Consider the following 57,277-nt stretch of genomic DNA (forward strand, 5'->3'; position numbering starts at 1 on the left):
TGGCCTGTGTTCAGATTGCCGTAAGCCTCATATCACTTACAGGATTTGGAGTTAAAGTCTCAGAACTAATAATAGAAATATCGGGTTACAATGTATATCTTGCACTTATAGCCACGATGCTTACAGCAATAATACTCGGAATGGGTATGACAACAACGGCTGCATATGTTATTGCCGCTGCTGTCCTTGTTCCTGCCCTTCAGCAGATGGGAATTAATCCCCTCGCTGCTCATCTGTTCATATTTTACTTTGCCATTAAGTCTGGATTAACACCACCGGTGTGCATAACAGTATTTACCACTACAGCGATTGCAGGCGGAAGTTGGCTAAAGGCTGCGTGGAATTCGATGAAGCTCGGAATTGGTGGATATATAATGCCCTTTTTCTTCATATTCGTGCCTGCATATCTTATGAAAGGACCTGCATGGGAAGTGCTCTTCATCTTTATTGGTGCATTTGTTGCGATGTTCGCAATCGAAGCTGGCGTGTTAGGTTACTGGAAAAAACCTTCTACCCCTCTTGAGAGAGCCTTGTATATAAGTGGTGGACTTATTATGATGGCTCCGGGACACTGGACATTCGTTGGTTTAGCGATTTTCATAATCGGACTTCTTCTGGAAAAATTCGATGTCCAGATACCTATAATAGCTAAAAGACCTGCTCAAATTGTAAGAAAACCGATTTCCTAATAAGAACCTCGGGTACAACCCGGGGTTCTTACTTTTAAAATCTTCTTAAAGTCTATCCAATGAGCTCCTGAGAGCATAAAACTCTTTGCAAAAGGAAAAGCATAAACTAAGTCCTTAAGGGCATTAACAGGAACTATTTTGTCTTGGCTTCCATGCACTAAAAGAAGAGTTGAATTTATTTGAGGAAAATCAACAACCTCTGAGGATGTGAGAAAATTGAGACCTTCAATCAATTTAGCCTTTTCAAATTTTGGAAATGAAGAAATACAACCAGCTCTAATTAAAAATTCTTTTACAACTTCTTCTGGCATTTTTGCCATCCGCTCAATCATTCTTCTTAAAACCCTTGAATTCACATATTTGGTAAATTTTATAAAACCAGCTACTACTATTATTTCCTCAAACCTATCGGCAAAAAAATTCAAATTTTTCAAAATAATATGACCTCCCGTAGACCATCCTACAACTGTCTGTCCAGATTTTTCTCTTAAAAATTCAAGAAGTTCGTCTTCATTAAAATCAATAAAAGGACATATAAAATCCCAACCATCAGGGATATCTCCCAGAGCCTCTCTAAATCCTGCCCAACCAGAAATAAAGATATTCATCGTGACCGTTTATTCATTATAACTAATTTTCAATAAAAACCTTCTTAATCAATGGAGGCAAGATGTAAATCTGTGGTTTATTGAATTTTGTTCTCAAATCAATTTATCATTTAAATTATTGTATTATTCGGCTTAAATTTAAAATTAGGAGGTCACTGTGGAAATACCTTTGAATAAAATCCCTGAAACTCCAGAAGAGCGGAAAACGCTAATTGGAGAGATAATAAAAGAACAGGAAGAGCTTTTCGCTCAGAGTAGTGGCTATATACAGCGAATGACTATCGAAAAACTCCTTGACATAGGATATGGATTAGATGAGATAAAAATCAACAAAAGTTATGAAGTAATCGTATCTGAAAATGAAAAGTTCATTACTTCCGTTGATATCTCAATTTTAATAGAAGGAAAAACAGTCATGGCAATTAAATGTACTCCTGCATCAATTGATTCATGGCAGCGTTTCATGCTCGCTTTCTGCAGAGTAGTAGAGCCCTATCAGATTCCCTTTGCTTTTATAACAGATAGTGAAGAGGGAAGATTGATGAACATTTTAACCGGTGAAGTAATTGAAACAATGGATATTCCATCAAAGGAAGAATTAATGGAAAAATTTTCAACAGTCAAGTTTACGCCCTATGAAGAAGAGAAACTCCAGAAGGAAAGAAGAATACTCTATGCCTTTGATGCCATAAAATGCTGTCCTCCCCAAATAAAATGAAGAGTCTAAGATTAGCCCTATGTCAGATTAACACAACCGTTGGGGATATTGAGGGAAACTTAGAGAAGATTCTCTATTTCATAAAGAAAGCCAAGGAAGAAAAAGCAGAGATTGTTGTTTTTCCTGAGTTAGCCTTGACAGGATATATTCCTGAAGACCTACTCCTTTATCCCCAATTCATCAACAGAGCTAAGGAGTCACTTGAGATAGTAGTCAAAGAGGTTTCAGACCAAGTAGTCATCCTTGGGCTTCCCTTCAAACAGGAAGACCTTTATAATTCTGCTGCTGTTCTGGCAGACAGAAAATTAGTAGACCTCTATCACAAGATATATCTTCCCAACTACAGTGTCTTTGATGAAGTTAGATACTTTAAATCGGGAAAGCGTGCGCCTGTTTATGAATATGGTAGTGTTTTATTCGGCTTAAATATTTGTGAGGATATCTTTCATTCAACCTTTCCAAGCCCCTTTCAAGCATACTCCGGTGCAGAGTTGATAATTAATATTTCTGCTTCACCTTTTTATGTTGGCAAATTTGAGCGAAAACTAAGAATGCTCGCTACAAGAGCCTTTGACTTCGGAGTATTCATCGTCTATCTTAATTCAGTTGGTGGGCAAGATGAAGTTGTCTTTGACGGAAGAAGTCTTATAATTTCACCTTCTGGAGATGTCATAACAGTAGGTAAAGCATTTGAAGAGGATTTCATTATTGCAGACCTTGACCTCGAAGAAGTAACAAGAGTAAGAATGAGAGAGCCTAAAATAAGATGGGAGAGTAAGCTTGAAAACTTTGAGATAGTAAAAATCCCTATTGAAAGAGAAGAAAGTTTAAAACCATCTCCTAAGCCACTTAATTCTGTTTCAGAGCAACTCTCTGAGGAGGAGGAGATATTCAAAGCACTGATTACAGGATTAAGAGACTATGTCAATAAAAACGGATTTAAGAGGGTATGCCTTGGTTTAAGTGGCGGAATTGACTCTTCCTTTGTTGCCTTAGTGGCAGCTGAAGCATTAGGCAAAGAAAATGTGATAGGTCTTTTTATGCCATCTCGTTACACTTCAAGGGAAAGTAGAGAGGATGTTTATGAGCTTAGTAAAAACTTGGGAATAGAGTTGATAGAAATTTCAATTGATGAGATTTTTGAGAGGTATTTGAATGAACTTTCAAGTGTTTTCAAAGGGTTGCCAGAAGACACTACCGAGGAGAATATTCAAAGTAGAATTCGTGGCACAATTTTAATGGCACTTTCAAATAAATTTGGCTGGCTTGTGCTTACAACAGGAAATAAATCTGAAATGGCTGTAGGATATGCAACTCTTTATGGAGATATGGCAGGTGGATTTGCTCCAATAAAAGACCTATATAAAACACAGGTTTACAAAGTGGCAAGATGGATATCTAAGGATAGAATTCCAGAGAGAGTTTTTACAAAGGCTCCTACAGCAGAACTAAGACCAGGACAAAAAGACCAAGACACCCTTCCTCCATATGAAATACTCGATGAGGTTCTTAAAATACACATTGAGAAATGTATGACTTTAGAGGAGATTGTTCAAAATGGATTTGACCGAGATACAGTAAAGAAAATACTTAAAATGGTAAAGGCAGCAGAATTCAAAAGGAGACAATCGCCTCCTGGAATAAAGCTTTCTCCTGTTTCCCTTGGCAAAGACTGGCGTTTTCCGATCACCAATCGATTTGGAGGATGAAATGGGATTCAATAATAAAAATGAGGCAAGTTAAAAAATTACTGAAAGTCTTTTTAAATCAAAAGTATAGGGTCTCTCTCAGTATTTTTCTTATAGTCATTCTTCCTGTGGTGGGCTTAATACATCTATCTTCTGAAAAGATGTATAGAAACATGGTCAAATTCATGGATGTAAAAAAAGACACTGCTATTGCTGATGTTGAAATAGCTATTAGTGATTTAATTTTTTCTCTTCAAAAAGAAAGAGGCAGGACTCAACTTTATCTGGCTCGCTCCGATGAGGAAAGAAGAGCTAAATTGCTTTCAATCTATGAAAACACAGACCAAAAAATTATAGTTACCATGAGAAAGATAGATAATTTAAACACAAAAGAGTTTTTTTCGGATAAGGCAACAAAAATCAACGAAATAAAAGAGAAGGTAAAACATATAAGAGAGAAAACACAAAATGGACAAGTAAATTCAGAGGAAGCCTTTGATTTTTATAAGACTTTAATAACAGAGTTGATGGAAATAAGATACAACCTCACCCATCATATAAAAGACAGAGAACTTCTTGCCTCACTTTTCAAAAATATGATTCTCAGCGAGATTGTTGAAGCATGTGGACAGGAAAGAGCTCTTGTAAGTTTTCAAATAGCCTCTGATAAAACAGATAATTCCTATATTGAAAAAATAAAGCAAGCCCACAGCGCTGAAATGTTCTTTGAAGATTTATATCTTAAATTAGCTTCGAATGAAGAGAGACAAAGTTTCATGAATCTTAAAGAATCATCAAAAACTGAAGAAATCAAAAATAGTCTGCTTTTAAAGGGTAATAAAAATGGAGATGATGGAGAATACTGGTGGAAGATTTCAACGGAGAGAATAGAGGCGATTATAAGTCTTATAAAGTTCAACTTAGAAGAACTAAAAACGAGGCTAAATTTAATAAAGAAAAATTCTTTCCGTGGTCTTGCTGTATCTTCCTTACAGCTCACTTTAACTCTAATCCTTACAGTTTTGATTGCAATCAAAGCCGTAAAGTATATCGAAGGCCAGATTTTTTATGATATACTGACAGGCTTGCCTAACAGGAAATTCTTCTCAAAAGAGTTAGAAATTGCCCTAAACAGAGCAGAACGCTACGGAGAAACCTTTTCGCTGGCTATTTTTGATATCGATGATTTCAAGTATATCAATGATAATTACGGTCATGACTCTGGAGACATTGTATTAAGAGAAGTAGGAAACATAATAAGAAAAAATATAAGAAAATCAGATGTAGCAGCAAGATATGGCGGAGAGGAGTTTATAGTCCTGTTTCCCAACACATCTATTGAAGATGCATACAAAGTATCAGAGAGAATAAGAAAAAGCATAGAAAGTAGAGATTTTAATATCAATGATACTAAAGCAAAAGTCTCGATAAGTGGCGGTATAACCAGTTATGCAAAAGATACTGATATTGAGAGTCTTATTAAAGAAGCTGATGAAGCTCTTTATGAAGCAAAAAGAAGCGGAAAAAACAAGATAGTTATTAATGAGAAAAAACAAAAAGGAGGTCATGTATGCGATTAATATGCCTGTTTGTCGCTTTTTTTATTTTTTTCGCCGTTTCTGATTTTGGCTATGCTCAAAGTCAGATTCAGGTTACAAAAGATAAAGCTCTTCAGTATGCAAAACCTAAAAAGCCAATAAAGATAAAACTCCATCGCGATAAAAAAGGAGAATACAGCTGGGACATTACAGGAGAAAGTGTAGACGAAGTCATAAGAACTGATAAAAGATTGAGACAACTTCTTATTGAGGAGAGATAAATGGCATACGGCAGACTATACGTTGTATCAACGCCAATTGGCAATCTCGATGATATTACATTACGAGCCCTTGACACACTGAGAAAAGTCGACTACATAGCCTGCGAGGATACTGAACACAGCCTAAAACTTCTAAATTACTATGAAATAAAAAAACCCCTTATAAGCTACTGGTCAGAAAAAGAAAAGGTTAGAGCCGAGGAGATTATAAGTAAAATAAAGGCAGGTCACTCGGTAGCTGTTATAACCGACTCAGGAACCCCTGGAATTTCAGACCCCGGAGCAGTTGTAATAGCAAGAGCAATTGAGGAAAAAATAGATATAATTCCGATACCAGGCCCCACAGCACTAATAACAGCTCTGAGCATTTCTGGTTTAAACACGGAAGAGTTCACTTTCATCGGCTTTCTTCCGGTAAAACAGTCTCAAAGGAGAAAAAAACTTCTCGAGCTAAGCACTGAAAAAAGAACCCTTCTGTTTTACGAAGCTCCGCACAGAATTCTCCAGAGCCTCGAAGACATGTTATATGTGCTGGGTGACAGAAACGCTTGTGTAGCACGAGAACTTACGAAAATGTATGAAGAGATAATAAGAGGTCGTCTTAATAATATAATTGAGCAACTAAGTGAGTCAAAAATAGCAGGCGAGTATGTTATAGTAATTGAGGGTGCTCAAAAGGAAGAAAAAAATATTGATGAAGCATTAAGAGAAATCAGCGAACTAATGCGAAAAGGCAAAGGAAGAAAAGAAGCTGTTAGAATTGTCGCTGAGCTTTATGGACTAAGTAAGAAAGAACTATATGAAGAGAGTTTAAAAAAGGATGAAATCTAATGAAGACTGCATACTTAATCAGTCCGAATAAGATAGAAATAATTGAAAAACCAAAGCCTAAGCTAAAAGAAGGAGAAGTGTTAGTTCGTGTAAAAGCTGCTCTTACCTGTGGAACAGATTTAAAGGCTTTTCTGCGAGGACATCCGCTAATACCAATGCCCGGGCCTTTTGGTCATGAATTTTCAGGAGTTATCGAAGAGGTTGCCGAGGGGATAAATGGCTTCAAAGCAGGAGATGCAGTAATGCTCGTTCATACAGCCCCTTGCGGAGAATGTAACTACTGCAAGCATGGTCTTTTTAATCTATGTAGCACTTTAACAAAAGACATGATGCTCGGAGCTTTCTCTGAGTTCGTAGTTGTAAAACCCAGAGTTGTTAGATTAAACATGTTTACAAAGCCAGAGAATATAGAGTTCCATGAGGCTGCTTTTTTAGAACCCCTTTCTTGCATAATCCACGGCGTAAAGGCACTATCACCATTAGAGAATGATAAAATCCTCCTAATAGGAACAGGACCCGTAGGAATGCTTTTTCTTCAAGTTCTTAAAATTTTAGGAATAAAAGTAGCAGTAATGGGAAGAAATAAGGACAAATTAGCTTTAGCAGAAAAGCTCGGTGCAGACAAAACTTATCTGTCAAATGAAAATCCTCTCGATTTTACTGATGGATTTGGCTATGACAAGGTTGTAGAGTGCACTGGCCAGAAAGAGATATGGCTTCGTTCGATTGATTTCGTAAGAAAGGGGGGAGTGGTTCTACTTTTTGGAGGCCTTAAAAGCGGAACAGAGGTTTGTTACGATGCTGCAAGGATTCATTATGACGAAATCACATTAAAAGGAGCTTTTCACTACAATCCAGAAGATGTTCGAGAGGCTTTTAAATTAATATGTTCAAAAAAACTTAAACTAAAAGAGCTCATAAGTGGTAAATTTTCGCTATCTCAAATACAAAAGGCCTTTGAAAAACTATCCAGAGGGGAGGGAATTAAATACCTGATTGAGCCATGAGAAAGATATCTCGAGATACAATAGTTAATACCGTCAAGGAACTTTATAAAAATGCCACTATTTTTCTACCTGACGATGTATCTGAAGCTTTACTAAAAGCACAAAAAGCTGAAAAAGGTATATCAAAAGAAATTATCAGGCATATTATCGAAAATCAAAAGATAGCCAGAGAAGACTTAATTCCTCTATGTCAGGATACAGGTATAGCCGTCATATTTGTCGAATGGGGCGTTGAAGCTATATATGTTGAGGGTGATATAATGGATGCTTTCAATGAAGGTGTAAGACTTGCAGTAAAGGAAGCCTATTTAAGAGCAAGTATCGTTGATGACCCAATTTTTGAGCGAAAAAATACAAAGGATAACACCCCCTGTATCGTTCACTTTAGGCCTGTAAAAGGAGATAGGGTAAAAATAATAATTGCTCCTAAGGGAGCTGGAAGTGAAAACATGTCCGCTCTTAGAATGCTCAAGCCTGCTCAGGGGCTACAAGGCGTCAAAGAGTTTGTAATAGAAACAGTAAAGAATGCCGGTGGAAACCCATGTCCGCCGATAATTGTGGGAGTAGGAGTTGGAGGAAACTTTGAAATATCTGCTTTTCTATCAAAAAAGGCGCTTCTAAGGAAAGTAGGTAAGCAAAATAAAAATCCCCTTTATGCTCAGCTTGAAAAAGAACTATTAGCCGAAATAAACTCTCTTAAAATTGGCCCAATGGGAATTGGAGGGAAAACAACAGCATTGGCCGTACACATAGAGTATGCGCCTTGTCATATTGCCTCTCTTCCGGTAGCAGTGAACATACAGTGCCACTCGGCAAGGCACATGGAGGCAGAGATATGAGAAAAGATAAATTAATTAAGATAGAAACGCCACTTACAGACAGTTTTATTGAGCAATTAAACGCAGGTGACCTAATTCTTATAAACGGTTATGTATACACCGCCAGAGACGCAGCTCATAAGAAACTTTTGGAACTAATAAATAGCAACCTTCCCCTTCCCTTTGACTTGAGAGGGCAGGTAATTTACTATGTAGGACCAACTCCGCCTCCACCGGGTAGACCTATAGGCTCGGCAGGGCCTACAACATCTTCAAGAATGGATATCTACACCCCCACCCTACTTTCTTTAGGACTTAAGGGTATGATTGGTAAAGGTCAACGCTCCGAAGAAGTAAAAAAAGCCATAAAAAAATTCAAAGCCGTATACTTTCTTGCAACCGGTGGTGCCGGTGCCCTTCTAAGTAGACATATATTGGAAGCAGAAGAGATAGCCTTTACAGAACTCGGCACAGAATCAATTAAACGGCTTCTTTTAAAAGACTTTCCCGCAATAGTAGCAATTGATTCAAAGGGAAAGGATATTTTCAAACGCTAAAGACTTATCACCAATTTTCTTCTCTTAAAAGATAGAACACATCTGAAAATTTTCAGTTATTATGAACAATTCGAAGAATCTCGCCACCAAGAGCATTTTTAGAAAATTTATTATAATGAAAATATGAAGATTCAAAATAACACGATGAATTTTCAAATAAACTCTTTTGAACAACAGAAAATTAATCAAATAATACAGAAGCTTAGACAAATTGAAAACAGAGTGATTGCCCATGAGAATGCCCACAAAGCTGTAGCTGGTAAATATGCGGGTGCTGTCAGTTACACCTATACAAAAGGTCCTGACGGAAAAATGTATGTAACAGGTGGAGAAGTGCCGTTAGATACTTCCGAAGAATCAACACCTGAAGAAACCATTGCAAAAATGGAGATTATTCAGGCAGCAGCTTTAGCTCCCTCAGACCCTTCTCCTCAGGACATAAGAGTAGCCCAAATTGCTGCCCTGAAAAAAATGAAGGCTCAAATAGAACTCTCCCAAAGAGAAACATCACCTCAATCAAAGATTGACCTAATCGTATGAAAGCCTTTTTAAAACTTCAGTATAGATATAAAATCTGTTATACTTTAATACATCTTATGAAAAGAAGCTTTAAATATTTTCTTATTGCTCTTACAATTGCATCGGTATTACTAATTTTATTCCATTTTACCCGCCAAAATCAGATAAAAATAGGTCTTGCAGTAACTCTAACAGGTGTATATCCAGACCTTGGCAGAGAAATAAGAGACGGAGCTCTGCTTGCCGTTGAACTAATTAATGAAAATGGGGGAATTAATGGAAAAAAAGTAAGGTTAATAATAAAAGACAATAAATACAACTCCGAAATAGCAAAGATGAATTATGAGAAATTCTTAAAGGAAGGCGTTGTGGCTGTGATAGGACCTGCAACTAGTACTACAGCAAAAAATATCTTACCCTTATTAAATGAAAAAAACTATTATCAATCGCTCCCACCCCTACCTCTACAGAACTTGCTGGTTTAGATGACTACCTTTTAAGATTAAGGCCTACAAACAAGGAAGAGGCAGAAACATTAGCAGATTATATAAGAAAAAATCCCAAAATAAAAAAAATTGCCATAGTTTATGACGTAATCAATCCAACATATACGGAAGATTTTATTAAAAATTTTCGCTCTCATTTGGATAAAAATCTAAATATTCATCTGCACCCCTTTGACGAGAAAAAAAGAAACATAAAATATTACTCAAAAGAGATAATAAATCAATCAAACGATGCGGTTATACTACTGATAGATGTATATAATGCAGCTCTATTTATACAATGTATTAAGTCACTAAAGCCAGATATTTTAATATTTACAACAATATGGGCAAAATCGCCCAGATTAATAGAGTATGGAGGAAAATACGCAGAGGGTGTTTTAACCGTAGATATTATTGAGTACTGTAAAGAGGATAGAGCAAATGCAGAAATAAGAAAAAGATTTTTTGAAAAATATGGAAGACCAATGAGTTATGCATCAATAAATGGCTTTGACGCTGTAATGATTATCAAAAAAGCTATTGAAAACGGTGCAACGCAAAAAAATATTAAAGAGACCATACTTAAGATAAAAAAATTTGAAGGGTTGCAAGGAGAGATAATTTTCGATGAATTTGGAGACAGAAAGATAAAGCCTTTTATTCTTAGGGTAGAAAATAATGAATACAGAAGAGTTGCACAATGAAAATAAAATTTAGAAATTATCTATTTGGAACTTTAATAATTTTTTCAATTTTACTTATCGTTATTTTAAGTATCCTGACTTTTTTTGTTTCTGAGGATGTAATCAAAAATGAAAAGTTGCGAGATTATGAAACATCTGCAAATACTATTACTTATTATCTGGACAGATTTATAGAAGAGAAACGTAAAGACATTGACTTAATATTCTCTTATACAAAATCAACGGAGAATTTTGCGATAAACAGAAAGGAGGCAGAAAAACTGCTTCTTATAAAACCAGAAATAAAATATGTCCTTATTCTCGATAAAAAGGGTATAGTAATAGACTCCATACCCAACCTCGAAGACATAATTGGCTTGGATTTATCTAAAACAGAGGTTTACAGAAATAGATTTAATGTGAAATTCTACGGTCCCTATATATCTATAATTGATAAAAAACCCTACTATATTTTATCAAAATCTATCGGTAACAGAGAAATAATAGCTCTCATAAATATTCCTGGCGTTAACTCTCTCATAGAGACCTTAAAATCTCTTGGATATTACGCCTTTATTGTTGATACAAAAGGCCAGGCATTAGCCCATGTAAATGAAGAAATAGTGCAAGAAGGTATGAACCTAAGTGGCTACGAATTTATAAAGGAAGGAATAAATGGTAAAGAAGGGCTGTTAGAAGGAGACATAGAAGGTGAAAAATTTATTTTTCTGGCAAGAAAAATTCCTAAGACGAATTACATTCTCTTCATAGGAAATAAGTATTCTCAGGCATTAGTAGGTTTTCGTGCCTTCTCTGAAAGGCTTATTTTCATTTTCTTACTTCTTATAGTGATGGCATTTCTGATTAGCCTAATAATTTCAAAAAAATTTACAAATCCCATAAGTAAAATCATAAACTTCATTGAAAATCTAAAAGCAGGCCAATATAAAGTATCAAAAATCAACTCAGATATAGAAGAGTTAGAGGAAATTTCGAAGGCTCTTTATAATATGTCTCAAACATTAGCAGACAGAGAAATAAAGCTCAAAAAAATATTCGAAGCTTCAAAAGACGCCATTGCCATATCAACGCTTGATGGAGAATTGTTAGATTTCAATGAAGCAGCGGTAAAAATGTTCGGATATCAAAACACAGAAGAGATTGTTCAAAACTTAAGAGTAGACAGTATCTACTACAACGACTTATCGGACAGAGATTTTATTCTAAGGGAATTAAAAGAGAAAGGTTCTGTTGAAAACTACGAGGTCTTGTTTAAGAAAAAAGATGGCAGTCTATTTTATGGATTGATATCTTCCAGTCTTGTAAGAGACGAAGAAGGAAAACCACTGTTTATTGTGTCAACAATAAAAGACATAACAGAAAAAAGAAAACTTCAGGAGCAGCTATTTCAGGCTCAGAAAATGGAAAGTATCGGAAGGCTTGCAGGAAGTATTGCCCATGACTTTAATAACATTCTCTCTATAATTCACGGAAGTAATCAGCTAATTCAGATGCACATAAAAAATGACCCACAAATAGAGAGATACACATCAAACATAACTCAGGGAGTTGAAAAAGCAAGAGACTTTATTAGAAAGCTACTTTCTTTCTCAAAAAGACAGCCCCTAATGACAAAAATTTACGATTTAAATGAAATACTAAAAGAGGAAGTGAAACTTCTCACTCCAACTTTAAGAGAAGATATTTCAGTTGAACTGAAAACAACGGACTTCCCTCTTTTAGTGAATATAGACAGAACACAATTTACTCAAATTTTATTAAATTTAGCAATAAACTCCATTGATGCAATGCCTTCGGGAGGAAAAATAACCATATCTACCGAAGAAAAAGTCTTTGAATATGAACATACAAAAAAACATCCTTTTGTAAGGGAGGGAAGATTTGCCTGTCTTGTCTTTTCTGATACAGGCATAGGCATTCCAGATGAGATTAAGGATAAAATATTTGAACCCTTTTTTACCACAAAGCCTGAAGGAACAGGTCTTGGCTTAGCTACTGTCTACAGTATAGTGCAGCAACACAATGGATTCATCAACGTTTACAGTGAAAAAAACGGCGGTGCTACATTTAAAATTTACCTTCCATTGATAAAGTCATCGAAAGATTTTTCAAAAGAAAAAGAAGAGACAGTTGAAACAGGCATAAAAAATATTCTCCTCGTTGAAGACAACAAAGAGGTAAGAGGCGTAATAGAGGAGATTTTAAGAAACAACGGATATGAAGTCTATTCCTTTTCTGATGGGATTGAGGTGATAAGTCATTTTGATAAAATAAAAGATAAGATAGAAATATGCCTGTTCGATGTGGTAATGCCTAAAATTGGAGGGATTGAACTTTACGAAAAACTAAGAAAAATGAAACCAGACATAAAAGTAATATTCATGACTGGCTATGCCAATAATATTCTACAAATTCAAAACTTAATTAAAGAGGGGCAACAAATAATAAATAAACCCTTCGGCATAGCAGAACTAAAAAAGAAAATAAAGGAAGTTTTAGGATAAATGCCGAAGGCGGGATTTGAACCCGCACGGCGTTTCCACCACCAGATCCTGAATCTGGCGCGTCTGCCAGTTCCGCCACTTCGGCATCTTTTTTATGCGGCTTTTTTAAGCTTTTCCATTATTTTCCAGCCTTTGAGAATGTCAATGGCTCGCTGAAGTTGCGTGTCATCCTTTTCATCAACTTCCTGTAATGCCTTCTCTTGAGGCTCTACTTTTTCACCTTTATGGTGTTGCTCAAGGTCTTTTTCTCTTATTACTGGCACTTCTTTTCCGCTCTTACTTTCAAGCTTTACTATTATATCTGGCATTATGCCTACGGTATGAATACTTTTACCCTTTGGCGTATAATACTTTGCTGTAGTTAGTTTCAATGCCGAACCATCGCTAAGAGGAATGAGACTTTGCACAGAACCTTTACCAAAAGTCTGAACTCCTATAATTAGAGCCCTGCCCCAATCCTGTAAAGCTCCCGCTACAATCTCTGAAGCAGAAGCAGAACCTTGATTTACAATTACAATCATAGGAATATCTGTATAAGTAGCTCTTAAGTTTTCGGTGTAATAATCCATTTTTTCACCTGACCTACCCTTTATTGATACAACAAGATGTTTGGGAGGTAAAAACTGTTCAGACACATCTACAGCACTCTGTAGCAGCCCTCCTGGATTGTTTCTGAGGTCAAGAATCAGACTGTTCATTCCCGAATCCTTAAGGGATTTCAATGCATTTGCAAGGTCTTGAGCTGTGGTCTCCTGAAACTGAGTAAGCTTTACATAGCCTATCTCTTTGTCTATCATCTTATATTTAACGCTCTTTATTTTGATTATGTCTCTGACGATTGTTATGTCTTTTGGCTCCTTCCACTCTTCTCTCTGGATTGTTAGAACAACCGATTTGCCTTTTGGACCTCTCATTTTGGATACAGCGTCATTGATATTCATATCTTTTGTTGACTGTCCATCAATTTTTAAAATTTTATCACCAGCCTTTATGCCAGCTCTCCATGCTGGTGTATCCTCAATTGGAGCAATTACTGTAAGGGCATTATCCTTAATACCTATCTGAATACCTATTCCACCAAATTCACCTTTTGTTTCTGTTTGAAATTCTTTATAAGCCTCTGGAGTAAGATAAGCAGAGTGGGGGTCAAGAGAGTTGACCATTCCCTTAAGGGCAGAACGTATCAATTCTTTCTGATTTACTTCATCGACATAATGTTTTTTTATTGTTGAAAAAACCTCTGTAAAAGTTCGCAAATCTTCATATACTGCATCGGTTTGAGCTATTGACATCCTTCCTATTACTATTCCTAAAAGGGCAATAAATATTGTTATGACAATGAATTTTATGTTTGCTCTCATAATTTAAAAATGCCTCCTTTTTTACTTTTTTAGCCACTGTTCAGGATTAAGCGGCTTGCCTCTGTATCTTAATTCAAAATATAAAGCAGAAGTATCAATGTTTGACTTATCACTGACTGTTCCAATCGTTTGTCCCTCCTTTACATAGCTGCCTTCCTTTACTGCCATGGAGTCAAGATTTCCGTATACTGTGTAGTAACCATCTCCATGACTTATTATAACAAGGTTTTCATATCCCTTGAAATAGCTTGCATAAACAACCTTTCCCTCAGCAGATGCTTTGACAGAAGTTCCTGGCGATGCTTTTATGTATATGCCACTTCTAAAAACAGGCACATTGAATACAGGGTCTCTCTGATTGCCGTAATGGGCAACAACGCTACCACTTACTGGCCAGAGGAGAGTTCCCCTTCTTTTCGTAAAACCCGTATCTGGTAAGGATTCGGTTTTTCCGGTTCGATGTTCTTTTTTTTCTGTCTCTTGCAGAAGCCTGGTAAGTCTTCTTGCTGTTTCCTCTAACTCTTTAATTCTTTTCTCATAGCTTTCTTTGTCCTGCCTTACTTTTACAAGTAAACGCTCTTTTTCTTTTCTTTTTTTCTGCTGTTCATCTTGGGCTGCTCTGAGAGAGTTTTCTTCTTCTTTAAGTGATACATAGAGACCCTTTAGCTCCTTTTCGTAATAAACAAGTCTGTTAAGTTCATCTCGGTATTTTTCAATCAATTGTCTTTCAACATTCATAATTTTCTGCGTATTCCTTATAAGTCTAAAAGCCTTTGATAAATCTTTCTCAAACAACAAAAGAAGATAAGGGTCTGGCTGGTGATTAAGTCTTTGCAGGCTTATCAATCTGCTGGATAACTGTTGTTTTCGCATTTCAAGCTCTGAGGAATGAATCTGTATTTCCTTTTCTGTCTTTAATATGTTAGCCCTGATATTTCTTATCTTTACTCGATGATTTTCAATTTTCCTGTTTATCTCATCTATCTCCATAGAAACTTTCCTTAACTCTTCGACTATGTCTCTTTCAACTTTTCTTGTTTCCTGTAGTTTTTTCTTATGAACATCTATCTCCTTTTTTATATTTTTAAGCTCTTCCTTTGGTTGTGCCGCAAAGCAAAATGAAAAACTAACAGTGAAGATAAAAATTATGGAGACAATTAATCTCTTAAGCATACTACTGATACTTTATTTTGCCTAATGCAAAAAGTGAAGAAATCATTCCTAAAATAATACCAGCTAATGGCAGAACATAAAAACCCTCTAACGGTAACTCTATATTCCCAAGAAGAGGAAACAACTCTACAATATTCCTTGTATGCATTATAAAGTAGACGGCAAAAAACAGAAGATTGGAAAATATTGCTCCTCCTAAGCCAAGAATTGCTCCTTCAATCATGAAAGGCAGTCTAATGTAAGAAGGAGTAGCTCCTAAGAGTTTTAAAATCTCTACATCCTCTGTTTTCTTCCAGTAAAAACTCTTAACCGTGGCATAGATGATGAATAATATAGCAATAGAGATTAATATAAACAAGGATATACCGAGATTTATAAATGTCATCCTTACAGTTTTAATAGCACCAATAATTTTTGATGGATAGTATATATCTTCCACAGGTTCTAATTTTTTTATTTTCTCCATAACTGAATCAATCATTTGAAGCTTATCCTCTTTGATAAACGCCTCTATGGTATCGGAAAGAGGATTATAACCAATGAGTTGAATTAGTTGTGCATCGATGATGCCTTTCATCTCCTTTAAAGCCTCATCCTTTGATATGTAGTTTATCTTTGAAAAAAGCTCCATCTTTTTTAGTTCGTCCATTACTAAATTTAAGTCTTTTCGCTCAATATCTCTTTTTAGATAAATTACAACGGAAGCCTTAGTTGATAGCTTTTTAGTAAAGTTGTTGATGTTGTAGATGAATACAAAAAGGAGAGATAAGATAAAAAAACATATTCCAATACTTGTAATTGCCAGTAAAGTAGACCATCTGTTGTTCCACAATCCCTTTGAAGCGGAAATAAATTGTTCTTTCATGTTGTAATTTTTCCTTCCTTCAAAGTTAAAACCTTATACGGCGTATTTCTGAAGAATTCAGGACTATGGGTTGCTATTACAACTGTGCAACCTCTTGTGTTTATTCTTTTAAAAAGGGACATTATCTCTTGTGAGGACTCTGGGTCAAGATTACCTGTAGGCTCATCGGCAAGAATTATCTGAGGATTAGTGATGATTGCTCTTGCGATAGCAACCCTTTGTTGTTCACCTCCAGAGAGGGTTTTTACGACACTGTCAGCTTTATGTCTAAGCGAAACGTCCTTTAAAGCATCAAGAACTCTCTGTTTTATCTCCTTTTCTCCAGCTACCTTAAGGGGCAGAGCCACATTCTCAAAAACCGTTAAATCTTGTCTTAATCTAAAATCCTGGAATACAAAAGTCACAATTCTTCTAAGTAACGGAATTTTTGAGTGCCTTATTTTTGAAAGTTCAAAGTCACCTACTTTTATCTGACCTTCATCGGGAACTTCGCTGCCAAAAATTAATTTCAGTAAGGTCGTCTTACCAGCTCCCGAAGGACCTGTAATAAAGGCAAGTTCGCCTTTTTCAATATTGAAACTTACATTATTAAGAACTGCCACGGAATCGTAATATTTGTAAACTCCAGAGAAAGTTATCATTTTTTAAAGTATTCTAATGCTAACTGAACAATATTTTCAGCAGTGAGGCCATAATATTTAAGCAACTCCTTTGCATCACCTGAACATCCGAAGGTGTCATTAACTCCTATTCTCCTGATAGGAACAGGACAGTTCTCACAGATAAACTCTGCCACAGCTGACCCAAGTCCTCCGATTATGGAGTGTTCCTCAGCGGTGATTAACAATTTTGAATTTTTCCCTATCTTGTATAAGGCCTCATCATCTATTGGTTTTACGCAAGAAAAATTAGTGACTCCCGTATTGATGCCTTGCGCATTGAGAATCTGAGCAGCCTTTAAGGCCTCGGCCACCATTATTCCATTGGCTATTATGTTTACATCGCTACCAATATTGAATATGTAAGCTTTGCCAATACTAAAATTGTAATCTTTAGGCATAACCGAAGGGACTTTAGCCCTTCCTAACCTAATGTATACAGGCCCGTTGTACTCAGCGGAGGCAATCAATGCTTGAGCTGTTTCGTAAGCATCTGCTGGAACAATAACTGTCATACCTGGAATTACTCGCATCAATGCTACATCCTCAACGGACTGATGGGTAGCGCCATCTTCTCCTACTGTTATTCCACCATGGGTAGCCACAATTTTAACATTTGCCCTTGAATAGCAGACAGATTGTCTTATCTGTTCCCATGCCCTGCCAGTTGCAAAAATGGCAAATGTTGAAGCAAAAGGAATTTTTCCTGCAAGAGCAAGCCCTGCAGCAGTGCCCATCATGTCTTGCTCTGAAACTCCCATGTTAAAAAATCTATCTGGGAAGTTTCGAGCAAAATTTATTGTTTTAGTTGAACAGCTCAAATCGGCATCTAAAACAACAATGTTAGGATTTTGTTTGCCAAGCTCAACAAGAGTAGCTCCATAGGCATCTCTTGTGGCCATATCTTTTCCGAATAAATCGCTTATCTCTAAAACCTGGCAGCTACACTCAGTTTTTGCCATCTCCAAGCTCCTTTAAGGCTATTTCAAGCTCCTCCTTAGTGGGAGCAACACCGTGATATTTTGCCTTTCCTTCAAATATTGAAACCCCTTTGCCTTTTATTGTTTTAGCCACTATCATTGTAGGTTTTTCTTTTATTTTTTCAGCATCATCGAGAGCACTTACAATCTCACTCATATTATGACCATCAATGGTGAATACATTCCAACCAAAAGCTTTAAACTTCTCATCAACGGGTTCAATATTCATTACTTCAGTGCAGTGGCCATCAATCTGAAGATTGTTGTGGTCAATAATGGCACAGAGATTGTCTATCTTATAGTGGGATGCTGTCATAGCAGCCTCCCAAACCTGTCCTTCCTGTATCTCTCCATCACCAAGAAGGCAATATACCCTTGCTGGAATTCCACTCAATCTAATCCCTAAAGCCATTCCATTGGCAACAGAAAGCCCCTGTCCAAGAGAACCTGTTGATACCTCAATCCCGGGCAAACTTTTACAGCAAGGATGTCCTTGCAGAGGAGAGTTTAATTTTCTAAGAGAGCCAAGGAGAGATATATCGAAATATCCACAAAGGGCTAATGCTGCATACAAGACAGGAGCAGCATGTCCCTTTGAAAGCACAAACCTGTCTCGCTTTTCCCAGGAAGGATTTTTAGGGTCATGTCTCATTTTATAGAAATAAAGGGCAGAAATTATATCTGCCGCAGACAGACTTCCTCCTGTATGTCCAGAACCTGCCTGAGCAAGCATTTTAACGATTTCAATGCGAATTTTTCTTGCCATCTCCTGTAAAAAAGCTATATCGGCCAACTTTTCACCCCTCTTTAGAAGAACTTTATTAATTATAAATCAATTTAAGGGAAAAAGGCAGTAAATTATTCTTTATGCACCAATGCACCTGACTTTGAGTATGTGGTCATGTCAACAATGTTTAGTTTTTTGATTTAAACTGTTGACCTTATTAATTTTGCTCCTTTTTCCTTTAACTTTGCATGAGCAGCTGCCAATTTAGCTATTGGAACTCTATATGGTGAACAGCTCACATAATTTAAGCCTATTCTGTGACAAAACTCAATGGAAGCGGGGTCTCCACCATGCTCGCCGCATATGCCAAGCTTTAGATTTTTATTAACCTTTTTGCCCTTTTTCACAGCAATCTCCATTACCTGTCCTACTCCCTCCGTGTCTATAGAAATGAATGGGTCTTCGGGAATTATCTTGTTTTCGATGTAAAACGGCAAGAATTTTCCAGCATCATCTCTTGATAATCCATAGACAGACTGGGTGAGGTCATTTGTTCCAAAGGAGAAGAACTGAGCCTCTTGAGCTATCTGGTCAGCAGTTATTGCTGCTCGGGCAAGTTCTATCATGGTTCCCACAGAATAATTTACCTTTACTCCGTATTCTTTCATAACCTCTTCGGCAGTCTTTACAGTGAGCTCTTTCATTCTTTTTAACTCGTTCACATGAGCAATAAGGGGTATCATTATCTCCGGAATTACTTTTATTTTCTTCTTTGCAAGTTCACAGGCAGCCTCCATTATTGCTCTTACCTGCATCTCATAAACTTCAGGATAGGTAATACCGAGCCTGCAACCTCTGTGGCCAAGCATTGGGTTGAACTCTTCAAGGGATTTAATTTTGGCCTTAACTCTCCTTGTTGATATATTCATCTCTTTTGCAAGAACTTCTATCTCCTCTTCTGTTTTTGGTAAAAACTCGTGTAATGGAGGGTCAAGAAGTCTTATAGTTACTGGCAACCCTTTCATCTCTTTGAAAATTCCGATAAAATCTTCTTTTTGATAAGGTTTAATCTTGTCAAGAGCTTTTCTTCTCTGTTCAAGAGTATCTGAGAGTATCATCTCTCTGAATGCCCTGATACGGTCTGTTTCAAAAAACATATGCTCTGTTCTGCAGAGTCCTATTCCTAAAGCACCAAAATCTCTTGCCACTCGGGCATCTTTAGGCGTATCTGCGTTTGCCCTTACCTGAAGTTTGCTGATTTCCTCAGACCATTTCATTATTGTGTAGAACTCTTTAGGCAATTTTGGCATTACAAGAGGTGCCTGTCCGAGAATCACCTCTCCTGTTGTTCCATTAAGGGTGATAAAATCTCCTTCCTTTACTGTCAAATCTCCAACAGTAAAGTATTTTTCCTCTTCGTTTATATTTATTGCACCGCAGCCTACTACGCAACACTTACCCATGCCTCTTCCAACAACTGCTGCATGAGATGTCATTCCTCCCCTTGCTGTTAAAATTCCCTGAGCTGCTGCCATTCCACCTATGTCTTCAGGAGAAGTTTCATTTCTCACAAGTATTACTTTCTCTCCTTTCTCTGCCCATTCTTCAGCATCTTGAGCGGAGAATACAATTTTTCCGACTGCTGCACCAGGGCTTGCAGGCAAGCCTTTTGCTATTACCTTTACTTTTGCAGCAGAGTCAATAGTAGGATGGAGAAGCTGATTTAGCTGTTCTGGCTCAATCCTCAAAAGAGCTGTCTTTTTGTCAATGAGCTTTTCTTTGACCATATCAACGGCTATTTTAATTGCTGCCGCCGCAGTTCTTTTACCAACTCTTGTCTGAAGCATGTAAAGCTTTCCTTCCTGAATGGTAAACTCTATATCGAGCATATCTCTGTAGTGTTTCTCAAGTTTTTCACATATCTTTTCAAGCTGTGCATAAATCTTGGGCATTCTTTTCTTAAGTTCTTCTATTTTAAGTGGTGTTCTTATTCCTGCTACCACATCTTCTCCCTGAGCATTAGGTAAAAACTCGGCAAAAAACTTCCTCTGCCCTGTAGAAGGGTCTCTTGTAAAACCAACTCCTGTGCCAGAATTATCCCCCATATTTCCATAAACCATTGCTACAACGTTGCAAGCTGTACCAAGGTCATCGGGTATTCCATGGAGCTTTCTATATGTAACAGCCCTGTCACCATACCAAGAATCAAAGACAGCCTTTATTGCCATCTTTAACTGCTCATATGGGTCTGCAGGAAATTCTTTTCCTGTTTCTTTCTTGTAGAGGTCTTTGTATTCTGCTACAAGTGCCTTAAAATCCTCTGCATCAAGTTCTGTATCCAGCGTAACTCCCTTTTTCTCCTTAACTCTGTCAAGCAAATCTTCAAATTTTTTTCTATCTATGTCAGTAACAATGCTTCCAAACATTGTTATAAATCGTCTATAAGTATCAAAGGCAAACCTTTCATTCTTTGTTTTATCAAGAAGCCCCTTTAGAGTATCATCATTAAGACCAAGATTAAGGACTGTATCCATCATTCCAGGCATGGAAAACTTTGCACCAGACCTTACGGATACAAGGAGAGGGTTTTTTGAGTCACCGAATTTTGCTCCCATAGATTTCTCTACCCTCTTTAGATGGGCAAGAACTTCATCCCACATCCCCACTGGAAAGCTTTTTCCTCTGTTGAAGTATTCGCGACAGGCCTCTGTGGTAATTGTGAAACCAGATGGCACGGGAATTCCAAGATTGGTCATCTCAGCAAGACCTGCACCTTTACCACCGAGAAGGTCTTTCATCTCTCCTGTTCCTTCTGCCTTACCATCACCAAAATAATATACATATTTTCTTTTAGGGGCTGTTTTTTTAGTTTTTGGTGAGTCTTTAAGTGGCTTCTTTGAAGGTTTTCTTTTTGATGCCATTTTAAGGCTCCTCCTACGTAATATTTTGAATTAGCTATTCATATTACAATGATGTTACAAAATTTTTCAAGAATTTAAAAAACTTAATCGAATTTCTGATAAAAGTCCATCTCTACAATTTAGTAAAGATGGATAATCCATACATAAAAGCCTTATAAGTGGGAAAACGCTTTTGAAAATTTTAATAAGCCTCAGAGAATACTTAAGCATCTCTGAGGCCTAAAATATTCACAAAAATTTTATTCTCCATTCACTTTACCAAAAGTTCACTCAAGAACATATAGGCAAATCCAAAGTAAATAAATACGCCGATTAAGTCCATCACTGAGGTTATTACAGGACTACTCAATGTAGCTGGGTCAAAACCAAATCTACGGGCAATAAAGGGTAAAAAAACACCAATAAGGCTTCCCACAATTGTTACGGTAATCATTGAAAGCCCTACTACCATTAAAATTTGGGTTCCCACGCCCTTTGAAAAATAGGCAAGTAAAGTCTCAAGCAATCCGATTACAACTCCCATTGCAATTGCTACAGGTATATCCCTTTTTAGAACAAATAAAATGTCACGAACACGAAGACTTACCTGTCCAAGTGCCATGGCACGAATTACCATCGTGGCTGACTGACTCCCCGTGTTTCCTCCCATGTCTATTATCGGTGGTATAAAAGCTGCAAGCACAAGCACTGATGATAGAATCTCCTCCTGTTCAGCTACGAATTTTGATGTAAGAATACCAAAAAAAGTGAGAATGATAAGCCAGAAAACCCTTGCCTTGAAAATTCTTGAAAGAGAAGTGTTCACAATGTCAATGTCAGGACCTCCCATTGCAACAGTTCCACCAAAGACTGTTAGCTGTTGAGCCTTAAACTCCTGCACAAGTTCAAGCCCCTTCTCTGTATCAATAGCTCCAACGAGTCTTTTCTCCTTATCAAGAACTGCAACAAGAGGATACTGCTTCTTTATAAAGAGCTCTGCAACCTTATCCTGCGAGTCATAGGCAGAAACAGCAACTGGTTCATTCTCAATCAGTTCTCCAATGAACTTATCCTCAGGTGCTTTAAGAAGCTGTGTTACGGTCACATATCCTTTATAAAGTCTACCTTCTCCAAGAACAAAAACAACTTCAAGATGCTCTGGCTTAAGAGGAGACTGCCTCATTTTTTCAAGTGCCGCTGAAACAGTTGTATTCTCAGGAAGGGCAAGATAATTGGGATTCATCACCCTTCCAGCACTGTTTTCTGGATAACCAAGAAGAAGATTCACACTTGCCCGAGCCTCTGATGAAAGCTCCAGTAAAATTCTCTTTACAACCTTAGCAGGAAGCTCCTCAAGTAAATTAACTCTTTCATCAGGTTCCATTGCCTCTATTAACTTGACAATTTCAGGGTCTTCAAGTGCCCTTACAAGTTCAATCTGTTCAACCCTCTCAAGAAGTTCAAAAACATGAAGGGCATTTCTCTTGCTCAGGAAACGAAAAACCAAAGCCTGATACTTTGTCTCCATCTCTCTGAAACACTCAACAATTGTAGCTGGTGACATTTGAACAATAGCCCACTTTACTCCTTCCCAGTTTTTCTTCTCTACCATTTCTTTTAAAACCTGACAAATCTTCATGATTCACCCCCTTTTTGTTTTAGTCTCTCTGGCTTTGAAGGACTTCCCTTCCTTACCATCATTCCAGGCCACAAACTGCCAAAGAAAATTAACCTTTTTAAAGAAGTAGACCCATCAGCTCTCACCTCAGCGTGACAGTGGCAATGTCATTCTGAGCCTGCGAAAGCTTCATTATCTTGATTACAATCTTGCCATCTTCATCGCAGTAGAAATGTCATTCCGAGGCTGCTGTAGCAGCTGAGAAATCTCTCCTTTTCTTAAAGAGACTCTTAAAAAGAATCTTTTTTCAGACCGGGGATGAATCTTTGAGAGAAATTAACGGAGAGAGAACACGGCGAGAAGTGATGTCAATGGAAAACACTTCTCAGCCGACCATCCAGCCGGTCTGTTAAAAATATGAAACCTACTCGGTCCGTCGTCCATTGACATCACCTCCTCTTCGATAAAACTTAAATTTTAAGCTTTTTATTTTAGTCAACCCAACCAACTGAATGTCAATAGGAAAATTCAAAAAATCTCTCCTAACCGCTTTAAATAATCAACTCTGAATTAAAAACTCGTCAAGACTGTTGCAATTCCAAGAAAGTTACAATATTAATGTGCAATTGTTTTATAATTTTAGGATTTACTTGTTCAGGAGAAAATTATGAAAATACCCATTTCGATTCCTGCGGAGACTTTCAGAATTAGAGCAATTGATATAATCGTATTCCTCATAATTACTGGCGTCCTTTCAATGATTGTATACATTGCATCTCAATGGAGTGGTGAGTATGACCGAACCATTGAGATTGACTTAAATCCAGCAAAAATTCCCGAATACTCTGCCCAATCTCTTACAAGACTTTTTTTGGCTTATCTTCTCTCCTTTGCTTTTTCCATATGGTATGGATATACAGCTTCAAGAAGTAAGATTCATGAAAAAATAATGATACCGATTCTTGATATCTTGCAGTCCATACCTGTGCTATCTTTTTTGCCAGGAGTTGTTCTTGCTATGATTTCCCTTTTCCCTGGACAGAGAATAGGGATAGAAATTGCTTGCATTATCCTTATTTTCACAGGACAGGTATGGAACATGACATACAGTTTTTATCACTCTGTAAACACCATACCCAAAGAGATGATTGAAGTTGTAAGGCTTTACAAATTTAACAAGTTCTCAAAGTTTCTGAGGCTTGACCTTCCCTTCAGTGCCATTGGACTCATATGGAATAGCATAATGTCAGTGGCAGGAGGCTGGTTTTTTCTGATGGCGTGTGAAATGTTCATCCTCGAAGGAAAGGATTTTCGTCTACCCGGACTCGGCTCTTATATACAGACCGCAGCCAATGCTGGAAGTATAGAGCATATTTTTTACGGTCTGGGAACAATGGTTTTTCTTATAACCGTAATAGACATAGTAATCTGGAGACCTCTTGTTGTATGGTCGCAGAAATTTAGAATGGACACGGTTCAGCCCGAAGATGAAAGAGAATCTGTAGTCCTTAATATTCTTACAGGCTCGGTTCTTTTTAAAAAGTTTGGCTATGCTTTAAATAAAATCATCTCTGCCTGTGAGAAATTAAGCTATAAAACCATGATTAAAACGGAAAGCAAAGCAATAAAGAATATAAGCAAATTTACAGGAGTTATAATAACTATCGCCTCAATTATTTTACTTCTATGGCTCATAATAAAGGCTTTCTCCATAGTCTCTCAGGTCAGCCTTGAAGATATATGGGATATTATTTCTGCTGCCTTTTTCTCTCTTTTGAGAACTTCTGCGGCTGTTATTCTGGCTCTGGCTTGGACACTTCCTGTTGGCGTATATATCGGTATGAATGCAAAGGTAGCGAAGCTTCTTCAGGGCATAATACAGATAATAGCAAGTATCCCTGCTACTGCTGTATTCCCTGTAATTGTTTTATTTCTAATCAAAATTGGTGGTGGTCTTGATATTGGTGCTATATTTTTAATGCTACTTGGGGTTCAGTGGTATCTACTTTTCAACATAATAGCAGGAGCATCGGCAATCCCTAAGGACTTGATTGAGATATCAAAAGCTTACGGTATTAAGGGTTTTAAAAAATGGAAAACCCTAATCTTACCGTGCATTTTCCCTTATCTCATTACCGGTCTTATAACCGCCTATGGAGGTGCATGGAATGCCACAATAGTATGTGAATACGTATCTTTTGGTGGAGATATAATATCAACAAAAGGACTTGGCTCGCTCATAAGTTCATCAAGTGCAGAAGGAAAGTTTGGTATACTATTACTGTCAACGTTGACAATGTCATTTATGGTTGTAGCTATAAATCGGTTGCTGTGGAAAAGGCTTTTTATCATAGCAAAAAATAAATTTATTCTGGACTGAACAAATGGAAAAAGAAATAATTCATGAAGTAAAAGGGGTCTGTAAAACCTTTCAAGTCGGGAAAAACAAGGAACTTCCTGTTCTTGAAGATATAAATCTAAAAATCTACAGTGGTGATTTTCTTGCTATTTTAGGCCAATCAGGAGCTGGAAAATCAACCCTTCTAAGAGTAATGGCAGGACTGATAAAGCCATCTTGTGGAGAAGTGTTGTTCAAAGGGAAACCTCTTGATAAGGCAAATCCCAAAATAGCAGTGGTTTTTCAGAGCTTTGCTCTATTCCCTTGGTATACAGTTCTTGATAATGTAAAAATCGGACTTGTAGGTTCTGGATTGAGTGAGGAAGAGATAGACGAGAAAGCCTTAAAGGCCATAGACCTCGTAGGACTTGATGGCTTTGAAGATGCCTATCCAAGAGAATTAAGTGGCGGAATGAGACAGAGAGTCGGTATTGCCAGGGCACTTGTGGTTGAGCCAGAGCTTCTATTAATGGATGAACCCTTTTCTACTCTTGACGTTCTCACTGCGGACAACCTAAGAGGCGATATTCTCGACCTCTGGCATTCAGGCAAAATGCCTGCAAAGGCAATTGTGCTCGTAAGTCACAATATTGAAGAGGCTGTAAGCATGGCATCTCGTGCCATAATAATGAGTTACAATCCTGGTAAAATAAAAGCTGATATAAAAATTGACCTTCCCTATCCAAGAGATAAAAACTCAAGAGACTTCAAGTTCATGCTCGACAAAATCTATACAATCTTAATAAAACCGGCAGAAGAAATTCACAAGTATATAAGCTCAGAAAGATATCAGTTTCTTCCGCATGCTAAAGTTGGCGCAATTGCAGGCCTTATAGAACTTGTTCATGACAAAGAAGGAAGAGTTGACATATACGCCTTAAGCACAGAGATAAGTATGGAAGTAGACGACATATTTCCTCTGATTGAAGCATCCGTAATACTTGGTTTCGGAGAAATAAAAGAAGGTGACTTCATCCTTACAGAAAAAGGAAAAAGCTGGGCTGAAGCAGATACTCTTCAAAAAAAGGAAATATTCAAAGAGGCAGTTCTTCAGAATGTTCAACTCATAAGACAGATAATGCAGGTTGTATCAACAATTCAGAAACATAGGGTTTCTGAAGACTTCTTCATAGACATACTCAAAAATCACTTTACGCCTGATGAGGCATGGAATCAGCTGGAGACAGCTATTGACTGGGCAAGATACGCAGAACTCTTCGTCTATGACTACGATTCTGGAGAGATATATCTTGAAGAACATGAAAGAGTCGATAGATAGACTCTCCGAAATTTTAAACATTCTTCCATTCTATTACAACTACAAAGGCGAAAGAATAGAAATTCCTACAGAGACAAAAGCTGAAATTATCTCATCCATGGGTATTGAGATTAATGAATCTGCACTTAATGAATGGATTGAATATTTTGAATTCTACAAATTCAGAGAAATTTTAGATTTCGTATACGTAACGGGTGAAAAGCCTCAAATATACATATATTTAGATAAACCTCTTGTCACTCCTATTGAGATAGAGATTGTTCCGCATGAAACTCTTGGAAGTTTTTACCAAAGCTTAAATATTAGAGTAGATTTGCCTGAGATTATACTCTCCGAATTAAAATGCTCGGAGAAAGGAGAATTTTATAAATATCTGATTCATCTACCTTCCTTGCCACCTGGATACTACAAGCTCAAGACTTACCTTAGGGGTAAAGAAGCTGAAAGTATTGTCATTGTATCACCAGAACAGTGTTATTCACATTTTCAAAATAAAACTTGGGGTTTACATTTGAATTTATGGAGTCTTAGAGGCAGAGGAATAGAGGGAGACTTTTCCCATCTAAGAGAATTAGCCCAATACGTAAAAAGTCTCGGAGGCTTCATCAGTATAAATCCGCTACACTATAACGCCCCCTCTGACACTTATGGAATAAGCCCGTACTCAGCTATCTCAAGACAGTTTAAAACGCCTATCTATCTTTCTGATATCGCCATAGAAGAGAAAAATGAAAGTTTTTTTGAATATGGGCTAATATGGGATGAAAAGATGGCAAGACTGAAAGAAAGATTTTATAATCTGAACAATAAATCGGGAGAATTCCTCTTATTTGAAGATTACAAAAATCGATTAAATCAAATAGAGAGACAAGACTTAAAAAATTTTGCAATTTTTTGCTTTTTAGCAGAAAAATTTGGAAAAAATTGGCTGGGATGGAAAGAACAATTCAGAAATGCCGATAAAGAAGCTTTAGAGGAAATATACAAAGAAAGTTATTTGCATGTATCCTTTTATGAATATATCCAATGGCTTGTTGACAGAGAAATAGAAGCTCTCAAAGAGTATGAGATATGTTTTGACCTGGGTTTTGGTTCAATCCGTGATAGTTTTGACGTCTGGATAAACAGAGATTTATATGCACTAAAATGTGAACATGGCGCACCGCCTGATGACTTCAATTCAAAAGGACAAAAATGGGGATTTCCCCCACCTATTCCCTTCAAAATGAGGCAAACAGGGTATGTGCCGTTTATCAAAATTTTAAGAGCAAATATGAAAAACCGGCTACTGAGAATTGACCACGCCCTTGGTCTTTTTAGGGCTTTCTGGATTCCCGAGGGTAAATCTCCAGCAGAAGGAGCATATGTAGGATATCCTTGGAGCGAACTTCTTGGAATAATCTGCCTCGAAAGTCACTTAAACAGAACAGCCATTATAGGGGAGGATTTGGGAACAGCAGAAGAGTGGATGAGAGAGGAACTTCTTAAAAGAAAAATTGCCTCGTGGAGAGTTTTCTATTTTGAGAAAGAAAACTCTAACTTCAAAAAATTAAATCAATATCCTGAGGAAGCCCTCTGTAGCATAACAACTCATGACCTTCCAACTTTAAAAGGTTTCATAACAGGCAAGGATTTAGAACTCAGAAAAAAATTCAACTTACTCGAAGATTTCATCTATGAAAAAGCCCATGAAGACAGAATTAGAGATATACAGAAAATAATAGAGCTAATACAGGTTAATAATGAAGAGGAGCTTGAGAAAATCCTTTTGGCTTTAATCAGTTTTCTTTCGAGGACAAATTCAACATACTTTCTTCTTTATCCTGAAGACATTCTCCTTATTGAAGAACAGACTAATCTTCCCGGAACAACTAATGAATATCCTAACTGGCAGAGAAAACTACCTCTTACAGTAAATCAAATTATAAACTTACCAATTTTAAGAAAAATCGAGTCTATTTTGAAGGAGACTGGTCGGGTTTCTGAGTATCATTAACTGGTTTGTCTCCATCACTCACCCCTTCTCTGACAGTAGCTTCGGTCTCGCCTTTTTCAGTATCTGTGTATTCTTCCTTTATTATTCCTCTTTTCTGCATTATGAAATATATAAGTGATGCTCTCTTTTCAATAAATTTCGAATTTCCTACAGGACTATACCTTATAGGATTTGGAAGAGCCGCAGCCAGTCTTGCTGCTTCCATCGGAGCAAGTTCAGAAGCGGATTTCCCAAAATAATGTCTTGCTGCAGCCTCGGCACCAAAAATTCCCTCTCCCCATTCGGCTATGTTTAAATATAGCTCAAGAATTCTTTTTTTGGTTAGTGTCTTCTCTATTCTCCACGTAATTATCGCCTCCTGAATTTTTCTTACAGGATTCTTAGAAGGGCTTAAATAAAGGTTTTTTGCCAGTTGTTGCGTAATTGTGCTACCTCCGTATTTTAGTTTTTTTTCCCTTATGTCTTTCTCAATTGCCTTTTTTATTCCTTCTAAGTCAAAGCCAGAGTGTTTGTAAAATTTATCATCCTCTCCAATTAATACGGCCTTAACAAGATAAGGTGAGATTCTGTCAATTGAAACCCAATGTTTTTTAATCTGAATTTTCTTACCCTCCTCTTGCCATTGTTTCATGCGAAATTTCATCATTGCCGTAATTTGAGGGTTTTTTCTTTTAAGAGATGAGACATCAACAGTAAAAGGATAAATAACAACATAACCAACATAAAAAGCTACTGATAAAATTATTAATCTGACGAGCCACTTGAACATTTTTTATTTTAGCATCAACCTGTCATATTCTCGTAGTAACGATAATTCAAAGATTTATAGCCTTTTAGAATACCACTTGAATATTGATTGAAAATCTGAAATAATATCTTATCCAGTCTTATCTTGAAAATTATCAAAAGGCCTCGTGGCTCAAAAAGGAGGTGATTGTTCTGTATAAGTTAAAAAAATTCCTCAGAAAACTTTTCTCTCCAATAACTATCATGCTAATTCCTCATGGTAAGGCTAAGGTATTGGGGTTAAAAGTTCCCTTTTCATTAATTCTGCTTTTTTTATGTCTTTGGTCAGCCTTTAGTATCTATGTTTTTTCCGTCGCTGTAGACACCTTTGAATATTACAGAATGCAGAGGGAGTTTTCATATGTGATGAGTCAATTCAGAGAACTGAAAGACACAATTATAGCATTAAGAAATTCGGAAATGGAGTTCAAAAGGCTTTTCTCTCTCAAGTCTAAAAATGAAATTCTTGAATCTCTTGATTTTTCTCCGTCGGGAGATATAAACATTGAAGAGCTAAAAATGCAGGCAGATAAAGCTATTAACTCAGTAGCAGAGATTAAAAAATTTCTCTCCGAACAACAAGACCTCTATCGGTCAACGCCAAAGGGATTTCCATTAGAGGGAAATATAACTTCCTATTTTGGCAACCGAGAACATCCAAAGTTTGGCAGAGAAGAGTTTCACACAGGCATTGACATATCGGCATCAACAGGCACAGAAATCAGAGCTACCGCAGATGGTATCGTTGTTTTCTCGGGTTATCAGGGTAGAAATGGAAATGTAGTAATGATAAGACATGGCTATGGATTTACAACAGTATACGCTCACAATCAAAAAAATCTCGTAACTATCGGACAGAGAGTAAAAAGAGGGGACATAATAGCACTTTCAGGAAGCACTGGAACCACAACAGGACCTCATCTGCATTATGAAATATGGAAGGACAACAGACCTATCAACCCTCTTGCCTTTATTAAGGAGGAAAAGTAATGCTTTTCAAAAAACAGCAGAAAATGGACACAGTTATAGGAGCGGAAACTTATATAAACGGAGAGATAAACTCCAACAACTCTCTAAGAGTAGATGGCACAATTGAAGGAACAATAAAAGCAGACTGGATAACTATCGGAGACTCTGGGAAAATAACGGGAAATATAATCTGTAGAGGTATTATAGTAGGTGGAAATGTAAATGGCACAATAAACGCATCCGAGATAATAACGATAACCCAGAAAGGTAGTGTGACCGGCGAGATATTCACTGTTAAAATTTCCATTGAAGAAGGCGGGAAGTTTGAAGGGAAATCCTGTATTCAGCTATCAAACCTTTTCTCCGAGGGGAAATAAACAATACTGTGGATTTTAGAACCCTCCTTTATGGTGAAGGACTTTTTGAGACAATTCTATGGAGGGGACGGACAAAAAAATTAGAGAGACATTACAGACGATTAAAAAACTCTGCCACATTCTTCAAAATACCTTTTGTAGATTATGAAACTTTCTGTCAGGAAATAGAGAAAAAAACAGAGGGAAAGAAAGACCTTTATGTGAAATTTTGTCTACTTACAAAAGGTGATACTCTATACTACTCCTCTCCTCAATCATTTGAGATAGCAATCCTGAAAAAAGAATACCTATCGGATAGAACTCCTAAAAAACTCATGCTTTCAACAATAAAAAGGCATAGCAAAAATCCCGTTATCTATCATAAAACAATGAATTATCTCACAAACATACTCGCAAAAAGAGAAGCAATAGAGACAGGCTTTGATGATGCAGTGATGCTAAATGAGAGAGACGAAATAACTGAATGTTCGGCTTCAAATATTGTCATATTGAAAAAAGACAAATTCTTTACTCCCAGCCAGCAGTCCGGCTTACTTTTAGGCACAACTCTTGAGATTTTAATTGAAAAATTTAATCTCAAAGAAGAAAAGCTAACTTTAAGGGAACTTTACAATGCAAGCTCAGTATTCATAACAAATAGCCTGATTGGCGCACTGCCAGTTTCACAGTTTATGGATAAGATTTATTACATTGATAACGAGATATTAAACGAATTAAACCGTTTAATATATGAGGAGAACAAACTCTAATGCTTATACTTTCAGGCAAATGGCTTGGTAGAGACGGTTTTTATGAAGCTCAAATTGACAGTATCCTTTTTTACAGGAGTCTCGCTGAAATAGACAAAATTGAGCCTAACAGTTTCGTCATATTTTCCTACGATTTGGCAAAAGAAACCTTAGGTGTTCATATAAAAAAAAGTCCTTTTCCTACAGTGGTCATTGTGAAAACAACAAAATTCAATAAGCTCAGCTCATTTAATGAAAATTATTCTCTATCTCCTATTACAAACTCATTGAGAGATGAAGAATTTATGGATAGGGTTTCGGAAATCCGGAGGCTTATTGAAAACGGAACAGTTTATCAGATAAATCTAACAAATCGATTTGATTTTGAATTAAATGGTAGCCCTTTAGGCCTTTTCTTTGATTTTTACAGAAAACAACCTGTGCCTTTTGGCTTTTTTCTTTCAACATCTGACTTCTTCATTTTATCTGGCTCAATGGAGCTTTTTCTGGAAAAAAGGTGCAACAAAATAATTAGCAAACCCATTAAGGGAACCTCTAAGTGTATAGAAGAACTCAGAGAAAGCTTAAAGGATAAAGCAGAAAATCTGATGATTACCGATATGATGCGGAATGACCTTGGAAGAATTTGCCATTTTGGCAGTGTAAGAACAACAGAACTCTTTAAAATAACAAAATACAAAACTCTCTATCAGATGCACTCAACTGTTGAAGGCCTTACAGATAGCTCAATTGTTGATGTCATAAAAGGAACTTTTCCGCCTGCCTCAGTTACGGGGGCACCTAAAAGAAAGGCTGTTGAACTCATTGACTTGTTAGAACCTCACTTTCGTGGCTACTACTGCGGAGCTGCTGGCCTTGTGAGAGAATCTGGAGACTTTGCTCTGTCCGTTTTAATCAGAACAGCCATAGGAATGGAAAAAAAGCTATCCTACTATGCAGGCTGTGGTATAGTTTGGGACTCTTTGGTAGAAAAAGAAATAAAGGAACTTTATCTAAAAGTAAAGGCCTTCTACGAATTCAAAAAATAAGATAGAGGAAGCATGATAGATTATCCTTTTAATTTTGAAAAAACTAAAGGAATATTTCTCAGCAGGGAAAATCGCTTCCTCTTAAAAGCACTTGTAAATGGAAAAATCTTCAATTGCCATCTACCAAACCCGGGAAGGCTTTGGGAATTATTGATTCCTGAGGAAACCGAATTGATTTTAATAAACAACCATGCCAATCCCAAAATCCCCTATACTGTATTAGCTTGTAAAAAAGAGAACAGATGGGTATTACTACACACCCATCTTACAAATAAAATAGCGAAGAGACTCATCAATGAAGGAAAAATCTCTGCTTACAGAGACTTCCGAGTTTTAGCCTCAGAGGTTAAAATTGACCACAGTAGATTTGATTTACTCTTATCGAGAGATTCGGAAAAACTTTATCTTGAAGTAAAAACCTGCACGCTCTTTGGCAGAAAAATCGGCATGTTTCCAGATGCCATAACAGAGAGAGGGAAAAGGCATCTTTTGGAACTTAAAACCATGACAGAAAAAAGCATAAAAACCTCTGTGTTGTTTGTAGTTATGAGTTCGGAAGTTAAGTTTTTTATTCCAGCCTATCACATAGACTTTGAGTTTGCAAAGGCTTTCATGGCCGTGAAAGATTCTGTTGATTTAAGAGCAATTGCTATAGAATGGGACATTGAATTTACAGAGGTAAAGACAGTTAAAGAATTAAAAATACCCTTTTCCTTTATTGAGACAACCCTACGTGAAAGGGGAGCTTATATTTTAATAATACACCTTGCTAAAGATGAAGATATTTCCATAGGAGAACTGGGAAACCTCCATTTTTCATCAGGTTTCTATGCATATATTGGTAGGGCAAAGACAGGACTATTTAAAAGAATCGCAAGGCACAGAAGAAAAATAAAGAAAATGCACTGGCATATTGACTATCTCTTAAACAGAGCAAAAATTATAAGAGATTTACCAATCATAACGGAACAAAACATTGAGTGCTCCCTTGCAGAAAAGCTTAGGAAAATAAGCGACAATTCAATCCCTCAATTTGGTTCTTCCGACTGCCATTGTAAAAGTCACCTGTTTTACTTCAAAAAAAATCCTTTGTTAAATAAGGATTTTATCGAAATGATTAATTTTTTTAGAATTGAAAGCCTTGAAATCTGATTTCTCCCTCCTCCAATAAAATATTTTTACATTCGCGTAATCTTTTAACCAAAAGTGGCCTTTTTCGTAAATTAGACTTCTCAGGATTTTTTCGCTATTCCATTCAGAAATCTTTCTGTTTGTCTTAAATTGCCAGTGTTGGAAAATTTCCTCTCTATTGTGATAAGCAAAGGAACTTTCACAATAGTAGGAATAATTAAATATAAGCTTGTAGGCGGGGAATTTTGAAAAAATGTTGTTCAAAGAAAAACTTTTCTCCGTAACAAGAAAGACGCTATCTATTTCGGAACTAAATATTTTATCCATTGCAGCTTCAATACCTTCTTCAGTAAGATGCAGACTATTACAGGCCAATGCAAGGTCATATCGCTTTAGTTCAAAGATATCTAATTCCTCAAATCTTCTACTGTCAATATCTAAGACAAATCTCTTATAAAAAGCTTCACTGAGCATATAATCGCGCATGGTTGATGAGGGTTCAAGAGCTGTAACGTTGCAACCTCTCTCTATCAGAGGAAAGCTAAGAACACCATCACCAGCTCCTATATCCAAGACTCTAATATCTTTATGAATTACGCTAAAAAGAAAATTTTTTATTGGCTCATGATAACTGTTGTGTTCCCGCCAGAGTTTATACCAGCGAGCATACTCATTCCAGTAAGAAACTTGCTTTATTTCATTGTTTATCATAGCCAAATAAAAAAGCCACAGCTCAGAGGTTCTCCCCTAAACTGTGGCCTTCATGACCACTGCTAAATATTGCTTATGTTAGTAAAAATAATTAAATTTCAGCCTTCAGGCCGAGTTTTATTATTGTAAAAAGATAAGAAGCTTTTGTCAATGGTCTTAATTCCTTTCATAATAAACTCTAAACATTGACAGGATAGATATAAACAAATTAATATTGATTTAGGAACAAAATCAAAAAAGGAGCTTTGTATGTTTGAAAAGTTCACAGAAAAAGGTCGTAAAATAATTCTCTTCGCCAGAGAAGAAGCAGAAAAGAGAAATAGCGAATTTCTTGATACAGAGCATCTACTTTTAGCAATTTTAAGAGAGGAAGAGTCTATTCCTGTAGCTATTCTGAGAAAAATAGGCGTTAATCCGGAGAATGTAAGATACGAGCTTGAGAAAAAAATCTCTCACGAGGGAAATCTCCTAACATACGGTGAAATTCCTTTTTCACCGAGAGCTAAAAAAGTACTTGAATACGCCGTTGAAGAAGCACGCCTCTTGGGGCATCCCTACATAGGAAGTGAGCACCTATTTCTCGGATTAGTAAAAGAAGAAGAGGGCATTGCCGGAAAAGTCTTGAGAGGATTTGGCGTAAATCTCTTAGGAGTAAGACAGTTGACAATAAACTTCTCCATACGGCCTCATTTTCAAAGTGCGCCACAGAAGGAGAGAAAAAAGACAACCACTCCTGCTCTTGATGAATTTGGTAGAGACCTGACAATGCTTGCTCTTGAAGGCAAGTTAGACCCTGTCATAGGAAGAGAAGACGAAATTGAGAGAGTTATTCAGATTCTTGGCAGAAGAATAAAGAACAATCCTGTAATAATCGGAGAGCCTGGCGTTGGCAAAACAGCAATAGTAGAAGGACTTGCCCAGAAAATCATAGAAGGTGATGTCCCCGATATTCTCGTAGGAAAGAGAATAATAGCCCTCGATATGGGAGCACTGATAGCTGGAACAAAATACAGAGGACAGTTTGAAGAAAGACTTAAAGCAGTAATTAAAGAGGCAACACAGTCTGACAATGTCATACTTTTCATAGATGAACTTCACACAATAATCGGAGCAGGAGCAGCCGAGGGCTCTGTAGATGCCTCAAATATGCTGAAACCTGCCCTTGCCAGAGGAGAGATGCAGTGTATTGGAGCTACAACTCCTCAGGAGTACAGAAAGTATATTGAAAAAGACGGGGCATTAGAAAGAAGGTTTCAACCAGTCTATATTCAGCCAACTTCAGTAGAGACAACTGTTGAGATTTTGAAGGGAATCAGAGAAAAATATGAAAACCATCACAAAGTAAAAATTACTGATGAGGCTGTTGAGGCAGCAGCAAAGCTGTCGGATAGATACATTACCGATAGATTTCTACCGGACAAAGCCATAGACGTGATTGATGAAACAGCATCAAGAATTAAACTAAAAAAATCTCTCATACCACAGGAACTGAAAGATTTAGAGTTTGAAATTGCAAGACTGGCAAAAGAAAAATCCCTTTACATTAAGCTTCATGACCTTCCCTCTGCGCAAAAGCTTAAATACGAAGAGGACAAACTCAAAAGAATATATGAAGCAAGCTATAAAAAATGGAAAGAATCTCAGTATAAAGAAGTTCCGCTCGTAACAGCTGAAGACATTTCTTACACTGTTTCAAAAATGACAGGAATTCCCCTTTATAAACTTGAACAAACAGAGACAGAAAAACTCCTTCAGATGGAAGAGGCACTTCACAAGAGAATTGTAGGACAAGACGAGGCAATTAAAAGTGTATGTAAAGCCATAAGACGTTCCCGTGCAGGCCTTAAAACAAAAAACAGGCCTATTGGTTCATTTTTCTTCCTGGGACCTACAGGCGTGGGCAAGACAGAGCTTGCAAAGGCCTTAGCAGAGTTCATGTTTAACGACGAAAGTGCTCTCATAAAATTTGACATGTCCGAATACATGGAAAAATTTAATGTCTCGAAACTTATCGGCGCTCCACCCGGTTATGTAGGATATGAAGAAGGTGGTCAACTGACTGAAAAAATAAGGAAAAGGCCATATTCAGTAGTTCTCTTCGATGAAATTGAAAAGGCCCATCCAGATGTTTTCAATCTACTGCTGCAAATACTTGATGAAGGTGTTCTCACTGATAGCTTTGGAAGAAAAGTTGACTTCAGAAATACAATCATAATAATGACCTCCAATATAGGAGCAAGACTTATCGAAAAATCTACTCCTCTTGGTTTCCACAAAAAACAACAGGCAAATGTTTACATGAAAATAAAAGACAATGTCTTTGCCGAACTAAAGAAAACATTTAATCCTGAATTCATAAACAGAGTAGATGACATCGTAGTATTCCATCCCCTTGAAGAAAACCATCTTATATCCATTCTCGACCTACTCATTGCGGAAACAAATAAGAAACTTGCCGAATACGGTTTGGTTATAGCAGTATCTGAAGAAGTAAAGCAGTGGATTTTGAACAAATACTATCAGCCAGCTTACGGAGCAAGACCGATGAGAAGAGCCATAGCAAGAGAGATAGAAGACCCCCTTTCTGAGGAGATACTTAAAGGAAGATTTAGGGGAACAAGCCTAATAAAAGTTGAGTTAAAAGAAAACAACATAGAATTTGAAGAAGTGCAAGAAGAAATAGCAACAACAGTAAACTGAGGGAAAATATGAAAAAGAACGTTTTTATTATAATTTTTATCTTGCTTGCTTTAATTGTAACAGGCAGTATAATCTTAAAAAAAATAAAATCACCAGCCCAGACAGCAATGGTAAGAATCGGTCAACCAGCGCCAACTTTTGAACTAATGGATATGAGCGGGAAAAAATGGACTCTGGAGGAACTCAAAGGAAAGATAGTAATATTAAACTTTTGGGCTTCTTGGTGTAAAGAGTGTAAAGATGAAAAAAAGGCCATCCAGGCCTATCTAAATAAAAACGGCAATGATAAAGAACTGGTATTTCTTACTGTTCTCTATAAAGACAATCCGACAGCAGTGGCAGAGTTTATAAAAGCTTCAGGCTTCACCTTTCCTGTGTTGATTGATAATGGAGTTGTCTCTGCAAATTATGGAATAAAAGGCGTTCCAGAAACTTTTCTCATAGACAAAAAAGGTATTCTGAGGCATAAAATAATAGGTCCTGTTGACTGGAACAATCCTCACATAGTGCCCCATTTAAAGCAAGTCCTTTCATGAATGGGCAAGCCAGCTGTTCCTAAAAAAGTCCTTCTTTTTGTATCAGCTTTATACAGAGACAAAGAAGTATATTACAATTCTCTTGATTCCCTTGAGAAAATATTTGGAGAAATATTAATAGAGTCTTCTCCAAAGGAATGGAACTACTCAGATTACTATAAACCTGAAATTGGAAGTCCATTGTTTAAAAGGTTTGTTTTTTTTAAAAATCTAATTTCCGAAGCCCATATTGCAGATATAAAAATCAAGACCAATCAAATTGAGACAGAATACTCAGAAAATGGTAAAAGAAAGATAAATCTTGACCCTGGCTACATATCTACAGCCAAGCTTGTTCTGGCAACAACAAAAGATTACTCTCACCGTATTTACTTAAGAGATGGAATATATGGAGAGGTGACATTAATATTCAAGAAAAACACCTTCTGCCCTTCAATTAATACCTACAGAGACTATGGCGACTTGGAAAATATAAAACTATTTAATCTTGCGAGAAAAATCTACAAAGAGTTACTTATAGGTTAAGCAGCATAAAAAATAAATATATTCATCACGAGTGAAATTATTTATTTTATTTTTTTAATTACCTCTATCTTTCATTAAAAAAGAGCTAACTGAGCCTTGCCACCAAGACAAAGTTCCTCATAAATAGCGAAATGTCATTCTGAGGCGAGCGAAGCGAGCCCTGAGCCGTAGGCGAAGGGTCTGCGAGTAATCTCCTTATTCCCTTAAAAGAGACTCCATATATTAGGCTAACTTTTAACTTTCATGCAGGACTTTTAAATAAATCTCACTCAGATACTCAGGCAGTAGCTCAGCTGGATAAGTTCTCTCTGAAATCCTGTCAAGGTAGAACCACCAATGACTTAGAGGATATTCCTCCCCCTCTTCAAAATAATAAGGATCAGCCTTTACCTCAAGGGCTTTTTTGAAGACAGCTATATCCTCTTGCTTGACCCTATCATCCACTCCCTTACGAGCAATAAATTCCCGAATGGGCAGAATGACCTCAGAATCATAATGACAGGCAATCCAAACCTCTGGCATATCAGCAAAGAGTTTCCACCCCTCTATTGCCTTTTCAACCCCCTCTTCTTCAAATGCTCTATATAAGTCTAAGTAACCCATCTCTTCTAAATCCCCTCCACTTTTTTTATCGAATACAGTTTCAATTCCTCATAGGTAGGCTCGCAACGTAAAAAGAATTAAAGAGATTGAAGCATTAAAACTGGTTTCAATTCCTCATAGGTAGGCTCGCAACCTGTATCCAATCGTAGGGTATCCAGCAGGGCAGAGAGTTTCAATTCCTCATAGGTAGGCTCGCAACCTGTATCCAATCGTAGGGTATCCAGCAGGGCAGAGAGTTTCAATTCCTCATAGGTAGGCTCGCAACTGACAAATTAGAACAAAAATGATATAAAGAGAATAGTTTCAATTCCTCATAGGTAGGCTCGCAACCAAATGAGGAAAATGCAAAAATTGGCAAAATCGTGCGTTTCAATTCCTCATAGGTAGGCTCGCAACTGTATGTCTTCAATGTATTCACTGAGGTCAATCTTGTGTTTCAATTCCTCATAGGTAGGCTCGCAACTATTTTATCCCAATTTGTGCTTTTTACCTTTGCCAGTTTCAATTCCTCATAGGTAGGCTCGCAACTTTCCTGTCTGGCATGTGCTTGACCTCTTTATAGAGTTTCAATTCCTCATAGGTAGGCTCGCAACTATTTGAAGTTAGAGGTTCTGAGGTTTATTTTGGTGGTTTCAATTCCTCATAGGTAGGCTCGCAACGAACAGGAGAAATAATACAGTATTTGCACAATCTGTGTTTCAATTCCTCATAGGTAGGCTCGCAACTCTGTGTTGAGGAGATAAAAGAGTTACTTGAAAGGAGTTTCAATTCCTCATAGGTAGGCTCGCAACTATTTGAAGTTAGAGGTTCTGAGGTTTATTTTGGTGGTTTCAATTCCTCATAGGTAGGCTCGCAACGAAACATTAATGCCAATGTGACAGGTGCTCAAACTGGTTTCAATTCCTCATAGGTAGGCTCGCAACTTAACGAAGCACGGATGCTAAAATGGAGTGACATTGATTTGTTTCAATTCCTCATAGGTAGGCTCGCAACCTGTAAATATTGCCTTGTCAAAATCTTCGTTTGTAGTTTCAATTCCTCATAGGTAGGCTCGCAACGATTGATGCAAGTAAAACTTATACATTTGATGAGTGTTTCAATTCCTCATAGGTAGGCTCGCAACCCAAGGAACAATGAAAGAATACATGCCAAAATAAGGTTTCAATTCCTCATAGGTAGGCTCGCAACGACTATCCAAAGGATAGCCATTAAAACAATTAGAAGTTTCAATTCCTCATAGGTAGGCTCGCAACATAATGGCATATCAATAGATTGAAGGCAATTTGTATGTTTCAATTCCTCATAGGTAGGCTCGCAACCCAATATTGAGACTTAATAAGTCTTTTTGAGATAGAGTTTCAATTCCTCATAGGTAGGCTCGCAACTGCTTTAATATGGTCAATTTCATCAACAACAATATGTTTCAATTCCTCATAGGTAGGCTCGCAACAAGGTGGATTTGTGGATTTTTATGCTATTGAGTATGCGTTTCAATTCCTCATAGGTAGGCTCGCAACTAAAAATCAAAAGAATCACACAGAAACAGGAGCGAGACAGTTTCAATTCCTCATAGGTAGGCTCGCAACGAAGATGGCACCTGGATTGAGTACGACAGGGCAGAACAGTTTCAATTCCTCATAGGTAGGCTCGCAACGTTGTGCTTGCAACGAAGAAGGATATTGTTGAGCAGTTTCAATTCCTCATAGGTAGGCTCGCAACGATATCTGTTTTCTGGGGGTCTGTTTTTGGAAAACTGTTTCAATTCCTCATAGGTAGGCTCGCAACCAGGCTTGGCAAAATCCCTATTGACTGTTTCAACCTGTTTCAATTCCTCATAGGTAGGCTCGCAACTCGCTTTCGTCGGAAAGTCTTGCTCGCCTACAATACGTTTCAATTCCTCATAGGTAGGCTCGCAACATGAAAAGCAAGCTCAAAAAGAATTAGAGGGAAGGAAGTTTCAATTCCTCATAGGTAGGCTCGCAACGGCAGGGAAAGGCAGATGTATTTTATCAGGTAAAATGAGAAAAAAAGAAAGTTATTAAAATGCTTGATAATACTTGATTTTATGACTATTTTGAGGTTTGAGAAAAATTGCAAAAAATACCGATTTTTTAACATAGATTTGAGAAATTTTTACTTAAAAAATAGACAATAAAAATTAAAAAACCTATAAAATTAAATTAGTTTGCTTTGTCTATTTTTCTGAGTCAAAAAATGGTAAAAATTCATAACGCCGTTGCAACTTCCATTCTTATATATTGCAATTCATTGCAAACATTTAAAGATGTGCAATGTTTTTTTATCAATAATGACATTCTATAATCCGGCTTTTGTTCTTTTGAGAGCTTTGGAATCCCTAACGGAATATTTTCCTTACTACAGGATATTTCATTGTTTTTTAAACAATCTTTTGCTTCTTTGATAACAAAATTGACTATATCCTGAGGCGTGTCTTGATAAGAAACAGCATGAAAATCTAAGGCATTTAAAAAACTATCTATAAAAGGAGAAATTATAGAAGGATTTGTGCAATTTATTTTTGCATCTCTACATTCAATATTTAAAAACAGATATTTCCTTTTTGAATATTTATGTTGATATCCAAAAGAGCCAATATCAATATCCGAAAGATTTCTTATATAATTTATATAGTATTCTCCAGCCTCACCTTTCCCTTCTGATTCTTTAATTACAATTCCAGGAATTTTCTTTTTTGCCCAAGAAGAGGCATCTTTTACTGTTTCTACATTTATTTTTCTCTCGTTGTTGACCTTTTTATCAGATGAACACTGTACTTGTAATGCAACCATTAAAATAGCCATAAAAACAATTACTTTTTTCATTTTTGCCCTCCTATTTTTCTATTTCTCTGCCTATCCAGATGACCTTACCGATGACATGAATATTATCTGGAGGCACGATAATTGGCTCATATTTTGGATTATCGCTAATAATTTTAAGTTTTTTTTCATTAAAAAGCGATTGAATTCGCTTAATCATAATGGAATCATTGACATAAATAGCATAAATTCCACCATGAAGGTCAACAAAGTTCCTGTTTCCATCCACCAGGACAATATCGCCACTGAAAAGCGTTGGTTCCATTGAGTCTCCCTCTACCCTGATAAGGCTCATTTTTGTATGGTCACCCTTACGCCTGATCCAGTCACTCCTGAAGGCAAGCTTTATCTCTATCTGAGCGTCTTCTACCGGAACAAGTCCTTTGCCTGCACTGATTTTTCCGCTCACCATAGGAATGAGAATGTAGTCCTGCCCCAGACTTTTATATTCTTTAGTAGTTTCTGGTGTAACAAGAGGTTTATGTTTTTCAATAAACATTTCTCCTTCACCAGTGATGAGCCAATCAATTGAGATATTCAAATGCATAGCTAATTTCTTTAAATTTTCATATCCGGGGAGTCTTTTCCCAGATAAATAATCCATTAGCGTTGGATAAGGAATTTCAGTCTTTTTGCAAAATTCTTTATAATTAAAATTTAATCTATCTATTAAAATTTTTAATCTATCTTTTAATTCATTCTGCATAAAAACCCCTTGACATATTTAATGCAATAACATATAATTTCAATATGCAAATAAATAAAGTGTTAATAAAAGAAGTCAAAAAAAGTGACCTTATAAGGCCAAATCTTTCTGCAATTGCAAAGAAAATCGGCAAAACGAGAACATGGGTTAGTCTTGTCTGGAACCGCAGAAAAAAATCAAGGCATACACAAGAGCTCATAGCAGAGGCTCTCGGAATCCCATATGAAGAACTCTGGGGCGACAAATGAACCATATTGATAAGTATATATTTTTTTGTCATTTTTGTCTATGTCTAAGATGAAGAAAAAAATAGACATACAACAGCTTGATTTCTTTGATCTACTTAAGAAAATTCAGCAAGAACAGGCTCAGGCTTTGAATGAGTCTGCTCCAGGAAGTCTAAATATAGATGCTCAGATACGCGGGCTTGTAACAATGGCTCTCAAGCAGACAAGGCTAAGTAGATATGAGGTGGCTGGTAAAATGTCTGAACTACTTGGCAAAGAGATAACAAAAGCGACGCTTGATAGCTGGTCTGCTGAGAGCAAGGAAAATCATAGATTCCCTCTTTCGTATCTGCCTGCTTTTTGCAGAGCAACAGGAAGCAGGGAAATACTCAGGTTTCTTGCAGACAAATGTGGCGGATTCTACATAGAGAGTGCTGAAGCTTTATATACAGAGTTTGGCAGGATTGAGCAGATGAAAAAAGAGCTTTTAGAGAGAGAAAAAACAATAAAAATGATGATACAGAGGCTTGGGGGGTGACCGATTAGCAATTTAGTTGCCTTAAGAAAAGAAAGTAGCAGTTCGCACTTACAAGACAAAAGTGCGAACTTAAGTGCGAACCTATTAACAAAAAGTTCGCAGTTGTCAAAAGGCATTGAAAATAAAGAAAAAAATAGATATCAAGATAGTAGTTTAAAGCCAAAAAATCATTATGAAAGTGCGAACCTCTGGTTAGAGATAAAAGAGGTTCAGGAGCTATTAAATGTATCAAAAAGAGCACTTCAAAAAGCTTGTAAAGCTGGCAAATTTATAACAAAGACCACCACTGGCAGAGGTGGCACAAGGTATCTCATTGCCCTTTCCTCTTTGCCAGCTGAGGCAAGGCTTAAATACTACCAGCAAAAAGGCATGCTTGAGTCTTACCTTCAAGCCACAATCCCAGCTGCTCCACCTAAGGCTCCAAAGAAATTTATAGAGATAGCCCTTGCAAGACTGAATCTTGTGAGACTCTGGAGAGAGTTCAGAAAAGGGGCTGGCAAAAAAACAGAGGCAGACAGGGCTTTTCTGTCTGCATATAATGAAGGGAAAATCGCACAGAACATATATAAAATACTTGGTGAAGTATCAGTAAAAACCCTATATCGCTGGATAGACCAGCTTGGGGGTACAGATGACTACACAAGACTAATTCCTCAGTGGAATCCAGGAAGCAGGCGATGCGGACTCACAGAAGAAGAGAAAGACATATTTTTCAGATTTCTGCTTGACCCAAAAAACATAAAAATCGGTCAGGCAATCAGATTAACTAAATTCTACCTTGAAAGCAGAGGAATCCCTTCGCCTTCTCATCCCATCACATTCAGGCGTTTTGCTGAGAGATGGAAAACAGAAAACTACGACCACTGGGTGCTGATGCGAGAAGGTCAGAAGGCACTAAGAGATAAAGTAGAAACATTTATCAGGCGTGATCCATCGTTACTTGAAGTTGGAGAAGTGCTGGTTGCAGATGGACATAGACTCAATTTCCAGGTGATAAATCCATTCACTGGTAAACCTGTGAGACCGGTGCTTGTGGGATTTCTGGACTGGAAGAGCTTTACGCTTATTGGCTATGAAATTATGCTCACTGAGAATGTTCAATGCATTGCATCTGCTTTGCGAAATGCCATACTGAGGCTTGGCAAATTCCCGAAGGTCGTATATATGGACAATGGAAAAGCCTTCAGGGCAAAGTATTTCACAGGTGTAGATGACTTTAATGAAACGGGGATATATGGGCTTTTTGCCCGTCTTGGTGTGACAACAATCTTTGCCCATCCATACAACGCAAGGGCAAAAGTAATAGAGAGATGGTTTCAGGAGTTCACAGAGACATTTGAGAGATTGATGCCGAGTTTTGTGGGGTCATCCATACAGGACAGACCTGCCTATCTAAAAAGAAATGAGAAATTTCACAAACAACGCCATAAAGAATACATCCCAACCATAGAGGAAACAATCCAGCTTATAGAGTCATGGCTACAATTTGAATACTCCCAGCCCTGCCCTCATGTGACAGGCAAGACTAAGGGAGAAGTACTTCAGGAAGGACTTGGTCAAGGAGTGTTTGTTGATGAGCTTGATGACCTCATGATGGAAGAAAAAATCACAAACATCACCCGCAATGGAATCAGATTCCTCAAGACAGAATACTGGGATGAAGCACTGTACGGAATGAGAGAGCAGGTAATCATCAAGTACAGCATTTTTGATTTGAGCCAAATAAAGGTATACGACAAACGAGGAGAATTCATCTGCATTGCAAAACGCAGGGAACCTGTTCATCCTCTGGCAGCAGTAAGGGGAGATGCAAAGGATATGGAAGAGCTCAAGCGTCAGATAGCAGAACAGAGAAGGCTTGAGAAAAAGACCATTATGGCTGTTAAAGACCTTCTCAAGAGACAAACAGACATTCAGCTTGACTGGCAGAAGGCTATAGAGGCATCTCCTCGGATAGCGGACAGAATTGAGATAGAAGATCTGCAACTTCCACCGATTGAAGAGCACATTCCTGATGAAGCTGTAAAGATAGAGCCAGAGCTTCCGCAGGAAATTGAGCCAAATCAGGATCAAAACGCACCTGAAAGACCATTCTTTGGAGACAATGAAATTGCAAGGTATGAGTGGCATATGAAGAATGGATTCCACACACAGGAAGACTGGGAGTTCAAGGAATATTTTGAAAGCACGCTAACTTACAAAATGATGAAACAATTCTGGGAAAAAGAAAATTAACTTTTACAGGAGGATTATAACATGAAAAGAATTTTTGCGAGAACAACAAATGTTGAACGTTTTGCAGGGGCGATGACTCGCCTCATGAATCGTCAGGAGGGGATACCAGGAATGGCACTTATATTTGGAGAGCCAGGACTTGGGAAAACCAAAACTTCGCTCTGGTGGATAGCAAATAACGATGGGATATTCATCAGGACAAAAAAACTGATGTCAGGCAGGTGGCTGCTTGAGGAGATAGTGGCAGAGCTTGGGGAGGCTCCGATGAGGAGGACATCAGACCTTTTCAGGCAGGCTGTGGATCAACTGCTTGAAAGGCCACGAACAATCTTTGTGGATGAGGCTGATTATCTTGCTCATGATGCACGGGTAATTGAGACCTTGAGGGACCTGCATGATACCACAGGCACACCACTTGTGCTGATTGGGATGGATCAAGCGGATAAAAAACTCATGAGATTCAAACACATGTATGACAGGTTTTCTGAGATAGTAAGGTTTCATCCTCTTTCTGAGGCAGATGTCAGGGCAGTAGCAGATCAGCTATGCGAAGTAAAACTAAGCGATGATGCTATAGCCTACATAGCTTCACAGACAAACAGATTCAGGAGAGTGATAGTTTGGCTATATCGTGCTGAAGCAGTGGCAAAGGCTAACAGTCTGAAAGAAGTGCACGCAAAGCACATTGGAGGCGGAAAATGAACAAGGTAAGAATGAATACAGACAGGGCAAAAATATGGAAAGTAATAAGAGGCTTGTTAACTTTTACGTCGCTTGATGTGGCGATAACATCTGGAGCAAGCTATGAAAACATCAAACAGTATTTCAGAGCGCTATCTAAGGCAGGATATATAAGAAAGGAAGGCAAGAGAGGGAAAGAGATCATATACAGATTGATAAAAAACACTGGAGTGAAGCCTCCTGTAGCAAAAACAGTATATGTGGTATATGATCCAAACCTAAATGAGGTGGTGTTCAATGAAAGAGATATTGTTAAGAGAAATAAATAAAAAGGGAATAGAAAAAGTAGCATACGAGCTTGGAGTAAGCAGATCAACAGTGTATCTTGTTGTAAATGGCAAGTATAAGGGCTCAACAAAGAATATTGAGGAAAAAGTAAAAAAAATATATGGAAACGAGCAGATAAAATGCCCTATTTTAGGGGAGATACTTCCAAGTAAGTGCGCAGAGCTTTATAATCTTGCGCAACAAGTTGGTAAATATGTATCAAATCCTGAAAAATTAAGGCTATACAGAGAATGTGTCAAATGCAAAATAAGAAAATAACAAAGAAACAGATAAGAATAATTCATGCTTTAAAAACGAGGCTTGGCTGGGACGATGAGCAATATAGAGGTTTCCTTATGTGGAACTCAAATAAATTTGTAACAAGTTCTTTAGAGCTTACATATGAAGAGGCTGAAAGAATAATCATCAAAATGAGGCATATAGCTGTAATAGCTGGAGTATGGGAGGAAGGGCAAAAAAAATATAAAGATCTGGACGGAAGAGAGGGGATGGCAACTTCCTCTCAGCTAAGAAAAATTGAGGCGCTCTGGAAAGAAGTTTCTCGTGCAAAAACAGGGTCAGCAAGAAAAAAGGCATTAAGATCGCTTCTTTGGAAAAAATTCAGGGTAACGGATATACGGTTTCTTGAGTCGTGGCAGGTTAAAAAAATAATCAAAATGCTTGAAGTAATGAAGGAGAAAAAAAATGGCAAGAAAAAAACAGAGGCAACAGCAGGATAAGAAATATCAGTTCCCAACTTACTGTGAGCGTTGTGGTGCAGTTTTGTTTGATGAACATGTGAGCACAGATGAAGGAATCGCAAAGATGAAAAAATGCATTATATGTGGAGCAAGATATTTTGAAAGGGTTCAAATGCCAAAAACAATCTGTAAGATGTGTGGCAAAGAAATGAACGGAAAATATAAGAGGAAATACTGTATAGAATGCCTGAGAAAAAAGACTAATAAAAAGCTTGTAAAAACATGTATTCGTTGTGGAGAGAAATTTATAGGGTTTAAAAGGACAAAATACTGTAAACATTGTTTAGTAAAAGTATTATCAGAAGCATCGCAAAGGAGGAGAAAAAATGCTGTGTCTATATCGTAAAAAATGTTATGGTGCATATTTTTGCACAATAACAAAAAAGCCTTGCAGAGTAATATCATTAATAAAATGTATATGGGAGGATATATGCAAGAAAAATATAAAAACAAAGTATTACAAATCTTAGTCCACCACATAGGAAAACCAAACAGCATAAGCATGTCTATGTTATACGAGCAAGTATTTGGCAAACCATGTGCAGACAAAGTAAATGAAGCAAGAATAATAAGAAAGATTGTGACGGATCTGAGAAAGGACGGAGCACCAATCTGTTCAGATACAGATAAAGAAGGTGGTGGATACTATCTGGCTTCAGCAGGAAGTGAACTTGAACAATACTGTATGAAGTTAAGAATTAGAGCACTAAAAATATTAAAGCTTGAGGCAACGCTCAGAAAAATGAGCTTGCCAGAGCTCATAGGACAGTTGAATATAAATATTGCAGGAGGGGAAAATGTCTACCACAAAGAAAGATGAAATAAAGAAGCAGGTAGAACGGTTTCTTGCCGAGCTCAAAATCAACAAACAAATGCTTAATGACATAGAAAGTCAATACAAAGAGGAAGTTGAGCCAATAAAAAACAAATATTATAAGCACATTGAATCAATAAAAAACGACATAAGACAGATAGAAGAATCTCTTCAAAAGTTTGCACTCAAAAACAAATATGAGCTTTTCAAAGGAGATGTTGCAGAGTTTGACAATGGGAGACTGATATATCAGCTTACAAAGCAAGTGAAGCGGGTTCGTGGCATGCTGGAGCGACTTGAGCAACTTGGTTGGACTGAGGCAATAATAATAGAGAAAAAAGTAAACTGGGATGAAATAAACAAATGGACAGATGAAAGGCTTATTGCAGCAGGAACAGAAAGAATAATAAAAGAAAATGTCCAGTATGAGCTTAAATAAAATGGATTGGTTAAAAGAACTTTCAGAACAAGAAATAGAAAGAGCACTATTTGGAGATCTGGCTATGCTATACACTGAATGTGGATTAGATGTACTGATTAAGCTTTGCGAAAAATTAACAGGGATGAATATATATATAAGCGCCAAACCAATTAATGTGGCACGAGCAATATATATAAAGAAACATTATAATGGTAAAAATTGCAAAGAGCTTGCAATAAAGCTTGGAGTGAGCGAAAGGTATGTGCACAAAGTAATAAAAAAGGCAAAAAATGATAAAAATAGAAATAGATGACAGCAAAATAAAAACAGAAATGGAGAAATTAATTCAGCGATGCAGAGACAGAAGAGCATTAATGAGGCAGATTGCAGGCATAATGCATAACGCTGTTGAGGAAAATTTTGCAGAGCAAGGACGACCGAGATGGAAACCATTAAGCAATAAAACCATAGCACAGAGGCAGAAAAAAGGATACTGGCCAGGTGCAATACTTCAGATGCGTGGACAGCTTGCAGCATCAATATCGCAGCACAGTGATAATGACTCTGCAATAGTTGGGACAAATAAAATATATGCAGCGATACATCAATTCGGGGGCAAGGCAGGCAGAGGAAGAAAGGTTACTATCCCGGCAAGGCCGTTTTTGAAGCTCACTGATGAGGATTTAGAGGATATTAAAAACGCTGTTAAAGAGTATTTAACAGGTGTTTAAAATGTGGTATAATTTATGTAGCAACAGGCCAGGCTGGCTGAACCTTTCGCAAAAGCGAAAGATGAGTTCATGGAGGTTGCCATCTCCACTGTTGCTTTTTATCTTAATCTTTTCATTTTCTTTCGTATTTGTCTATCAAAATCTTTTTCGTTTGTTTTGAATAAACTCAAAAAATAGTTTTCTAATCTATCAATAGTTCTTTTCAGGCTTGCTCTATATAATATGCCCTCCTTAAAGAAGTAGATAAGCCTTTCTTCTTTTTGCTGATATACTTCGCCATTCGCTATAATATCAGGGATTTTCTGATAATCCTCAATTGTTAAATCGGGGTGAGAGGAAAGCTGTTTTTTGAGCGTGTCAGAAGACAGAAGAACAACTTGACTTTTACTGCCAAGAACCTCTTTTTCTTCAGGTGAAAGCACTGCCACAGGGAAGTTGCCCTTGATCTTTCCTTCGTAGAATGCTTTGAAGTCTGGACCTGTCAGTCCTCCTTTTATCCACTGTTTTGCCACATCATATGGGTATTTATCAAGGTCTGGAAACCATGCAGACTTACCAGGATTATAGCTCCAGCCCACATCTGTGGGGATCTTCATGCCTGTTACAGGGTCATGATATACAGCAACAGGCTGAAGCTCGCCTGTTTTTTTGCTTACGAGCTCATCTTTCCATGTAATTTTGCCCTCTGCCGAGTCAACTGGAAGCCCTTTTCTGTCAATGTCTTTTTGGCTGAGTGCACGAACACGGCAACGACAATTGAACCCATTCGGTGGGTAATGGGTCTTCCAGAAGGGATCGTCATATCGGAAAATCTTGCCGTGCAATGCCCTGTGGGCTGGTCTTGTGCGAGAGTCAAGCACAGCAACATATTGCCAGTACGGATGGGTGTCGGTTGATTCCATCATTGTTTTGTATCTGCCAGCCATGTATGCAGTCTGCATATTTACATTAAAAATGGTTTTCAGCCTCCAGGGTGAGCCCTCAAGGAATCTTTCAACCCTGCCATCAGGATAGACTGCAAACTTATATCCCCACCACCCTTTTGCCTTCAGGCGTGGCTCAAGCTCCTTACGAAATTGCTCAAGACTGATGCCTTCATTAATGGCTTTCTGAACCATTTCCCTGATGTCCTGTAGAATGTCCATCCTCATAGCCTTTGCAACAGTGAAAGCCTTTGCATGGGCTTCCTGCCACATTTCCCACCAATCCCAGGTAAGCTTGTATCCTTTGGCTTTGAAATACTCTATTGCCTTCTCTGGAGGAAGTCCTATTGCGTATGCAAGATCAATACTTTCTGGCATTGAGCATTCCCCACAGCTCGCTAACAAAGATTGCCCTTGAAAGCATCTGCTCAATTGCAGATGTATCCATATCTGGATAAGTTTCTACGAGTTTTTCCATTATTTCCTCGTATGAAGTACCTTCTTTAATAAGTTCTATAATTGGTTTGAGCACTCCTTCCATCTGAGATTGTAGTTCTTCAGGAGATATAGATTCCATTGCATCGTCAATTGCCTGTTGATCAGGGAAAGGTGATTCTTTTTTTTCGGCAAACTCTGTTTTTGTGGTGTTTTGCTCTGAAACCTCAATATCTTCGTCTTCAAGGGCATACGCCTTTTGAAAGTATTGTTTGGTAAATCTGAGACCTGATTTTTCAAGGGAGTTGGAGATTTTTTCATCTCTCTCTGCAAGGTTTTTGTCTATATCTGATTCCTCATACATGGAAAAAACAGGCATCTCGCCATCTGAAAAATTTATTTCGTATATCCATTTGATTAGCTGATTTATCGCTTTTTCAATCATTTTTTTGTCGCTGTTGATGAGGTCTTTTCTTACCTCCATGTGCACCTGGGCTGCTGCATAAGAACCGCCTTGAACCTGTGTTGTGAGGTTTTGCCCAAGCAGCGCAATTGCAATCTCCTGATCGCAGTAATCAAGTAGCTCCCTGTATATTCCAGCCGATGCCGACTTGGCAGAAGCTTCAAGTACCTCAACAGAGGAATCATCCGGTACAACTGCAATTGCATCTTGAATCATTGCCTCAAGCATGTCGGCAAACCTGTCTGTTTCTTCTTTTGAGGTTCCGCGAGGATGCTTACCGATGAGAAAGGGCATGCCGTACTTTTCAGTGAACATAACCCAGAACTTAAGGCCGCCTTTTTTGAATGTTACGGGCCAGAAGCACTTGCTAAGAGCAGGCTTGCCATAGGGATTTTTATATGTGGCATTATGCTGCACAAGTAAAAATTTATGTTCTGGTACGGGTCCACCGTTCAGTTTCTCTTTTGTTCTGAGCATCAGGTTATTTTCTTCATCAAACACAAACCACTCCTGAGGCTTGCCAACGATACGGGCAGGAAGAATATAGGAGCCAACTTTTTCCCACACGACCTCACACACAGCATAGCCGAATAGCACAGCATCAAGCATCTCTGAGATTACTTGATATATGTCTATATTAGAGAAAACTTCTTTAATAATCCTTGCCTGTCGTGATTTTGCCTTGCCTTTGTCAATATCCCACTCAAGCGAGAGCACGCCTGCCTTTCTACTGCCTGCACATCCTGAAACACGTGCATCTGTAAGAAGTTCATGATATACGGTTATATCCTTGCCCTGTTTTTTTAGCACAGGGTCAGGATTTGGCAGATAAAAACCGAGCGAGTAAAAATCTATAGCCCCTTTTCTTGTGGCAATCTCTTCTGTGAGTGAGGCAGGTTTATCAGCAGCAAACCTAATAAAAGTCTTTTCGTCTATCCAGATACCTTTCATATTGCCTCCTAATATCCTCTTGTAAGTTCTAATGCCTGACGCCTTGAACGGCTAGCAATGTATGGCATCTCGGACGGTTTTGCTCCTGCATGTACAGCCAGAGCCAATGCCCAGAAATAGTCTCCATGCCCTTCAGATTCTGTTCTGTCTGCGTCATATCTTATATTGCCAGCTTCGGTGACATACTTTTTAATGCTGTGTATGTCTCTGATAAGCCCCTGATGGCTCATGATTTTGAGGGCATTTTTTTCAAAGAGCATTCTTGTATAGGTAACAAGGCTTTCTTTAACAGGCTGGGTGAATGTAACAGACTCAACAGTAGAGCCATATTTTCTCTGAAGCTCTTCTGCAAGTTGCATTCCAAGACCTGTTGAATCTATGCATATTCTATGTGGCTGATAAGTGTTTTTAAGCATCTCTATCTTAAGCCTTTGAGCCTCAAAGTTTTCTTTATACATTTCATCAATGTGCCTTACATAAAAGACATCGCCAAGTTTTTCAACGACCACGATAGCGGTGATGTCTCTTTTTCTTCCGATGTCAATGCCCATGTAAAATATTCCTCTCTTTATGCCATCCCAGCTGTCACACTCTGAGGATACGGCATTAAGGATCATCTCAAGCGGGAAGTAGCTGAATGCTTCGTCTATAAACTCACACTCAAACTCCTGAGCAAAGGCATCAGCATCCATTGTGCGTTTAAACATCTCTAAATCTATGTTTAAGCCCTCATTAATTGCATCATAAATTGTTACTTTGTGCTTGCTGAAGCCAAGCTGGGTAGCGTTCTCCCAGAGCTCATAGAATTTGCCCGATTTGCCAGCCGGGGTGGAGACCACACGCACGGAGTAGCCTTTAGAGATGATTGGAAGCATGGCAGTCCATATGGCTTTGCTGTCCTTGTGAAAGGCAAACTCATCAAGGAAGACATGACCGGAATATCCACGAACTGTCGTGGGAGAGGCAGGCAAAGCAACTATCTTAGAACGATTGGGAAGCATTATCTCTGAGCGGGACTCACGGATAAGCCTGAGATCTATAACTTTTTTAAATACATCAAGCAGAGAGGCAATCCTGTCCATGACTTCCATAGACTGCCTTTCGGTTGTTGAAAGGATCAGAATTGAACATCGTTTTTCAGTTGCAAATTTCAGTGCTTCAAAGCAAAGAGAAGTTGTCTTTCCAATCTGTCTTGCAGCAAGCCAGATTTTTAGCCTTGATTTATCTTTTATCCAGCGCTCCTGGTATGGATAAAGCTTGAAGCTCATGACTCACCGAATGCTTCGGAAAGAGCTTTCTTAAGGACTTCTTCAATATTGACCTGCTCTTTCTTTTCAGCTATTGCAGTTTCAAAGTCCTTTGCCTTCATGATGAGAGGCAGGATTCTTGCAAGTGCATACAGCCTTCCTGGGTCAACCTTTTCTCCTTTATCCCAGTCATCCATTATTGAGCGTGCGAGTTTCCTGGCAAAGACAAAAAGTTCTTCACTCAGGCTTTGCTTTTCCTTTAAAAACTGTGCTTTTTTTCTTTCCCAATCCCCTTCTTCTTTCCATAGCCTGACAGTTTTTTCCCCAAGCTTCAGTCGTGATGCAATCTCAGAGATTGTGCACTGTTCAACAACATAGAGGCGTTCAGCTTCGTTGAAATACAGATGTTTTTTAGCCATTTAGCTCTCTTTCCAGTTTTGCTATTTTTTCTTTAAGCTCTTTCATGTCAGAGATGCATTCATTCAGTCTCTGCATCATAATGAGAGCCTTTTCAGAGTCAATCAGCGTCATGTCTTCCTCGTATGGATTGAGCAGATTCCTGATTGCCACAAGTAACCCGCTTGCTTCAAGGTCTTTTTCCCTGTAGCGTTTCCTTGCATCTGCAAGGTAGCCTTTTAGCATTACTCTTTCGCTCATTTAACCATCTCCTTCTTAAGGGGACATTGCATCCCCGTGTCAATTTTATATTCAATCCTTGATACAGAGCTGACCATCCATTGCAGTGTCTCTAACTGTTGCTGCAGATATTCCTGCTGTGCTCTTTCTCTGTCCTCCATATTTTCAATGATTTGCATGAGAATTTTTGTCTGTGCCTTGTGATATATAAAAAACACGATAAAAATCAATGCAGGAAAGCCTACATATTTGACAAGCTCAATAAAAAATGGCAGTTCATTCATTGGACTCTCCTTTTTTCTTTTTAGAGTAGCTATTTTCTTCTGAGGCAATCTTTTGAACTGTTCAAAAGATTACGAGCATTTTCTTTATTTATGCTAAAGAAAATATCTGCGGGAGGTGAGATATTGCAGATAGAAGTATTCAGAGCAGGCACATGGACTGACTCAGCTGGAAACACCCGTACATGGACAGAGGAAGACCTTGACAAAATTGTTCAAAAATACAACTCACAGAAAGAGCACGAAGCTCCTGTTGTAATAGGGCATCCAAAAGACAATGCTCCGGCGTATGGCTGGGTGGAGCAACTTGAGAGACGTGGCAAAAGCATCTGGGCAAAGATAAGGCCAACAGTGCAGGAGTTTGTTGACTGGGTGCGTCAGGGGCTGTATAAAAAGGTCTCAATAAGTCTGTATCCTGATCTACTTCTCAGACATATCGGGTTTCTTGGTGCTACGCCGCCAGCTGTAAAAGGGCTTACGCCACCACAGTTTTCAGACTCTCAATATACCGAGTATGAACTAAACTTCAGGGACTGGACAGCTGACGACAGAGAAAAACTTGCAAAAGGACAGCTAAAGGGAGCATTTGCAGGACCAAATAGAAGCTTTCCAATAGCATCATGTGAAGATGTCTCTGATGCGTGGAAACTTGCAGGGCAGGCAGAAAATCCTGATCAGATTCGTAGAAACATCATAAAGATAGCAAAAAAATACGGCTGGGAGGACTGCCTCCCGGATACAGCCATACAATGGGCTAAAGAGCACAACATACAACTAAAGGAGGAGGATATGGAAGAAAAACTCAAAGAGCTGGAGGCTCAGCTCAAAGAAAAAGAGAGGCTACTTGCTGAGTTTGCTGAGAAAGACAAGGCAAAGGATGAAGAAATAGCAAGACTCAAAGCAGAGATTGAAAAGATTGAGAAGGAAAAGAGGCGCAATCAGTACGAATCATTTTGTGAGGAACTCATCCGTGAAGGAAAGATGCTTCCAGCATGGAAAACAAAAGTGATTGAACTGATGGAGATATTGCATGCAGTTGGAGAACATGAGTTTTCAGAAGGTAAAAAGCCTGCTGAGGTAGCATTCAAAGAGTTTCTCACATCAATGCCGAAGGTGATCAGCTTTGAGGAGATTGCAAAGAAAGACAAAACAGGCTCTAAATCAATATCAAGACAGGAATTTGAGGCAATGGACGCACAGGCCAAATATGAATATATAAAATCTGGCGGAATAATTTTATAAGGAGGAGGATAATATGGCTAATACACTAACAGGATTAATTCCAACAATCTACAAGGCTCTCGATGTTGTATCAAGGGAGCTGGTGGGGTTTATACCATCTGTTTTTCTGAATGCTGCAGCTGATCAGGTAAAAAAAGACCAGACAATTACATACCCTGTTACAAATGCTTATAGCGCATCAGATATAGTACCTGCGGCAACAGGACCTAATCCTGCTGCTACAACAGTTGGTACTGACTCAATGTCAATTACTAAGGTTCGTAGTGTCACATTCTACTGGGAAGGTGAAGAAATTAAAGGACTTAATACAGCTAATCTATATGAATCGCTTCTTCAGGCGCAATTTGCCCAGGCCATGCGGACGCTCGTAAATGAAGTTGAAGCAGACCTTGCTGCCTTATATATAAATGCCTCCCGTGCATACGGTACAGCAGGAACAACACCATTTGGAAACAACCTTGAAGATTTGGCACAGGTCAGGAAAATACTGGCTGACAACGGAGCACCAATGAGTGAACTTCAGCTCGTCATAGATACTACAGCGGGTGCAAAATTAAGAAGTCTCGGGCAACTCACAAAGGCAAATGAGGCAGGCTCAACAGACACGTTAAGGCGTGGGGTGCTTTTAGATGTCTTTGGATTTCAGATTAGAGAGTCTGCACAGGTAAAGACACACACTAAGGGAACAGGCAGCGGATATCTTGTAAATGCTCCAAGCGGGCTTCCAGCAGGAACCACAGTCATTCCTGTTGACACTGGCAGCGGAACAATACTTGCAGGAGACGTGGTAACATTTGGCAGCGATCCAACAAAGTATGTTGTAACCAGTGGTCTTTCCGGTGGAACATTTACCATTGCACCACCTGGTTTGCTCACAGCAGTTGCAGACAATACAGCAGTAAACATAGTAGGCAACCATACATGCAACATGGCATTTGCAAAATCAGCAATACATCTTCTCTGCAGAGTGCCAGCCATGCCGGCGGGAGGAGACGCTGCAGACGATGTCATAACTGTCACTGATCCTGTATCAGGTATCTCATTTCAGATTGCCTTATATCGCCAGTACAGGCGTATAGCCTATGAAGTGGGTCTTGCATGGGGAGTCAAGGCGGTGAAAAAAGAGCATATAGCTCTGCTTCTTGGGTAAGGAGGATAAAAATGGCTAAAAAGAGGGATGAAAATATTGATGAAGCTGAAAATCTTGCTGAAAAAAAGCTTGTAAAAATGATTCGTGATGGCGATGTAGAGCCAAAAACAGCAGATGTGCATCCTGACATGGTTGAAGACTATAAAAAGGGAGGCTGGAGGATAGCTGAACAATGAGCTACTGCACGCTTAACGATCTCATAAAAGCGATTCCTGAAGAAAATCTCATACAGCTTACTGATGACAATGGAATGGGGGTGATAGATGAAGAAAAGATAGATGAAGCCATAGCATATGCGGGGCAGCTGATAGACGGCTACTTGAGGGGCAGATACTCTGTCCCTCTTGACCCTGTTCCAGAGCTAATCAGAAGGCTTGCAGTTGACATGGCTGTATTTCATCTGTATTCAAGACGGTTTGAGCTTGAGATGCCACAGAGCATGATTGACAGGCGCAAAGAGATCATCAGACTTCTTGAGCAGATTCAGCAAGGCAAAGTTCAGCTTGGCATAGAAACAGATAAGTCGCCGGGTCAGGGATACTATCAGAGCAATAAAACTGAAGAGGACAGATTTTTCAATAAAACGCTTTTAGAGAGGTTTTAATTTGAAGGGGGATATCAGAGTATGGGTCAGGTAAAAAAAGAGG

At 38.0% G+C, this 57,277-nt stretch carries 59 protein-coding genes, 1 tRNA gene, 1 pseudogene and 1 CRISPR repeat array (1 of these 62 running past the window's edge); of the genes and pseudogenes, 40 read left to right on the forward strand and 21 right to left on the reverse strand.

The window, feature by feature from the left end; translation table 11 throughout:
• Positions 1–689, forward strand: the final stretch of a protein-coding gene (locus ACZ430_RS02695) for a TRAP transporter permease (protein WP_297208969.1). The gene continues 1,276 nt to the left of window position 1, outside the view; 689 of the gene's 1,965 nt are visible here — the last part of the coding sequence; the start codon falls outside the window, past its left edge; its stop codon occupies positions 687–689.
• Here the strand turns inward: ACZ430_RS02695 and ACZ430_RS02700 are convergent.
• The gene (locus ACZ430_RS02700) at positions 686–1,297 is read right to left on the reverse strand and encodes an alpha/beta fold hydrolase (RefSeq protein ID WP_297208966.1); all 612 of its coding nucleotides are present in this window, start codon (positions 1,295–1,297) and stop codon (positions 686–688) included. The two genes, ACZ430_RS02695 and ACZ430_RS02700, sit on opposite strands and share 4 nt — an antisense overlap.
• Positions 1,298–1,454: 157 nt before the next feature.
• On the opposite strand from ACZ430_RS02700, the gene ACZ430_RS02705 reads away from it, so the two are divergent.
• The 12 genes from ACZ430_RS02705 (at position 1,455) to ACZ430_RS02760 (ending at position 12,950) form a co-directional block, all read left to right on the forward strand.
• A complete protein-coding gene (locus ACZ430_RS02705; RefSeq protein WP_464910648.1) occupies positions 1,455–2,015 on the forward strand; it encodes a hypothetical protein in 561 nt (186 codons plus the stop codon).
• Positions 2,012–3,724 carry an NAD+ synthase gene (locus ACZ430_RS02710; RefSeq protein ID WP_464910649.1) on the forward strand — a complete coding sequence of 571 codons (1,713 nt, stop codon included), beginning with the start codon at positions 2,012–2,014 and terminating at the stop codon, positions 3,722–3,724. Before ACZ430_RS02705 ends, ACZ430_RS02710 begins: the two co-directional genes overlap by 4 nt.
• Entirely contained in the window at positions 3,721–5,283 is a 1,563-nt protein-coding gene (locus ACZ430_RS02715) for a diguanylate cyclase (protein ID WP_339942678.1), read from the forward strand. Before ACZ430_RS02710 ends, ACZ430_RS02715 begins: the two co-directional genes overlap by 4 nt.
• Positions 5,274–5,522 (forward strand): hypothetical protein, encoded by a 249-nt coding sequence (locus ACZ430_RS02720; RefSeq protein WP_339942676.1) that lies wholly within the window; start codon positions 5,274–5,276, stop codon positions 5,520–5,522. Before ACZ430_RS02715 ends, ACZ430_RS02720 begins: the two co-directional genes overlap by 10 nt.
• Entirely contained in the window at positions 5,523–6,353 is an 831-nt protein-coding gene (gene rsmI, locus ACZ430_RS02725; protein WP_339942674.1) for a 16S rRNA (cytidine(1402)-2'-O)-methyltransferase, read from the forward strand.
• Positions 6,353–7,360 (forward strand): zinc-dependent alcohol dehydrogenase, encoded by a 1,008-nt coding sequence (locus ACZ430_RS02730; RefSeq protein ID WP_339942672.1) that lies wholly within the window; start codon positions 6,353–6,355, stop codon positions 7,358–7,360. Before rsmI ends, ACZ430_RS02730 begins: the two co-directional genes overlap by 1 nt.
• Complete coding sequence (locus ACZ430_RS02735; protein ID WP_464910650.1) at positions 7,357–8,199, forward strand: fumarate hydratase; 843 nt, start codon at positions 7,357–7,359, stop codon at positions 8,197–8,199. Before ACZ430_RS02730 ends, ACZ430_RS02735 begins: the two co-directional genes overlap by 4 nt.
• Positions 8,196–8,735 (forward strand): Fe-S-containing hydro-lyase, encoded by a 540-nt coding sequence (locus ACZ430_RS02740; protein WP_339942668.1) that lies wholly within the window; start codon positions 8,196–8,198, stop codon positions 8,733–8,735. The genes ACZ430_RS02735 and ACZ430_RS02740 overlap by 4 nt, the downstream gene beginning before the upstream one ends.
• A 123-nt stretch (positions 8,736–8,858) precedes the next feature.
• Entirely contained in the window at positions 8,859–9,275 is a 417-nt protein-coding gene (locus tag ACZ430_RS02745) for a putative metalloprotease CJM1_0395 family protein (protein WP_464910651.1), read from the forward strand.
• Complete coding sequence (locus tag ACZ430_RS02750) at positions 9,272–9,739, forward strand: ABC transporter substrate-binding protein (protein ID WP_464910652.1); 468 nt, start codon at positions 9,272–9,274, stop codon at positions 9,737–9,739. Before ACZ430_RS02745 ends, ACZ430_RS02750 begins: the two co-directional genes overlap by 4 nt.
• Complete coding sequence (locus tag ACZ430_RS02755; RefSeq protein ID WP_464910765.1) at positions 9,700–10,446, forward strand: ABC transporter substrate-binding protein; 747 nt, start codon at positions 9,700–9,702, stop codon at positions 10,444–10,446. The genes ACZ430_RS02750 and ACZ430_RS02755 overlap by 40 nt, the downstream gene beginning before the upstream one ends.
• Positions 10,443–12,950: a hybrid sensor histidine kinase/response regulator gene (locus ACZ430_RS02760; RefSeq protein WP_297208935.1), complete on the forward strand. Its 2,508-nt coding sequence runs from the start codon at positions 10,443–10,445 to the stop codon at positions 12,948–12,950. Before ACZ430_RS02755 ends, ACZ430_RS02760 begins: the two co-directional genes overlap by 4 nt.
• Before the next feature lies 1 nt (position 12,951).
• Here ACZ430_RS02760 and ACZ430_RS02765 read toward each other — a convergent pair.
• The 9 genes from ACZ430_RS02765 to mgtE form a co-directional block, all read right to left on the reverse strand.
• Positions 12,952–13,035: transfer RNA gene (locus tag ACZ430_RS02765), tRNA-Leu, on the reverse strand.
• Between the two features lie 7 nt (positions 13,036–13,042).
• Complete coding sequence (locus tag ACZ430_RS02770; RefSeq protein ID WP_297208932.1) at positions 13,043–14,311, reverse strand: S41 family peptidase; 1,269 nt, start codon at positions 14,309–14,311, stop codon at positions 13,043–13,045.
• Positions 14,312–14,332: 21 nt separating this feature from the next.
• Positions 14,333–15,484: a murein hydrolase activator EnvC family protein gene (locus ACZ430_RS02775; protein WP_297208929.1), complete on the reverse strand. Its 1,152-nt coding sequence runs from the start codon at positions 15,482–15,484 to the stop codon at positions 14,333–14,335.
• 1 nt (position 15,485) lies between these two features.
• Positions 15,486–16,349 carry a cell division protein FtsX gene (locus ACZ430_RS02780; RefSeq protein ID WP_339945797.1) on the reverse strand — a complete coding sequence of 288 codons (864 nt, stop codon included), beginning with the start codon at positions 16,347–16,349 and terminating at the stop codon, positions 15,486–15,488.
• On the reverse strand, positions 16,346–16,990 hold the full coding sequence (gene ftsE / locus ACZ430_RS02785; protein ID WP_297208924.1) for a cell division ATP-binding protein FtsE: 645 nt from the start codon (positions 16,988–16,990) through the stop codon (positions 16,346–16,348). The genes ACZ430_RS02780 and ftsE overlap by 4 nt, the downstream gene beginning before the upstream one ends.
• On the reverse strand, positions 16,987–17,970 hold the full coding sequence (locus ACZ430_RS02790) for a transketolase family protein (RefSeq protein ID WP_297208921.1): 984 nt from the start codon (positions 17,968–17,970) through the stop codon (positions 16,987–16,989). The genes ftsE and ACZ430_RS02790 overlap by 4 nt, the downstream gene beginning before the upstream one ends.
• Positions 17,957–18,781: a transketolase gene (locus ACZ430_RS02795; RefSeq protein ID WP_297208918.1), complete on the reverse strand. Its 825-nt coding sequence runs from the start codon at positions 18,779–18,781 to the stop codon at positions 17,957–17,959. Before ACZ430_RS02795 ends, ACZ430_RS02790 begins: the two co-directional genes overlap by 14 nt.
• A gap of 134 nt (positions 18,782–18,915) precedes the next feature.
• Positions 18,916–21,636: a pyruvate, phosphate dikinase gene (gene ppdK, locus ACZ430_RS02800; protein ID WP_464910653.1), complete on the reverse strand. Its 2,721-nt coding sequence runs from the start codon at positions 21,634–21,636 to the stop codon at positions 18,916–18,918.
• Positions 21,637–21,886: 250 nt separating this feature from the next.
• A complete protein-coding gene (mgtE, locus tag ACZ430_RS02805) occupies positions 21,887–23,254 on the reverse strand; it encodes a magnesium transporter (protein WP_339945807.1) in 1,368 nt (455 codons plus the stop codon).
• Positions 23,255–23,900: 646 nt separating this feature from the next.
• Between mgtE and ACZ430_RS02810 the strand changes: the two genes are divergently transcribed.
• Genes ACZ430_RS02810 through malQ form a run of 3 tightly spaced genes read left to right on the forward strand, consistent with a single transcriptional unit; the run spans position 23,901 to position 28,906 of the window.
• Positions 23,901–25,613, forward strand: coding sequence for an ABC transporter permease (locus ACZ430_RS02810; protein WP_464910654.1), 1,713 nt, complete (start codon positions 23,901–23,903; stop codon positions 25,611–25,613).
• Positions 25,614–25,617: 4 nt separating this feature from the next.
• A complete protein-coding gene (locus ACZ430_RS02815; protein WP_297208909.1) occupies positions 25,618–26,910 on the forward strand; it encodes an ABC transporter ATP-binding protein in 1,293 nt (430 codons plus the stop codon).
• Positions 26,891–28,906, forward strand: coding sequence for a 4-alpha-glucanotransferase (gene malQ, locus ACZ430_RS02820; RefSeq protein WP_297208906.1), 2,016 nt, complete (start codon positions 26,891–26,893; stop codon positions 28,904–28,906). Before ACZ430_RS02815 ends, malQ begins: the two co-directional genes overlap by 20 nt.
• Here malQ and mtgA read toward each other — a convergent pair.
• Positions 28,866–29,675: a monofunctional biosynthetic peptidoglycan transglycosylase gene (gene mtgA / locus ACZ430_RS02825; RefSeq protein ID WP_297208904.1), complete on the reverse strand. Its 810-nt coding sequence runs from the start codon at positions 29,673–29,675 to the stop codon at positions 28,866–28,868. The genes malQ and mtgA overlap by 41 nt on opposite strands.
• Before the next feature lie 161 nt (positions 29,676–29,836).
• Between mtgA and ACZ430_RS02830 the strand changes: the two genes are divergently transcribed.
• From ACZ430_RS02830 to sfsA, 5 genes are read left to right on the forward strand one after another with little or no spacing between them, the layout of a single operon-like run.
• Positions 29,837–30,682: a M23 family metallopeptidase gene (locus ACZ430_RS02830; RefSeq protein ID WP_297208902.1), complete on the forward strand. Its 846-nt coding sequence runs from the start codon at positions 29,837–29,839 to the stop codon at positions 30,680–30,682.
• The gene (locus ACZ430_RS02835) at positions 30,682–31,038 is read left to right on the forward strand and encodes a bactofilin family protein (protein ID WP_297208900.1); all 357 of its coding nucleotides are present in this window, start codon (positions 30,682–30,684) and stop codon (positions 31,036–31,038) included. The genes ACZ430_RS02830 and ACZ430_RS02835 overlap by 1 nt, the downstream gene beginning before the upstream one ends.
• 8 nt (positions 31,039–31,046) lie before the next feature.
• The gene (locus ACZ430_RS02840) at positions 31,047–31,787 is read left to right on the forward strand and encodes an aminotransferase class IV (protein ID WP_297208897.1); all 741 of its coding nucleotides are present in this window, start codon (positions 31,047–31,049) and stop codon (positions 31,785–31,787) included.
• Positions 31,787–32,815, forward strand: coding sequence for a chorismate-binding protein (locus tag ACZ430_RS02845; RefSeq protein WP_297208894.1), 1,029 nt, complete (start codon positions 31,787–31,789; stop codon positions 32,813–32,815). The genes ACZ430_RS02840 and ACZ430_RS02845 overlap by 1 nt, the downstream gene beginning before the upstream one ends.
• A gap of 12 nt (positions 32,816–32,827) precedes the next feature.
• The gene (gene sfsA, locus ACZ430_RS02850) at positions 32,828–33,967 is read left to right on the forward strand and encodes a DNA/RNA nuclease SfsA (RefSeq protein ID WP_297208891.1); all 1,140 of its coding nucleotides are present in this window, start codon (positions 32,828–32,830) and stop codon (positions 33,965–33,967) included.
• Here the strand turns inward: sfsA and ACZ430_RS02855 are convergent.
• Complete coding sequence (locus ACZ430_RS02855) at positions 33,908–34,657, reverse strand: class I SAM-dependent methyltransferase (RefSeq protein WP_297208888.1); 750 nt, start codon at positions 34,655–34,657, stop codon at positions 33,908–33,910. The two genes, sfsA and ACZ430_RS02855, sit on opposite strands and share 60 nt — an antisense overlap.
• Before the next feature lie 249 nt (positions 34,658–34,906).
• Here ACZ430_RS02855 and ACZ430_RS02860 point away from each other — a divergent pair, with 249 nt between their 5' ends.
• Genes ACZ430_RS02860 through ACZ430_RS02870 form a run of 3 tightly spaced genes read left to right on the forward strand, consistent with a single transcriptional unit; the run spans position 34,907 to position 38,418 of the window.
• Positions 34,907–37,357, forward strand: coding sequence for an ATP-dependent Clp protease ATP-binding subunit (locus ACZ430_RS02860; protein WP_297208885.1), 2,451 nt, complete (start codon positions 34,907–34,909; stop codon positions 37,355–37,357).
• 8 nt (positions 37,358–37,365) lie between these two features.
• A complete protein-coding gene (locus ACZ430_RS02865; RefSeq protein ID WP_297208883.1) occupies positions 37,366–37,893 on the forward strand; it encodes a TlpA family protein disulfide reductase in 528 nt (175 codons plus the stop codon).
• On the forward strand, positions 37,894–38,418 hold the full coding sequence (locus tag ACZ430_RS02870; RefSeq protein WP_297208880.1) for a DUF4416 family protein: 525 nt from the start codon (positions 37,894–37,896) through the stop codon (positions 38,416–38,418).
• A gap of 234 nt (positions 38,419–38,652) precedes the next feature.
• On the opposite strand, the gene ACZ430_RS02875 is transcribed toward ACZ430_RS02870, so the two are convergent.
• The 3 genes from ACZ430_RS02875 to ACZ430_RS02885 form a co-directional block, all read right to left on the reverse strand.
• On the reverse strand, positions 38,653–39,021 hold the full coding sequence (locus tag ACZ430_RS02875) for a hypothetical protein (RefSeq protein WP_297208876.1): 369 nt from the start codon (positions 39,019–39,021) through the stop codon (positions 38,653–38,655).
• Between the two features lie 37 nt (positions 39,022–39,058).
• Positions 39,059–41,005: direct repeats of the CRISPR family, unit length 30 nt; unit sequence GTTTCAATTCCTCATAGGTAGGCTCGCAAC.
• A gap of 241 nt (positions 41,006–41,246) precedes the next feature.
• Positions 41,247–41,864: a hypothetical protein gene (locus tag ACZ430_RS02880; RefSeq protein WP_281321230.1), complete on the reverse strand. Its 618-nt coding sequence runs from the start codon at positions 41,862–41,864 to the stop codon at positions 41,247–41,249.
• A gap of 10 nt (positions 41,865–41,874) precedes the next feature.
• Positions 41,875–42,567 carry an XRE family transcriptional regulator gene (locus ACZ430_RS02885; protein ID WP_464910655.1) on the reverse strand — a complete coding sequence of 231 codons (693 nt, stop codon included), beginning with the start codon at positions 42,565–42,567 and terminating at the stop codon, positions 41,875–41,877.
• Between the two features lie 44 nt (positions 42,568–42,611).
• On the opposite strand from ACZ430_RS02885, the gene ACZ430_RS02890 reads away from it, so the two are divergent.
• From ACZ430_RS02890 to ACZ430_RS02945, 12 genes are all read left to right on the forward strand, one after another.
• The gene (locus ACZ430_RS02890) at positions 42,612–42,815 is read left to right on the forward strand and encodes a helix-turn-helix domain-containing protein (protein ID WP_068861746.1); all 204 of its coding nucleotides are present in this window, start codon (positions 42,612–42,614) and stop codon (positions 42,813–42,815) included.
• A 49-nt stretch (positions 42,816–42,864) separates the two neighbouring features.
• Positions 42,865–43,332, forward strand: a complete 468-nt coding sequence (locus tag ACZ430_RS02895; protein ID WP_464910656.1) for a hypothetical protein — start codon at positions 42,865–42,867, stop codon at positions 43,330–43,332.
• A 102-nt stretch (positions 43,333–43,434) separates the two neighbouring features.
• Complete coding sequence (locus ACZ430_RS02900) at positions 43,435–45,567, forward strand: Mu transposase C-terminal domain-containing protein (RefSeq protein WP_464910657.1); 2,133 nt, start codon at positions 43,435–43,437, stop codon at positions 45,565–45,567.
• A gap of 72 nt (positions 45,568–45,639) precedes the next feature.
• The gene (locus tag ACZ430_RS02905) at positions 45,640–46,269 is read left to right on the forward strand and encodes an AAA family ATPase (RefSeq protein ID WP_464910658.1); all 630 of its coding nucleotides are present in this window, start codon (positions 45,640–45,642) and stop codon (positions 46,267–46,269) included.
• Positions 46,266–46,577: a hypothetical protein gene (locus tag ACZ430_RS02910; RefSeq protein WP_464910659.1), complete on the forward strand. Its 312-nt coding sequence runs from the start codon at positions 46,266–46,268 to the stop codon at positions 46,575–46,577. Before ACZ430_RS02905 ends, ACZ430_RS02910 begins: the two co-directional genes overlap by 4 nt.
• The gene (locus ACZ430_RS02915) at positions 46,546–46,854 is read left to right on the forward strand and encodes a hypothetical protein (protein ID WP_464910660.1); all 309 of its coding nucleotides are present in this window, start codon (positions 46,546–46,548) and stop codon (positions 46,852–46,854) included. Before ACZ430_RS02910 ends, ACZ430_RS02915 begins: the two co-directional genes overlap by 32 nt.
• Positions 46,836–47,315 carry a phage protein GemA/Gp16 family protein gene (locus ACZ430_RS02920; protein WP_464910661.1) on the forward strand — a complete coding sequence of 160 codons (480 nt, stop codon included), beginning with the start codon at positions 46,836–46,838 and terminating at the stop codon, positions 47,313–47,315. The genes ACZ430_RS02915 and ACZ430_RS02920 overlap by 19 nt, the downstream gene beginning before the upstream one ends.
• Positions 47,281–47,682 (forward strand): hypothetical protein, encoded by a 402-nt coding sequence (locus ACZ430_RS02925; protein ID WP_464910662.1) that lies wholly within the window; start codon positions 47,281–47,283, stop codon positions 47,680–47,682. The genes ACZ430_RS02920 and ACZ430_RS02925 overlap by 35 nt, the downstream gene beginning before the upstream one ends.
• 84 nt (positions 47,683–47,766) lie before the next feature.
• The gene (locus tag ACZ430_RS02930; RefSeq protein WP_464910663.1) at positions 47,767–48,156 is read left to right on the forward strand and encodes a hypothetical protein; all 390 of its coding nucleotides are present in this window, start codon (positions 47,767–47,769) and stop codon (positions 48,154–48,156) included.
• The gene (locus tag ACZ430_RS02935; RefSeq protein WP_464910664.1) at positions 48,134–48,589 is read left to right on the forward strand and encodes a host-nuclease inhibitor Gam family protein; all 456 of its coding nucleotides are present in this window, start codon (positions 48,134–48,136) and stop codon (positions 48,587–48,589) included. The genes ACZ430_RS02930 and ACZ430_RS02935 overlap by 23 nt, the downstream gene beginning before the upstream one ends.
• A 1-nt stretch (position 48,590) precedes the next feature.
• A complete protein-coding gene (locus ACZ430_RS02940; protein ID WP_464910665.1) occupies positions 48,591–48,884 on the forward strand; it encodes a Mor transcription activator family protein in 294 nt (97 codons plus the stop codon).
• Positions 48,862–49,302: a phage virion morphogenesis protein gene (locus ACZ430_RS02945; RefSeq protein WP_464910666.1), complete on the forward strand. Its 441-nt coding sequence runs from the start codon at positions 48,862–48,864 to the stop codon at positions 49,300–49,302. The genes ACZ430_RS02940 and ACZ430_RS02945 overlap by 23 nt, the downstream gene beginning before the upstream one ends.
• A 488-nt stretch (positions 49,303–49,790) precedes the next feature.
• On the opposite strand, the pseudogene ACZ430_RS02950 reads toward ACZ430_RS02945, so the two are convergent.
• From ACZ430_RS02950 to ACZ430_RS02975, 6 genes and pseudogenes are all read right to left on the reverse strand, one after another.
• A pseudogene (locus ACZ430_RS02950) lies at positions 49,791–50,603 on the reverse strand (phage head morphogenesis protein); the annotation flags it as partial.
• The gene (locus tag ACZ430_RS02955) at positions 50,587–52,074 is read right to left on the reverse strand and encodes a DUF935 domain-containing protein (protein ID WP_464910667.1); all 1,488 of its coding nucleotides are present in this window, start codon (positions 52,072–52,074) and stop codon (positions 50,587–50,589) included. The gene ACZ430_RS02955 and the pseudogene ACZ430_RS02950, both read right to left, overlap by 17 nt.
• Positions 52,075–52,082: 8 nt before the next feature.
• Positions 52,083–53,342, reverse strand: a complete 1,260-nt coding sequence (locus ACZ430_RS02960; RefSeq protein ID WP_464910668.1) for a terminase large subunit domain-containing protein — start codon at positions 53,340–53,342, stop codon at positions 52,083–52,085.
• The gene (locus ACZ430_RS02965; RefSeq protein ID WP_464910669.1) at positions 53,339–53,740 is read right to left on the reverse strand and encodes a hypothetical protein; all 402 of its coding nucleotides are present in this window, start codon (positions 53,738–53,740) and stop codon (positions 53,339–53,341) included. Before ACZ430_RS02965 ends, ACZ430_RS02960 begins: the two co-directional genes overlap by 4 nt.
• Positions 53,733–53,978: a hypothetical protein gene (locus ACZ430_RS02970; RefSeq protein ID WP_068861429.1), complete on the reverse strand. Its 246-nt coding sequence runs from the start codon at positions 53,976–53,978 to the stop codon at positions 53,733–53,735. Before ACZ430_RS02970 ends, ACZ430_RS02965 begins: the two co-directional genes overlap by 8 nt.
• Positions 53,975–54,241 carry a hypothetical protein gene (locus ACZ430_RS02975; protein WP_281321232.1) on the reverse strand — a complete coding sequence of 89 codons (267 nt, stop codon included), beginning with the start codon at positions 54,239–54,241 and terminating at the stop codon, positions 53,975–53,977. Before ACZ430_RS02975 ends, ACZ430_RS02970 begins: the two co-directional genes overlap by 4 nt.
• Positions 54,242–54,364: 123 nt before the next feature.
• On the opposite strand from ACZ430_RS02975, the gene ACZ430_RS02980 reads away from it, so the two are divergent.
• The 4 genes from ACZ430_RS02980 to ACZ430_RS02995 are packed head-to-tail and all read left to right on the forward strand — an operon-like array spanning position 54,365 to position 57,234.
• Positions 54,365–55,480, forward strand: coding sequence for a hypothetical protein (locus tag ACZ430_RS02980; RefSeq protein WP_068861427.1), 1,116 nt, complete (start codon positions 54,365–54,367; stop codon positions 55,478–55,480).
• A gap of 13 nt (positions 55,481–55,493) precedes the next feature.
• On the forward strand, positions 55,494–56,630 hold the full coding sequence (locus tag ACZ430_RS02985; RefSeq protein WP_464910670.1) for a major capsid protein: 1,137 nt from the start codon (positions 55,494–55,496) through the stop codon (positions 56,628–56,630).
• Positions 56,631–56,641: 11 nt separating this feature from the next.
• Positions 56,642–56,806, forward strand: a complete 165-nt coding sequence (locus tag ACZ430_RS02990; RefSeq protein WP_159426696.1) for a hypothetical protein — start codon at positions 56,642–56,644, stop codon at positions 56,804–56,806.
• Positions 56,803–57,234: a gp436 family protein gene (locus ACZ430_RS02995; protein ID WP_068861425.1), complete on the forward strand. Its 432-nt coding sequence runs from the start codon at positions 56,803–56,805 to the stop codon at positions 57,232–57,234. Before ACZ430_RS02990 ends, ACZ430_RS02995 begins: the two co-directional genes overlap by 4 nt.
• Positions 57,235–57,277: the final 43 nt, after the last annotated feature.

The organism is Thermodesulfovibrio sp. TK500a (assembly GCF_055381765.1).

Bases quoted from the DNA above. Each gene is read 5' to 3' on its own strand.
- ACZ430_RS02760 (WP_297208935.1), top strand. From the start codon at position 10,443: ATGAAAATAAAATTTAGAAATTATCTATTTGGAACTTTAATAATTTTT.
- ACZ430_RS02745 (WP_464910651.1), top strand. From the start codon at position 8,859: ATGAAGATTCAAAATAACACGATGAATTTTCAAATAAACTCTTTTGAA.
- mtgA (WP_297208904.1), bottom strand. From the start codon at position 29,675: ATGTTCAAGTGGCTCGTCAGATTAATAATTTTATCAGTAGCTTTTTAT.
- ACZ430_RS02860 (WP_297208885.1), top strand. From the start codon at position 34,907: ATGTTTGAAAAGTTCACAGAAAAAGGTCGTAAAATAATTCTCTTCGCC.
- ACZ430_RS02960 (WP_464910668.1), bottom strand. From the start codon at position 53,342: ATGAGCTTCAAGCTTTATCCATACCAGGAGCGCTGGATAAAAGATAAA.
- ACZ430_RS02975 (WP_281321232.1), bottom strand. From the start codon at position 54,241: ATGAATGAACTGCCATTTTTTATTGAGCTTGTCAAATATGTAGGCTTT.
- ACZ430_RS02905 (WP_464910658.1), top strand. From the start codon at position 45,640: ATGACTCGCCTCATGAATCGTCAGGAGGGGATACCAGGAATGGCACTT.
- ACZ430_RS02865 (WP_297208883.1), top strand. From the start codon at position 37,366: ATGAAAAAGAACGTTTTTATTATAATTTTTATCTTGCTTGCTTTAATT.
- ACZ430_RS02920 (WP_464910661.1), top strand. From the start codon at position 46,836: ATGCAAAATAAGAAAATAACAAAGAAACAGATAAGAATAATTCATGCT.
- ACZ430_RS02750 (WP_464910652.1), top strand. From the start codon at position 9,272: ATGAAAGCCTTTTTAAAACTTCAGTATAGATATAAAATCTGTTATACT.
- ACZ430_RS02715 (WP_339942678.1), top strand. From the start codon at position 3,721: ATGAAATGGGATTCAATAATAAAAATGAGGCAAGTTAAAAAATTACTG.
- ACZ430_RS02855 (WP_297208888.1), bottom strand. From the start codon at position 34,657: ATGATAAACAATGAAATAAAGCAAGTTTCTTACTGGAATGAGTATGCT.
- malQ (WP_297208906.1), top strand. From the start codon at position 26,891: ATGAAAGAGTCGATAGATAGACTCTCCGAAATTTTAAACATTCTTCCA.
- ppdK (WP_464910653.1), bottom strand. From the start codon at position 21,636: ATGGCATCAAAAAGAAAACCTTCAAAGAAGCCACTTAAAGACTCACCA.
- ACZ430_RS02780 (WP_339945797.1), bottom strand. From the start codon at position 16,349: ATGAAAGAACAATTTATTTCCGCTTCAAAGGGATTGTGGAACAACAGA.
- ACZ430_RS02965 (WP_464910669.1), bottom strand. From the start codon at position 53,740: ATGGCTAAAAAACATCTGTATTTCAACGAAGCTGAACGCCTCTATGTT.
- ACZ430_RS02835 (WP_297208900.1), top strand. From the start codon at position 30,682: ATGCTTTTCAAAAAACAGCAGAAAATGGACACAGTTATAGGAGCGGAA.
- ACZ430_RS02895 (WP_464910656.1), top strand. From the start codon at position 42,865: ATGAAGAAAAAAATAGACATACAACAGCTTGATTTCTTTGATCTACTT.
- ACZ430_RS02735 (WP_464910650.1), top strand. From the start codon at position 7,357: ATGAGAAAGATATCTCGAGATACAATAGTTAATACCGTCAAGGAACTT.
- ACZ430_RS02710 (WP_464910649.1), top strand. From the start codon at position 2,012: ATGAAGAGTCTAAGATTAGCCCTATGTCAGATTAACACAACCGTTGGG.
- mgtE (WP_339945807.1), bottom strand. From the start codon at position 23,254: ATGAAGATTTGTCAGGTTTTAAAAGAAATGGTAGAGAAGAAAAACTGG.
- ACZ430_RS02810 (WP_464910654.1), top strand. From the start codon at position 23,901: ATGAAAATACCCATTTCGATTCCTGCGGAGACTTTCAGAATTAGAGCA.
- ACZ430_RS02995 (WP_068861425.1), top strand. From the start codon at position 56,803: ATGAGCTACTGCACGCTTAACGATCTCATAAAAGCGATTCCTGAAGAA.
- ACZ430_RS02935 (WP_464910664.1), top strand. From the start codon at position 48,134: ATGTCTACCACAAAGAAAGATGAAATAAAGAAGCAGGTAGAACGGTTT.
- ACZ430_RS02870 (WP_297208880.1), top strand. From the start codon at position 37,894: ATGGGCAAGCCAGCTGTTCCTAAAAAAGTCCTTCTTTTTGTATCAGCT.
- ACZ430_RS02815 (WP_297208909.1), top strand. From the start codon at position 25,618: ATGGAAAAAGAAATAATTCATGAAGTAAAAGGGGTCTGTAAAACCTTT.
- ACZ430_RS02925 (WP_464910662.1), top strand. From the start codon at position 47,281: ATGGCAAGAAAAAAACAGAGGCAACAGCAGGATAAGAAATATCAGTTC.
- ACZ430_RS02990 (WP_159426696.1), top strand. From the start codon at position 56,642: ATGGCTAAAAAGAGGGATGAAAATATTGATGAAGCTGAAAATCTTGCT.
- ACZ430_RS02930 (WP_464910663.1), top strand. From the start codon at position 47,767: ATGCAAGAAAAATATAAAAACAAAGTATTACAAATCTTAGTCCACCAC.
- ACZ430_RS02915 (WP_464910660.1), top strand. From the start codon at position 46,546: ATGAAAGAGATATTGTTAAGAGAAATAAATAAAAAGGGAATAGAAAAA.
- ftsE (WP_297208924.1), bottom strand. From the start codon at position 16,990: ATGATAACTTTCTCTGGAGTTTACAAATATTACGATTCCGTGGCAGTT.
- ACZ430_RS02885 (WP_464910655.1), bottom strand. From the start codon at position 42,567: ATGCAGAATGAATTAAAAGATAGATTAAAAATTTTAATAGATAGATTA.
- rsmI (WP_339942674.1), top strand. From the start codon at position 5,523: ATGGCATACGGCAGACTATACGTTGTATCAACGCCAATTGGCAATCTC.
- ACZ430_RS02875 (WP_297208876.1), bottom strand. From the start codon at position 39,021: ATGGGTTACTTAGACTTATATAGAGCATTTGAAGAAGAGGGGGTTGAA.
- ACZ430_RS02940 (WP_464910665.1), top strand. From the start codon at position 48,591: ATGGATTGGTTAAAAGAACTTTCAGAACAAGAAATAGAAAGAGCACTA.
- ACZ430_RS02945 (WP_464910666.1), top strand. From the start codon at position 48,862: ATGATAAAAATAGAAATAGATGACAGCAAAATAAAAACAGAAATGGAG.
- ACZ430_RS02790 (WP_297208921.1), bottom strand. From the start codon at position 17,970: ATGGCAAAAACTGAGTGTAGCTGCCAGGTTTTAGAGATAAGCGATTTA.
- ACZ430_RS02770 (WP_297208932.1), bottom strand. From the start codon at position 14,311: ATGAGAGCAAACATAAAATTCATTGTCATAACAATATTTATTGCCCTT.
- ACZ430_RS02740 (WP_339942668.1), top strand. From the start codon at position 8,196: ATGAGAAAAGATAAATTAATTAAGATAGAAACGCCACTTACAGACAGT.
- ACZ430_RS02730 (WP_339942672.1), top strand. From the start codon at position 6,353: ATGAAGACTGCATACTTAATCAGTCCGAATAAGATAGAAATAATTGAA.
- ACZ430_RS02720 (WP_339942676.1), top strand. From the start codon at position 5,274: ATGCGATTAATATGCCTGTTTGTCGCTTTTTTTATTTTTTTCGCCGTT.
- ACZ430_RS02845 (WP_297208894.1), top strand. From the start codon at position 31,787: ATGCTTATACTTTCAGGCAAATGGCTTGGTAGAGACGGTTTTTATGAA.
- ACZ430_RS02985 (WP_464910670.1), top strand. From the start codon at position 55,494: ATGGCTAATACACTAACAGGATTAATTCCAACAATCTACAAGGCTCTC.
- ACZ430_RS02955 (WP_464910667.1), bottom strand. From the start codon at position 52,074: ATGAAAGGTATCTGGATAGACGAAAAGACTTTTATTAGGTTTGCTGCT.
- ACZ430_RS02775 (WP_297208929.1), bottom strand. From the start codon at position 15,484: ATGCTTAAGAGATTAATTGTCTCCATAATTTTTATCTTCACTGTTAGT.
- ACZ430_RS02890 (WP_068861746.1), top strand. From the start codon at position 42,612: ATGCAAATAAATAAAGTGTTAATAAAAGAAGTCAAAAAAAGTGACCTT.
- ACZ430_RS02700 (WP_297208966.1), bottom strand. From the start codon at position 1,297: ATGAATATCTTTATTTCTGGTTGGGCAGGATTTAGAGAGGCTCTGGGA.
- ACZ430_RS02910 (WP_464910659.1), top strand. From the start codon at position 46,266: ATGAACAAGGTAAGAATGAATACAGACAGGGCAAAAATATGGAAAGTA.
- sfsA (WP_297208891.1), top strand. From the start codon at position 32,828: ATGATAGATTATCCTTTTAATTTTGAAAAAACTAAAGGAATATTTCTC.
- ACZ430_RS02880 (WP_281321230.1), bottom strand. From the start codon at position 41,864: ATGAAAAAAGTAATTGTTTTTATGGCTATTTTAATGGTTGCATTACAA.
- ACZ430_RS02970 (WP_068861429.1), bottom strand. From the start codon at position 53,978: ATGAGCGAAAGAGTAATGCTAAAAGGCTACCTTGCAGATGCAAGGAAA.